At 48.9% G+C, this 57,671-nt stretch carries 52 protein-coding genes (1 of these 52 running past the window's edge); 14 read left to right on the plus strand and 38 right to left on the minus strand.

The window, feature by feature from the left end:
• Nucleotides 1-338 precede the first annotated feature (338 nt).
• Nucleotides 339-1,343 (plus strand): 6-phosphofructokinase, encoded by a 1,005-nt coding sequence (gene pfkA / locus XMG48_RS11040; protein ID WP_173482135.1) that lies wholly within the window; start codon nucleotides 339-341, stop codon nucleotides 1,341-1,343.
• A gap of 6 nt (nucleotides 1,344-1,349) precedes the next feature.
• On the opposite strand, the gene XMG48_RS11045 is transcribed toward pfkA, so the two are convergent.
• Nucleotides 1,350-1,991: an MBL fold metallo-hydrolase gene (locus tag XMG48_RS11045; RefSeq protein ID WP_173482136.1), complete on the minus strand. Its 642-nt coding sequence runs from the start codon at nucleotides 1,989-1,991 to the stop codon at nucleotides 1,350-1,352.
• Between the two features lie 14 nt (nucleotides 1,992-2,005).
• The gene (gene pbpG, locus XMG48_RS11050; protein ID WP_173482137.1) at nucleotides 2,006-2,890 is read right to left on the minus strand and encodes a D-alanyl-D-alanine endopeptidase; all 885 of its coding nucleotides are present in this window, start codon (nucleotides 2,888-2,890) and stop codon (nucleotides 2,006-2,008) included.
• 104 nt (nucleotides 2,891-2,994) lie between these two features.
• Here pbpG and XMG48_RS11055 point away from each other — a divergent pair, with 104 nt between their 5' ends.
• Both XMG48_RS11055 and XMG48_RS11060 read left to right on the plus strand, forming a co-directional pair.
• Nucleotides 2,995-3,873: an SIS domain-containing protein gene (locus tag XMG48_RS11055; RefSeq protein ID WP_173482138.1), complete on the plus strand. Its 879-nt coding sequence runs from the start codon at nucleotides 2,995-2,997 to the stop codon at nucleotides 3,871-3,873.
• A gap of 143 nt (nucleotides 3,874-4,016) precedes the next feature.
• A complete protein-coding gene (locus tag XMG48_RS11060) occupies nucleotides 4,017-4,220 on the plus strand; it encodes a PA3496 family putative envelope integrity protein (RefSeq protein ID WP_173482139.1) in 204 nt (67 codons plus the stop codon).
• Nucleotides 4,221-4,283: 63 nt separating this feature from the next.
• Here the strand turns inward: XMG48_RS11060 and XMG48_RS11065 are convergent, their stop codons facing one another.
• From XMG48_RS11065 to XMG48_RS11095, 7 genes are all read right to left on the minus strand, one after another.
• Nucleotides 4,284-5,264 (minus strand): GlxA family transcriptional regulator, encoded by a 981-nt coding sequence (locus tag XMG48_RS11065; protein ID WP_371731475.1) that lies wholly within the window; start codon nucleotides 5,262-5,264, stop codon nucleotides 4,284-4,286.
• Nucleotides 5,265-5,385: 121 nt separating this feature from the next.
• A complete protein-coding gene (locus tag XMG48_RS11070) occupies nucleotides 5,386-6,723 on the minus strand; it encodes a branched-chain amino acid ABC transporter permease (RefSeq protein WP_173482140.1) in 1,338 nt (445 codons plus the stop codon).
• The gene (locus XMG48_RS11075) at nucleotides 6,723-7,736 is read right to left on the minus strand and encodes a branched-chain amino acid ABC transporter permease (RefSeq protein WP_173482141.1); all 1,014 of its coding nucleotides are present in this window, start codon (nucleotides 7,734-7,736) and stop codon (nucleotides 6,723-6,725) included. The genes XMG48_RS11070 and XMG48_RS11075 overlap by 1 nt, the downstream gene beginning before the upstream one ends.
• A gap of 3 nt (nucleotides 7,737-7,739) precedes the next feature.
• Nucleotides 7,740-8,444, minus strand: coding sequence for an ABC transporter ATP-binding protein (locus tag XMG48_RS11080; RefSeq protein WP_173482142.1), 705 nt, complete (start codon nucleotides 8,442-8,444; stop codon nucleotides 7,740-7,742).
• Nucleotides 8,445-8,450: 6 nt separating this feature from the next.
• A complete protein-coding gene (locus tag XMG48_RS11085; protein WP_173482143.1) occupies nucleotides 8,451-9,221 on the minus strand; it encodes an ABC transporter ATP-binding protein in 771 nt (256 codons plus the stop codon).
• A 64-nt stretch (nucleotides 9,222-9,285) separates the two neighbouring features.
• Nucleotides 9,286-10,485: an ABC transporter substrate-binding protein gene (locus XMG48_RS11090; protein WP_173482144.1), complete on the minus strand. Its 1,200-nt coding sequence runs from the start codon at nucleotides 10,483-10,485 to the stop codon at nucleotides 9,286-9,288.
• Between the two features lie 291 nt (nucleotides 10,486-10,776).
• A complete protein-coding gene (locus tag XMG48_RS11095; protein WP_173482145.1) occupies nucleotides 10,777-11,247 on the minus strand; it encodes an Lrp/AsnC ligand binding domain-containing protein in 471 nt (156 codons plus the stop codon).
• Between the two features lie 146 nt (nucleotides 11,248-11,393).
• On the opposite strand from XMG48_RS11095, the gene putA reads away from it, so the two are divergent.
• Together putA and XMG48_RS11105 are read left to right on the plus strand one after the other, a co-directional pair.
• Nucleotides 11,394-14,825 carry a bifunctional proline dehydrogenase/L-glutamate gamma-semialdehyde dehydrogenase PutA gene (putA, locus tag XMG48_RS11100; RefSeq protein WP_173482146.1) on the plus strand — a complete coding sequence of 1,144 codons (3,432 nt, stop codon included), beginning with the start codon at nucleotides 11,394-11,396 and terminating at the stop codon, nucleotides 14,823-14,825.
• 82 nt (nucleotides 14,826-14,907) lie between these two features.
• On the plus strand, nucleotides 14,908-15,765 hold the full coding sequence (locus XMG48_RS11105) for a DMT family transporter (RefSeq protein WP_173482147.1): 858 nt from the start codon (nucleotides 14,908-14,910) through the stop codon (nucleotides 15,763-15,765).
• A gap of 4 nt (nucleotides 15,766-15,769) precedes the next feature.
• Here the strand turns inward: XMG48_RS11105 and glmS are convergent, their stop codons facing one another.
• Both glmS and glmU read right to left on the minus strand, forming a co-directional pair.
• Entirely contained in the window at nucleotides 15,770-17,593 is a 1,824-nt protein-coding gene (glmS, locus tag XMG48_RS11110) for a glutamine--fructose-6-phosphate transaminase (isomerizing) (protein ID WP_173482148.1), read from the minus strand.
• Between the two features lie 5 nt (nucleotides 17,594-17,598).
• Nucleotides 17,599-18,963, minus strand: a complete 1,365-nt coding sequence (glmU, locus tag XMG48_RS11115) for a bifunctional UDP-N-acetylglucosamine diphosphorylase/glucosamine-1-phosphate N-acetyltransferase GlmU (protein ID WP_173482149.1) — start codon at nucleotides 18,961-18,963, stop codon at nucleotides 17,599-17,601.
• Between the two features lie 98 nt (nucleotides 18,964-19,061).
• Here glmU and XMG48_RS11120 point away from each other — a divergent pair, with 98 nt between their 5' ends.
• Nucleotides 19,062-19,802: a TrmB family transcriptional regulator gene (locus tag XMG48_RS11120; protein ID WP_173482150.1), complete on the plus strand. Its 741-nt coding sequence runs from the start codon at nucleotides 19,062-19,064 to the stop codon at nucleotides 19,800-19,802.
• Here XMG48_RS11120 and XMG48_RS11125 read toward each other — a convergent pair.
• The 19 genes from XMG48_RS11125 to XMG48_RS11215 form a co-directional block, all read right to left on the minus strand.
• A complete protein-coding gene (locus tag XMG48_RS11125) occupies nucleotides 19,799-20,086 on the minus strand; it encodes a TIGR03643 family protein (RefSeq protein WP_173482151.1) in 288 nt (95 codons plus the stop codon). The genes XMG48_RS11120 and XMG48_RS11125 overlap by 4 nt on opposite strands.
• 289 nt (nucleotides 20,087-20,375) lie before the next feature.
• Nucleotides 20,376-20,801, minus strand: a complete 426-nt coding sequence (locus XMG48_RS11130) for a F0F1 ATP synthase subunit epsilon (RefSeq protein ID WP_173482152.1) — start codon at nucleotides 20,799-20,801, stop codon at nucleotides 20,376-20,378.
• 32 nt (nucleotides 20,802-20,833) lie between these two features.
• Nucleotides 20,834-22,231, minus strand: a complete 1,398-nt coding sequence (atpD, locus tag XMG48_RS11135) for a F0F1 ATP synthase subunit beta (protein ID WP_173482153.1) — start codon at nucleotides 22,229-22,231, stop codon at nucleotides 20,834-20,836.
• Between the two features lie 37 nt (nucleotides 22,232-22,268).
• Nucleotides 22,269-23,132 (minus strand): F0F1 ATP synthase subunit gamma, encoded by an 864-nt coding sequence (gene atpG, locus XMG48_RS11140; RefSeq protein WP_173482154.1) that lies wholly within the window; start codon nucleotides 23,130-23,132, stop codon nucleotides 22,269-22,271.
• Nucleotides 23,133-23,207: 75 nt separating this feature from the next.
• On the minus strand, nucleotides 23,208-24,752 hold the full coding sequence (atpA, locus tag XMG48_RS11145) for a F0F1 ATP synthase subunit alpha (protein WP_173482155.1): 1,545 nt from the start codon (nucleotides 24,750-24,752) through the stop codon (nucleotides 23,208-23,210).
• A gap of 15 nt (nucleotides 24,753-24,767) precedes the next feature.
• Nucleotides 24,768-25,304, minus strand: coding sequence for a F0F1 ATP synthase subunit delta (locus XMG48_RS11150; protein ID WP_173482156.1), 537 nt, complete (start codon nucleotides 25,302-25,304; stop codon nucleotides 24,768-24,770).
• 12 nt (nucleotides 25,305-25,316) lie between these two features.
• A complete protein-coding gene (locus tag XMG48_RS11155) occupies nucleotides 25,317-25,787 on the minus strand; it encodes a F0F1 ATP synthase subunit B (RefSeq protein ID WP_173482157.1) in 471 nt (156 codons plus the stop codon).
• 70 nt (nucleotides 25,788-25,857) lie between these two features.
• Complete coding sequence (gene atpE / locus XMG48_RS11160; RefSeq protein ID WP_169451839.1) at nucleotides 25,858-26,091, minus strand: F0F1 ATP synthase subunit C; 234 nt, start codon at nucleotides 26,089-26,091, stop codon at nucleotides 25,858-25,860.
• Nucleotides 26,092-26,152: 61 nt separating this feature from the next.
• Nucleotides 26,153-26,974 carry a F0F1 ATP synthase subunit A gene (gene atpB / locus XMG48_RS11165; protein WP_173482158.1) on the minus strand — a complete coding sequence of 274 codons (822 nt, stop codon included), beginning with the start codon at nucleotides 26,972-26,974 and terminating at the stop codon, nucleotides 26,153-26,155.
• Between the two features lie 25 nt (nucleotides 26,975-26,999).
• Nucleotides 27,000-27,401, minus strand: coding sequence for an ATP synthase subunit I (locus XMG48_RS11170; protein WP_173482159.1), 402 nt, complete (start codon nucleotides 27,399-27,401; stop codon nucleotides 27,000-27,002).
• A gap of 112 nt (nucleotides 27,402-27,513) precedes the next feature.
• Nucleotides 27,514-28,380, minus strand: a complete 867-nt coding sequence (locus tag XMG48_RS11175) for a ParB/RepB/Spo0J family partition protein (protein ID WP_173482160.1) — start codon at nucleotides 28,378-28,380, stop codon at nucleotides 27,514-27,516.
• Between the two features lie 9 nt (nucleotides 28,381-28,389).
• Entirely contained in the window at nucleotides 28,390-29,178 is a 789-nt protein-coding gene (locus tag XMG48_RS11180) for a ParA family protein (protein ID WP_173482161.1), read from the minus strand.
• 1 nt (nucleotide 29,179) lies between these two features.
• Nucleotides 29,180-29,806, minus strand: coding sequence for a 16S rRNA (guanine(527)-N(7))-methyltransferase RsmG (gene rsmG / locus XMG48_RS11185; protein ID WP_173482162.1), 627 nt, complete (start codon nucleotides 29,804-29,806; stop codon nucleotides 29,180-29,182).
• Nucleotides 29,806-31,695 (minus strand): tRNA uridine-5-carboxymethylaminomethyl(34) synthesis enzyme MnmG, encoded by a 1,890-nt coding sequence (mnmG, locus tag XMG48_RS11190; protein WP_173482163.1) that lies wholly within the window; start codon nucleotides 31,693-31,695, stop codon nucleotides 29,806-29,808. The genes rsmG and mnmG overlap by 1 nt, the downstream gene beginning before the upstream one ends.
• Before the next feature lie 500 nt (nucleotides 31,696-32,195).
• Nucleotides 32,196-33,563, minus strand: coding sequence for a tRNA uridine-5-carboxymethylaminomethyl(34) synthesis GTPase MnmE (gene mnmE / locus XMG48_RS11195; protein WP_173482164.1), 1,368 nt, complete (start codon nucleotides 33,561-33,563; stop codon nucleotides 32,196-32,198).
• Between the two features lie 78 nt (nucleotides 33,564-33,641).
• Nucleotides 33,642-35,303, minus strand: a complete 1,662-nt coding sequence (yidC, locus tag XMG48_RS11200) for a membrane protein insertase YidC (RefSeq protein WP_173482165.1) — start codon at nucleotides 35,301-35,303, stop codon at nucleotides 33,642-33,644.
• Nucleotides 35,304-35,309: 6 nt separating this feature from the next.
• Entirely contained in the window at nucleotides 35,310-35,696 is a 387-nt protein-coding gene (gene rnpA / locus XMG48_RS11205; RefSeq protein ID WP_173482166.1) for a ribonuclease P protein component, read from the minus strand.
• Nucleotides 35,697-35,720: 24 nt separating this feature from the next.
• Entirely contained in the window at nucleotides 35,721-35,855 is a 135-nt protein-coding gene (gene rpmH / locus XMG48_RS11210) for a 50S ribosomal protein L34 (protein WP_173482167.1), read from the minus strand.
• 169 nt (nucleotides 35,856-36,024) lie between these two features.
• Nucleotides 36,025-37,101, minus strand: a complete 1,077-nt coding sequence (locus XMG48_RS11215; RefSeq protein ID WP_173482168.1) for a TRAP transporter substrate-binding protein — start codon at nucleotides 37,099-37,101, stop codon at nucleotides 36,025-36,027.
• 342 nt (nucleotides 37,102-37,443) lie between these two features.
• Here XMG48_RS11215 and XMG48_RS11220 point away from each other — a divergent pair, with 342 nt between their 5' ends.
• The 6 genes from XMG48_RS11220 (at nucleotide 37,444) to gyrB (ending at nucleotide 45,914) form a co-directional block, all read left to right on the plus strand.
• Nucleotides 37,444-38,007, plus strand: coding sequence for a TRAP transporter small permease subunit (locus tag XMG48_RS11220; RefSeq protein WP_173482169.1), 564 nt, complete (start codon nucleotides 37,444-37,446; stop codon nucleotides 38,005-38,007).
• Nucleotides 38,008-39,477, plus strand: a complete 1,470-nt coding sequence (locus XMG48_RS11225; protein WP_173482170.1) for a TRAP transporter large permease subunit — start codon at nucleotides 38,008-38,010, stop codon at nucleotides 39,475-39,477.
• A gap of 279 nt (nucleotides 39,478-39,756) precedes the next feature.
• Nucleotides 39,757-41,217: a chromosomal replication initiator protein DnaA gene (gene dnaA, locus XMG48_RS11230; RefSeq protein WP_173482171.1), complete on the plus strand. Its 1,461-nt coding sequence runs from the start codon at nucleotides 39,757-39,759 to the stop codon at nucleotides 41,215-41,217.
• A gap of 25 nt (nucleotides 41,218-41,242) precedes the next feature.
• The gene (gene dnaN / locus XMG48_RS11235; protein ID WP_173482172.1) at nucleotides 41,243-42,346 is read left to right on the plus strand and encodes a DNA polymerase III subunit beta; all 1,104 of its coding nucleotides are present in this window, start codon (nucleotides 41,243-41,245) and stop codon (nucleotides 42,344-42,346) included.
• Between the two features lie 45 nt (nucleotides 42,347-42,391).
• Nucleotides 42,392-43,498 carry a DNA replication/repair protein RecF gene (gene recF, locus XMG48_RS11240; protein WP_173482173.1) on the plus strand — a complete coding sequence of 369 codons (1,107 nt, stop codon included), beginning with the start codon at nucleotides 42,392-42,394 and terminating at the stop codon, nucleotides 43,496-43,498.
• Nucleotides 43,491-45,914, plus strand: a complete 2,424-nt coding sequence (gyrB, locus tag XMG48_RS11245; RefSeq protein ID WP_173482174.1) for a DNA topoisomerase (ATP-hydrolyzing) subunit B — start codon at nucleotides 43,491-43,493, stop codon at nucleotides 45,912-45,914. The genes recF and gyrB overlap by 8 nt, the downstream gene beginning before the upstream one ends.
• Before the next feature lie 128 nt (nucleotides 45,915-46,042).
• Here gyrB and XMG48_RS11250 read toward each other — a convergent pair whose 3' ends face one another.
• The 8 genes from XMG48_RS11250 to def all read right to left on the minus strand — a co-directional run bounded on the left by XMG48_RS11250 (nucleotide 46,043) and on the right by def (nucleotide 55,515).
• Complete coding sequence (locus XMG48_RS11250; RefSeq protein ID WP_173482175.1) at nucleotides 46,043-46,627, minus strand: hypothetical protein; 585 nt, start codon at nucleotides 46,625-46,627, stop codon at nucleotides 46,043-46,045.
• Between the two features lie 114 nt (nucleotides 46,628-46,741).
• Nucleotides 46,742-48,793, minus strand: a complete 2,052-nt coding sequence (gene glyS / locus XMG48_RS11255) for a glycine--tRNA ligase subunit beta (protein ID WP_173482176.1) — start codon at nucleotides 48,791-48,793, stop codon at nucleotides 46,742-46,744.
• Nucleotides 48,793-49,746, minus strand: a complete 954-nt coding sequence (gene glyQ, locus XMG48_RS11260; protein WP_173482177.1) for a glycine--tRNA ligase subunit alpha — start codon at nucleotides 49,744-49,746, stop codon at nucleotides 48,793-48,795. Before glyQ ends, glyS begins: the two co-directional genes overlap by 1 nt.
• A 102-nt stretch (nucleotides 49,747-49,848) precedes the next feature.
• The gene (locus tag XMG48_RS11265) at nucleotides 49,849-51,297 is read right to left on the minus strand and encodes a TrkH family potassium uptake protein (RefSeq protein ID WP_173482178.1); all 1,449 of its coding nucleotides are present in this window, start codon (nucleotides 51,295-51,297) and stop codon (nucleotides 49,849-49,851) included.
• 7 nt (nucleotides 51,298-51,304) lie between these two features.
• The gene (gene trkA, locus XMG48_RS11270; RefSeq protein WP_173482179.1) at nucleotides 51,305-52,699 is read right to left on the minus strand and encodes a Trk system potassium transporter TrkA; all 1,395 of its coding nucleotides are present in this window, start codon (nucleotides 52,697-52,699) and stop codon (nucleotides 51,305-51,307) included.
• Nucleotides 52,700-52,706: 7 nt separating this feature from the next.
• Nucleotides 52,707-53,987: a 16S rRNA (cytosine(967)-C(5))-methyltransferase RsmB gene (gene rsmB, locus XMG48_RS11275; protein WP_371731476.1), complete on the minus strand. Its 1,281-nt coding sequence runs from the start codon at nucleotides 53,985-53,987 to the stop codon at nucleotides 52,707-52,709.
• A gap of 22 nt (nucleotides 53,988-54,009) precedes the next feature.
• Nucleotides 54,010-54,942 (minus strand): methionyl-tRNA formyltransferase, encoded by a 933-nt coding sequence (gene fmt, locus XMG48_RS11280; RefSeq protein WP_217363584.1) that lies wholly within the window; start codon nucleotides 54,940-54,942, stop codon nucleotides 54,010-54,012.
• Between the two features lie 57 nt (nucleotides 54,943-54,999).
• The gene (gene def, locus XMG48_RS11285) at nucleotides 55,000-55,515 is read right to left on the minus strand and encodes a peptide deformylase (RefSeq protein WP_173482181.1); all 516 of its coding nucleotides are present in this window, start codon (nucleotides 55,513-55,515) and stop codon (nucleotides 55,000-55,002) included.
• 139 nt (nucleotides 55,516-55,654) lie between these two features.
• Between def and XMG48_RS11290 the strand changes: the two genes are divergently transcribed.
• Nucleotides 55,655-56,677, plus strand: a complete 1,023-nt coding sequence (locus XMG48_RS11290; RefSeq protein ID WP_254443659.1) for a LysM peptidoglycan-binding domain-containing protein — start codon at nucleotides 55,655-55,657, stop codon at nucleotides 56,675-56,677.
• Between the two features lie 53 nt (nucleotides 56,678-56,730).
• Nucleotides 56,731-57,671, plus strand: the 5' portion of a protein-coding gene (gene dprA / locus XMG48_RS11295; protein WP_173482182.1) for a DNA-processing protein DprA. 133 nt of this gene lie beyond the right edge of the window; 941 of the gene's 1,074 nt are visible here — the first part of the coding sequence; its start codon is at nucleotides 56,731-56,733; its stop codon lies off the right edge, out of view.

Here is a 57,671-nt window from a genome sequence, read left to right on the forward strand (position 1 = left end):
TCTTGCTCAAGAAAAACATTACGCTAAATGAATTCACATATAGGTTGCTTGTCTTGTTAAGCTTTTGTGCTCAACCTCAACAAGCGCCCACACGCATTACCTGATTAATTGTTAAAGAGCGTGCCACCGATCTCTTGGTGGCTGCTTGAGTACTCGTCTCAAGCGAGGTGCGTATCTTACCGATATTAGACTTAGGGTCAACGCCTATTTTGTTTTTTTTTCACTTTTTTTAAAAAAAGATTAAAACTGATCATTAACTGTACAAAAGCCCCTATTTTTTGCTCATTTTTTACCCAAATTATCGCTAGTATTCAGGGATAAGCACTTTTGGACTCTTTATGTATCAGTTACCTCAGTACTCCCACATTACTTCCTTTTCTAAAGTTGCCATCTTAACCAGTGGCGGAGATTCACCTGGAATGAATCCTGCTATTCGGGCATTGGTTAGAACGGCGACCTCTTTTGGTATTGAGGTGATCGGTATTCATCGTGGATATGCAGGATTGCTGAATGAGGAGTTCGAAACACTTAATTCCAAAAGTGTCAGTGGACTCTGTCATAGAGGGGGAACCTATCTAAAGAGTGCTCGCTGTCTTGAGTTTCATGAACCGGCCACACGACAACGCGCTTTCGATATTCTCTCGAAGCACGGCATCGAAGCATTAATTGTCATTGGTGGTGACGGCTCACTTTCAGGTGCCCATGCACTCTATCAAGAGTTCTCCATTCCCGTTATTGGTCTACCAGGCACCATTGATAATGATATCTATGGTACTGATGACAGTATTGGGTTTGATACCGCTGTAACGACCGCCGTCGAAGGCATCGATAAAATCAGTGATACTGCCTATTCACATGATCGTCACTTCTTAGTTGAGGTAATGGGGCGTAACTACGGCCTGCTTGCCTGTCATGTTGCCATTGCCGCCGGCGCGGAAATGGTCATTGTTCCCGAACACCAGTCTGATATTACCGATATCAGCCAACAGCTGGCACAGCGACGCAAAGAGGGCATTGGCTCCAGTGGCATTATTGTCGTCGCTGAAGCTGGAAAGAGTGGCTGGTCTAATCAACTCTCTGAAGAGATGAGACAGCTAGGTGAAGACCCTAGAGTCTGTGTTTTAGGTCATCTGCAGCGTGGTGGAAAGCCAACAGCGCATGACCGCCTGCTTGCTGCTACGCTGGGTAACTGCGCCATTCATACACTGCTTGAAGGGAAAACGGATGTGATGGTGGGGGTAACAAAAGGTGCAGTGAGCACCACACCCCTAGAAGCCGTCATTACCCAGAAGAAGGGGTTGCCCGTTGAAGTGATGGACCTCATCAACGAGCTACAACACTAAGAATCACTAGCCCCAGCGATCGGCCACAAAGGGGTTGGTGAGTCGCTCATCACCAAAGGTCGATTCAGGACCGTGCCCTGGTATAAAGCGAATATCATCGCCAAGTGGAAACAGCTTCTCCTTGATCGAGCTGATTAACGTAGCATGATCGCCTTGCGGGAAGTCGGTACGACCAATCGAACCCTTAAACAGGACATCGCCCACTTGAGCAATTTTTGCCTTACGATCAACAAACACCACATGCCCTGGGGTATGACCCGGACAGTGAATGACATCCAGTGTGATATTACCAACCATAACGGTGTCACCATCATTGAGCCACTGATCCGGCACAAAGCCCTGCACCTGCTGAAAACCAAACATCTGACTCTGCTGCTCTAACCCTTCGATCCAGAACAGATCAGCTTGCTGGGGGCCAATGATCTTAACATCCATCGATTTTGCTAGGGTGGCCGATGCACCGGCATGATCAATATGGCCGTGAGTCAGTAGAATCTTCGTCAGCGTCACGCCCTCTTCTTCGATTGCAGCCATGATTTTTTGCAGATCACCACCTGGGTCCACAACGGCCGCCTCTTTAGTCTCTGTACACCAGAAGAGAGTGCAGTTCTGTTCAAAAGGGGTGACGGGAATGACACGATAAGCCATAGCTACCTCTGGGATCAGCGCGATGCTGTCATCAATGATTTTAATTTCTGATCTCGGTAATTCGCAGCACCTCTTGGTACCTTGCCGCTGCTACCCTTTTCAAGCCAACGTTTGATGCGTTGCGCATCGGCTAGGTGGGTGCGTTTACCGTAGGAGTCCAATAGGACAATGCCTAGATTACGACCTTTGATGCGTGTTTTAAGAACCAAACACCGGCCTGCATCATCGGTATAACCGGTTTTACTGATCTGAATGGACCAACTCTTTTTATTAACCAAGGTATTGGTATTAAAAAACGCCATGGCCGTGCGTGGCCGTTTAAAGATCACATCACGTTTAGAAGAGGTCGTTACTTTGGAGAGAGTTGGATAGAGACTCACCGCCTCCAGCAGACGCATCAGATCACTTGCAGTAGAGACGTTCTTTTCGGAGAGTCCGGTAGGCTCCTGGAATCTCGTGTTGGTCATACTCAAGCCCTGTGCCGTCCAGTTCATATTATCGATGAACTGCTTAGCACCGCCAGGGTAAGCGTGAGCCAAAGTGGCCGCTGCGCGGTTTTCCGATGACATCAAAGCGATGTGTAGTACATCTGCTCGCGGAAGATTACTTCCAACACGAATGCGAGAGTGAACATTGCGCATCTCCGGTATCTGATTCACTTCAATCGTGATCCGCTCCTTCATCGGAAGGCGGCCATCTAAAGTTACTAATCCTGTCATCAACTTCGTCAACGACGCGATCGGTTGAACGCGATCGGCGTTGCGCTCATAGAGCACCTCTTGCGTGTCTAGGTCTTTGATCATAACACTGACAGAGGCAAGGTCTAGTTTAGCGGGGTCAGGGGCTGCCACAGCCGTCGCGCTAAATAGAACAAAAAATAGGGTAAAAATAGATCGCATGAACCAACAAATCCTAATATCTGTTATTAGGATACCGAAGCTACTGCAAGATTTGTATGCCTTGATATACTATCTCGCAACACTCTATAGAAATGGATCCTAGCGTGAACTCAGCTAACCTTCTTAAACAGATCAGCGATGCCAAAGCCAAGCTGCGTAAATCAGAACAGAAAGTGGCTGATTACGTTCTAGCACAGCCGAATGACATCATTCATATGCGTATTGTTGATCTGGCATCAGAAGCGATGGTCTCTGAGCCAACGGTGGTTCGTTTCTGTCGAGCGCTTCAATACGATGGGTTCCAAGATTTTAAGCTGACCTTAGCGCAAGCGCTGGCCAGTAACTCAACCTTCGAACAGTTCTCAATGAACCATGACGACACCGTTCTAGAGTTTAAGCACAAGATCTTTGACTCAATGATGGGTAATCTGGTCGAAGCACGAGAGCAGTTAGATGACCGAGCGCTAGAGGAGGCCATTCAGGCGATCGCTTCAGCGCGTCGAGTGGAGTTCTATGGCCTGGGTGCATCTGCGCCGGTCTGTGCCGATGCACAACACAAACTCTACCGCCTTAAGATCTCTGCAGCCGCCTATTCAGATCCTCACATGCAGACCATCTCAGCCGTCACACTTGGCGAAGGGGATGTGGTGGTTGCCATCTCACAAACGGGTACCACCAAGGACCTTCTACACAGTGTCAAGCTTGTTAGAGATACTGGCGCAACCGTTATCACGCTCTGCCCAGCCAACACCCCACTAGCTGAACTGGCAACCATACCGATCTTTATCGACGTAGAAGAGGACAAAGACCTAAGTACTCTGATGTCATCTCGCGTGGTCCACCTTGTTGTCATCGACGTAATAGCTGTTGGAGTTGCGATGCGGTTGGGACCTAATGCCGTCGAGCATCTTAAGACGATCAAACGCAGTCTTAGAAGTCTTCGTCAAAACGATCGTCGCCTGATGATGCGCCGACCTGACTAACGCATTTTACGTTTCACTTTTTCGTAACACTTTTTTACGACAATCGTCGCGGTTGCATTACTGAGACGCTTTCAGTAAAAAGAGATTAGAACAGTGTAGCCATGAGCGATCCGTTCATGGACGTTTGCTTAGGAGGTTGACCTATGCTGATTCGTGAAGAAGAACTAGATCCAGTAAAAACTCAAATTTTTGATCTGCTTGTGGGCTTCGAAGAGGAGAAGACGCAAGAGGAGCAAAAGTGTCAATCACAGCGACTGCTTAATGCTCGCAGAGCCATAGAGCAGCGTCGCGAAGAGCAAGAGCTCTCGACCTATTTCAATGAAGAGAGTTGGTTCGACGAAAAATAGTCGCAACCGCTCACAATAAAAAGAGAGATCGAGGCAGAGCCTATTGGAAATTTGATCTCTCTTTTACGCTTTTTCACCCAGTTCAATCATGCGGTGCACACCCGTTCTTGCCTCTCTTGGCGTCAATCCAAACTGCTTTTTGTAACAACGTGAAAAATAGCTAGTGGATGTAAATCCCGCTTTTTTCGCAACCGTTTGAATCGGAAGACGAGTCGCCTTCAACTGCTGACGTGCAAACTCAAGACGCAAACTCATGTAGTAGTTTGTCGGTGATGAGTTCAGGTGCTGTCTAAACAGTCGCTCCAACTGTCTGGTTGAGAGCCCAACTCGATCGGAGATCTGCTCACAACTTAGAACCGGTTGAATGTGCTCACGCATCAACTCCAGCGCTTGTGTCAGGCGAGGGTGACTGCCGTGTTGGCGAAGCTGCAGCTTCATACGCTGCTTATCATGAGCAGGACGGATGTTGGGGTGAATACAGTGCTCAGCGACTTGGTGGGCTAAAGATTCACCATGGCGAATCGTAATCAGCTGAAGAATCATATCCAAACCCGACAAACCACCAGAACAAGTCATCAGGTTGCCATCAATCTCATAAAGCTCTTCACTGACGTTAAGATCTGGGTAGAGCTCCGTCAGCTGATCACGCTCCTCCCAGTGGACCGTACAGGTTTTACCCTCTAACACACCGGCTTCAGCCAATAACAGAGAGCCCGTCGAGGTTGCACCTAAACTGATACCATTGCGAACCAAATTCTGTAGCCAATCGTTCAAGTAGGTTTCGGACTCTTGTTGAGCACCGATACCGCCAACCACCAACATACGATCAATCGATTCTGTATCGTTCATGCGACGTGTCGGTTGGAAACGCATACCTGTCGAGCAGGTAACGGTCTGATCGGCTGGACCATAAAAGTGCCACTCATAAAGAGTTTGACCACTTAACTGGTTCGCAAGACGCAGCGGATCAATCGTCGCCGCAAAGGAGATGATCGAGAAACCGGGCATTAGGAAAAAGCCGAAGTGTTCTGGTTTCTGCTGCACAATTGACCTACAAGTAATAAAAGTTATTACCCTAGTCTACGCTAGTTGAGAAAAGATAGGTCACAAAAATGAAAATGGGGCCGGACTAGAAGCCCAACCCCACTCATAGTAGTGCTATGAATCAGTGCTTACGAGCCGTTCGCTCGGGGATTAATCCCTCTGGGGCATATCGTAATGCAATCAGAAGCACGATACCGACCGTCATCAGACGCATGTGAGCGGCACTGTCCATCAAGTGCAGACGTAGCCAGTGAGTTGGCTCCATGAAAGAGGTTAGGGTATCCACTAACCAAAGACCAATCGGCTCCGCTTCGATCCAGAAGAACCAGATGAAGAAACCGCCCAAGACTGCACCCCAGTTATTGCCCGAGCCACCAATGATCACCATGACCCAAATGAGGAAGGTGAAACGCAATGGCTGGTAACCAACCGGTGTAAACTGACCATCCAGAGTCGTTAGCATTGCACCAGCAAGGCCAATAACCGCTGAGCCAATCACAAAGATCGTCAGGTGACGTTTAACAACATCCTTACCCATTGCGGCAGCGGCTACTTCGTTGTCACGAATAGCGCGCATCATACGACCCCAAGGTGACTTAAGTGCCGTCTCAGATAAGTACATCAAGATCGCAATGACAACGATAAACAGCCCTGCGTAACATACTTTAACGAATAGAGACGAGGCCTCTGCCACTTCCATACCCCAGTCTGCAGCAAATTGCTGGAACCAAGTTGCCTGTTGTAGATCCACCTCATAAGGAACCGGACGAGGTAGACCGTTGACGTTTTTAACACCGCGTGTCAGCCACTCTTCATTCTTAATGAAGTAGAGAACGATCTCAGAAATACCCAGCGTTGCAATCGCTAGGTAGTCAGAGCGAAGCCCCAAAGCAACTTTACCAATGACGTAAGCCGCACCGGCCGCAAACACCATACCCACAGGCCAAGAGAGGATGATTGGCAGACCTAAGCCACCAAGATATCCAGTCACTGAGGGGTTAACCGCTTCGATTGCTTCAACGGAAGGGAGGAAAAATAGACGCATCAGGGCATAACCCACAGCTATGATGACAAACAGCATCCAATAGCCAGTCTTCTTACTCTTAGCCCCAAACTGTTTCCACGCCAGGATCGACACGAAAATGGTCGCAATTAGAATCAACAGGCCGACTAAAATGCCCTGACCACCCGCAGCACGCGCCTCTTCAACCGGTGGCATAGAGACCAGAACCGCGGCCAAACCACCCAGTGCTGCAAAGCCCATCACACCAACGTTAAAGAGACCGGCATAACCCCACTGCATGTTGACACCCAGTGACATGATGGCACTGATCAAACAGAGGTTAAGAATGGTAAAGGCGACAGACCACCCCTGACCCACACCGACGATGACAAGCAGAAGCGCCATCACCGAGTAGAGAATCGGAGTGCGATATTGATTAAAAAATGTCTGATTCATTACAAGGTCTTCCCACTAAAAATACCGGTAGGTCGCACAATCAGTACGATAACCAAGATGATGAATGAAACCGCAATCTTGTAATCGGTGCCCAACAGCTGAACCAACGAATCAGGTTGGAAACTATCAGGCCCCAAGTAGGTTACGACTTTCTTGTAGGCGAAGGTGACGGCAATCTCTGAGAAGGCGATCACGTAACCACCCGCAATGGCACCCAATGGGTTACCAACCCCACCGACAATCGCTGCGGCAAAGATTGGTAAGAGCAGCTGCATAAAGCTGAATGGTTTAAAGCTCTTATCCAATCCGTATAGAGTACCGGCAATGGTCGCTAGCGCACCCACAAGGATCCAGGTAATCATCACGACACGATCTGGGTTGATACCCGACAGCAGTGCTAGATTTTCGTTGTCTGAAAAAGCACGCATCGATTTGCCGGTACGTGTTTTGTTCAGGAACCAGAACATGGCAGCTACCACAATAATCGCAGTAATAATGGTCACCGCTTGAGTCATCTTAAGAGCCAACCCTTCATCAAGGCCCGTCGCACGTTTGAAATCACGCGCCGAGAAGATGAAACGAGTTCCGTCAAAGAAGATCTGATCGCCAGGACCGATAATGAATCGCACCAGACCACCGATAAAGAACATCAAACCGATTGAGACAATCAGGAAGATGACCGGACTCGCCTTGCGCTGGCGGTGATATTTGTAAACGGTTTTATCAAGGATCAACGAGAGTGCGACAGCACCGGCAATACCCAAAGGTAGCGCCAGCAGGGCTGTTGGCAGCGGTGCAATAGAGACACCCAGCGCCTGTAAACCCCAGGTACCAAAGATGGTGATCATGGTACCAAAAGCCATCATTTCACCGTGTGCGAAGTTGGAGAAACGCAACACACCGTAGACCAGAGTGACACCCAGTGCACCGAGCGCCAACTGACTGCCGTAAGTCAGTGCAGGAACAAGAATAAAGTTAGCCAGAACAATTAGGGCATTAATAAAGTCAGTCATCGATTAACCCCCCAAGAACGAGCGACGAACATCAGGGTTAGCCAACAACGCTTCGCCTGTATCTGTGAATCGGTTAGAGCCTTGCACCAGCACGTAGCCTTTATCGGCAATCTCTAGCGCCTGTTTCGCATTCTGCTCAACCATCAAAATCGCTACACCTGTGCGAGCAATCTCTATGATGCGATCAAATAGCTCATCCATCACAATGGGTGATACACCGGCTGTGGGCTCATCCAGAAGCAGAACCTTAGGTTGCGTCATCATGGCACGACCCACCGCGACTTGCTGGCGCTGACCGCCTGAAAGCTCACCGGCTGGTTGGCGACGCTTCTCTTTCAAAATGGGGAAGAGTTCATAAACCTGTTCAATCGAATCGGAGATATCATCTTCACGTATGAAGGCGCCCATCTCAAGATTCTCTTCAACCGTCATCGAGGTGAATACGTTGTGGGTTTGAGGCACAAACCCCATCCCTTTAACCACACGCTCTTCAGGTTTAAGGTGGGTAATGTCCTCACCATCAAACATCACCTGGCCTTCTCGCAGCGGCAACATGCCAAAGGTAGCCTTCATTGCCGTCGACTTGCCAGCACCGTTAGGGCCAACGATAACCGCGATCTCACCTCGATCCACACCAATGGTGCACTCTTTGAGGATATCCGCAGCACCGTAGCCGCCGGTCATACTCTGACCTATTAAAAAACTCATGTACGCTTACCGCTTATGTTTCAAACCGGTACCGAGGTAAGCCTCGATCACCTGCTCATTGTTCTTAACTTCATCAACCGTACCCTCGGCTAAAACAGTACCTTCCGCCATACAGATAACCGGGTCACAAAGACGCGCTATGAAGTCCATATCATGCTCAATCAGGCAGAATGTGTAACCGCGCTCCTGATTCAGCTTTTTAATCGCATCGCCAATCTTGTAGAGCAGCGTACGGTTTACACCGGCACCGACCTCATCCAAGAAGACAATTTTAGGATCCACCATCATGGTGCGACCCAGTTCCAGAAGCTTCTTCTGGCCACCTGACAGGTTGCCAGCCAGTTCATCTGCAACGTGACCAATCTCTAGAAAATCGATCACCTCGTCCGCTTTCTCACGCACACGCTGCTCGTCAGCACGCACTAGATCTTTGCGGAACCAGGTATTCATTAAGCTTTCGCCAGCTTGATTAGGTGGTACCATCATCAAGTTTTCGCGAACCGTTAATGAAGAGAATTCGTGAGCCAACTGGAAGGTGCGCAATAGACCCTTACCAAACAGCTCATGTGGCTTAAGTCCGGTAATGTCTTCACCATCAAGGGTGATGCGACCTGAAGTGGGCGAGTGGTGGCCTGCGATCACGTTAAACAGCGTCGTTTTACCTGCACCGTTTGGACCGATTAGACCGGTAATTGAGCCCTTCTTAATGTGAAGGGACGCGTCATTCACGGCATGAACACCGCCAAAGCGCTTATGGAGATTTTCTACAACAATCATAATGCTCAAATGTAAAAACGGCTCGAGATTCAGTGAACCCCGAGCCTGTTTTATGCGCTATCGCTTAGCGGTAACGAACAGTTGTGTTCTGCTGGTCTTTAACCAGAATCTCACGGTAGCTACCTGCTGACTCACCGCCGCCGATCAACTCAACCGCAGTCGCACCAACGTAGTCAATCTGACCGCCGTTAGCTAGGATCTCAAGACCTTTCGCTAGCTCACCTGGGTAGATTTTCTCGCCTGGAGCGTTTGCGATTTCAAAGACGTGATCTTTAACGACTTTAGAATCTTTAGTGCCTGCTGCCTGCATCGCTAGAAGCGTCATAGCCGCTGCATCGTAAGAGTAGTCAGAGTATGGGCCAGGTGCCGCACCGGTAGCCGCAGTGAACATCTCTTTGTAAGAGTCTGATCCAGGGCTGTCAGTACCTGGAACCGTACCGATTGAACCGTTTAGATCCGGACCGATTGCAGCTGTTAGGCTGTCACCGATCATCGCATCAGGTAGGAAGAAGTGATCAAATGCACCCGCATCTAGAGATGACTGAATGATGCCTTTACCACCTTGGTCAAGGTAACCAGCAACCACTAGGATGTCACCACCTGCCTGAGCAAGAGCACCCACTTCCGCACCGTAATCGCCTTTGCCATCTTCGTGTGGAGTGTTGATAGTCACTTTACCGCCAGCCGCTTCGAAGTTTGACTGAATGCTGTCCGCTAGGCCTTTACCGTAATCGTTGTTGGTGTAAGTCATTGCGATCGACTTGTAACCTTTCTCCTGAAGCATTTCAGCAATTACTTGACCCTGACGAGCATCAGATGGTGATGCACGGAAGAAGTAACCGTTATCTTCAAGAGTTGAAAGCGCTGGTGAAGTCGCTGAAGGAGAGAACAGAAGAACACCGTTTGGCATCGCTACGTTCTGTAGGATTGAGATCGTTGCACCAGAACAAAGAGCACCCACAATCGCATCCACTTTCTCAGCTGAGATTAGACGCTCAGCGGCTGCAGCGGCAGCAGAAGCATCAACACAGGTTGAGTCAGCACGAACTGGAGTAACCTTAGCACCACCAAGAAGCTTGCCGCTATCAGCAACTTCTTTCATAGCCATCTCTGCACCTGCAGCCATATCAGCAGCAAGTGATTCAGCAGGACCTGTAAAGCCTAGAGCAACACCAAGACGAACTTCGCTTGGCATGTGGCTGCCAGCTTGCGCCGCACCCGCGATCATTGAAGCTGCAGCTACAGCCAATGCTAATTTTTTCATTCTCTTCTCCTTATAATGAAACATCACACCACTTTATCGATTAAGTAGTAGCGATCAGTGTCTGCAGTTTTTCAACTGGCAACGCATTAACACTATCGAATGTTGACCATTCAGACAACAGATTTCAGTTACGTATTGGTCAGACCATCTGATCAATTGATGGTTAATCAATTATAGAACAGACCTGATGGGTGATTTTGCCTATTTATTGAACAGAAACTGGAAAATATTCTTTTTATTCATATTATAAAAATCAATTTTCCTAGAAATTAGAGAAATTTAGGTGATTTGCTAACCATCAAAGACTTGGCCATGCTCTTTAACAGCCTCCATACAGACAAAGGTAGAGGTACTAGAGACATAGGGTAGCTCTGAAATAGTTTCACCCAGAACCTCTCGATAGCTCGCGATATCGCGTGTACGCACTTTAAGGATGTAATCAAAGTCTGCAGCCATCATATGGCACTCCTCTATTTCAGACACAGCGCCAACTGCATCATTAAATGAAGCAAGAGCAGCAGCCCTGGTGTCACTGAGCTTAACCTGCACAAAGGCAATATGATTAGTATCGAGCAGTCCGTAATCCATGATTACGGTATAGCCACGTATCACTCCATTGCTTTCTAGCCGCTTCATTCGAATTTGGCAGGGGGTTTTAGATAATCCCACTCTATCAGCCAACTCAGTGACCGTTATCCGCCCGTTTTGCTCTAAGGTTTTTAATATCGCCAAATCATAATTATCTAAAGACACATTAGTCATATCGCCTACCAATAAAATTATTTAACTATTAGTTATCTAAATTAAAGCAAATAATAAGTTTTAAAGTCTATATATACCTATAAAAATAGACAGAAGCCCTATAAGTCTAAATCTATAATTGCATTATCAATTTAGAGGGGCTAAACATGAACGCTCAAAACACACACATCCAGATACCCTATTGCGACCAATCAGAATTAGATCAACTGCAACAGCTCATCGAGAAAGAGCAACTTCTGCAGTGGGTCACGCCTGACCTCCAGACAGTGGCGAGCAACCTAGTCACTGCGATTCGTAACAATTTTAAGCCGTCTATCCTTGAGCAATTCCTTCGTGCTTATCCTTTAGACACGCAAGAGGGACTATCGTTGATGACTTTGGCTGAGGCCTACCAACGCGTACCGGACAAACAGACGGCTAACGAACTGATTATTGATAAGCTCGCTAACCGCGACTGGTCCGTTAAAACGGCGCAGACCAGTGCACTTGTTCGCGGCGCCAGCATGGGACTGCAACTGGGCAGCGCTAGCCTCAAGATGAAACCCCTTCGCAGCGCAATACTCGCCGCGATGCGAATCGGAGTGGGTGCAGGTATGCGGCTGATGGGTCGTGCCTTCGTCCTAGGTGAAAGCATTAAAAGCGCCCAAGAGCGCGCCGGCAAACTTGAGTTCCAAGGTTACACTTTCTCTTACGATATGCTGGGTGAGGCGGCTTATACTCAGGCCGACGCCGATCGCTATTTCAATTCATACCGCAACGCCCTGCTAGCACTGATCGAGCAGTCGAAATCAACCCAGATCGAAAAGAATCCAGGCATCTCAGTAAAGTTGTCGGCGCTGCATCCGCGTTACGAGCTATTCAATGAGGACGAGGCAGTTACCCAATTAAGTGAGCGCATGCTGTCACTCTGCTCACTTGCTAAGGAGCACAATATTGGCCTCAATATTGATGCTGAAGAGTGCGCACGCCTTGAGATATCGCTCGATATCATTCGCAACCTGATTGAAGCGCCTGAGCTTTCCGGTTGGGATGGTCTGGGTATTGTTGTGCAAGCTTACAACCGCAAAGCTTATTCGGTACTGGATCAACTCTACGCTTGGGCAGATCAGAGCAATCGCAAACTGATGGTGCGTTTGGTTAAAGGTGCCTACTGGGATACCGAAATCAAACTTGCGCAGGAGCAAGGGCTGGACCATTTCCCGGTGTTCACCGCAAAGCATCACACCGATGTCAGCTACCTCGCCTGTGCGCGCAAACTGGTGCGTTACGGCGACCGCATCTACCCACAATTTGCTACTCACAATGCCCAGACAGCAGCCTGTGTACTCAACTGGGCCAAAGAGGCCGGCATTGCATTCGAAATGCAACGTCTTCATGGCATGGGAGAGGCGCTGCATCAAGAGCTCTTGGAGAAGCACCAGACAGGTTGTCGTATCTATGCGCCCGTTGGAACGCATAAAGATCTACTCGCCTACCTCGTGCGTCGTCTGCTTGAAAATGGAGCCAACTCCTCATTTGTTAGCCAGCTTGCTGACGAGGCTATCCCGCCACAGCAGGTCGTTGCGAGTCCGGTGCATCAGAAACTCATCGAGCAAGCGGTAACACCCGGCAGCGCAATATTCACTGATAGGAGTAACTCTCGCGGTTTTGACCTTGGCGAACAGGCAGAAGTCGATGCGCTTTTAGCAAGCCGCTCACTCTTTATGCAGACAATTTGGGGCGAGACAGGTGACGTCCCTGTTGTAGAGCCTTACTCGCAAGAGCTATTGGGGCACTATCAAACGACTGATCTGAGCTCAGTCGATCAGCTGTTCAATCAGGCCAAGGTTGCCCAAACGGCTTGGGCAGACAAGCCACTCAAAGGAAAACTCTTGCGACAGATCGCAGATCTTTATGAACGCGACACTCCTGAGTTACTCGCTCTACTGGCCAGAGAAGCAGGAAAGACTCTTGCTGATGCAATCAATGAAATTCGTGAAGCGGTCGACTTTCTGCGTTATTACGCCGATGAGAGCGACGGACTTGATCAACAAACTGAGGCACGAGGTGTGGCTGTCTGCATCTCACCTTGGAACTTCCCGCTGGCGATCTTTACCGGTCAAATTGCGGCTTCTGTTGGTGCCGGCAATGCGGTGTTGGCTAAACCGGCCGAACAGACCAGTTTAGTCGCTCGCAAAGCGATAGAACTCTGGAAAGAAGCGGGCATGCCAACTGACCTAGTACAACTTGTGTTCGGCACAGGCGCACAACAGGGTAATGCACTGGTCTCACACCCAGACGTGAACGCAGTGATCTTTACCGGCTCGACAGCCACAGCGAAACGTATTGAGAAGGCACTTGCGCATAACGCTGCGCCAGATACTCTGCTGGTCGCTGAAACTGGCGGCCTGAATGCGATGATTGCCGATGCATCTGCGCTACCAGAACAAGTGGTTAAAGCGGTTATGGCATCAGCCTTCCAGAGCGCCGGCCAGCGATGTTCTGCGTTGCGTATGCTCTATGTCCAGCGAGAGGTTTACTCGCAGATCCTCGAGATGATCACCGGCGCTATGGCACTGTTAAAAGTGGGCAATCCAAGCGAACTTAAGTGCGATGTGGGTCCTGTTATTGATGCTGCAGCTGCGCAAGCGTTGAATACTTACATTGAAGAACAACGCTCAAGAATTGTGTATCAAACAAAAACTCCAGAGCTCGAAGGTCATTTTGTGACACCAACCTTGCTTGAAGTTGATGGTATCAATGATTTGGACTTCGAGCGCTTTGGCCCGATTTTACATATTGCTCCATACGATGCGGATCAACTTGATAATGTGGTCAAGGATATTAACGCGCGTGGATATGGCCTAACCTTCGCAGTGCATTCACGCATACAGAGCAGAACTGAGCGGCTATGTGCTGAGCTAAACGTGGGGAACTGCTACATCAACCGCAACCAGATTGGGGCTATAGTCGAGTCTCAGCCTTTTGGCGGGGAAGGTATGTCAGGGACCGGACCTAAAGCGGGTGGGCCAAACTATCTGGTCAATCTGACACAACCGGAGAAAATTGAGAGTCAGTATCAACCTAACCCCTTAGACCTGCTACCAGCAGAACAGGTGAAATCATCATGGCAGACTCTGCGATCTCAATTTAAACCTCTTGCTCGTGAACTTCTAACACAATGCCCTAGTGTTACGGGTGAAGATAATCAGCTATTCACATCAGCTAGAGGTTATTGGTTAGTCGCTGGCGACGAGCAAGCTTGGCAGCAAGCCATTGCAAGTGCATCAACCGGCAACCCAACGCTACTGCTAACCAAAAAGATTCCTGACAGTGACATCATGAAAGATCTACCCATTATCTGTTTGGCCGGCGATCTGGTTCCAGGACTGTTAACTGAGCTTGCAGACTTGGCAGGCGTATCTGTTAGCGCTCACGAAGAGTTTTGTAAGCAGATTCGTATTACTCTCAGTCAAAGGGAGGGGGCGATCATTCCACTTCTCAAATCTAAAGGGCACTCGGTTTACCACCGTAAAGAGCAACATGTTTGCGAAGACACCACCGCTTCAGGGGGAAATGCAGCACTGCTAATGAGTTAATAGTATCGTTAATTCAAGACAGGCAAGGGGGTGATTTGCTATAACTCTTCAGTAGATTATCCCCTAGGTATCAAAGCCCATCATGCAACCATCAACCATCGGTATTCTGTTCTGTTTAGCGTCCATGTTGTCGTTTGCTATTCAGGACATCATCACTAAACACCTGCTAGTAGGGGGTTTGCCCCTAAGTCAGTTGTTACTGGTGCGATACCTGTTTTTTACCCTGTTTGCCGTCATGCTTGCCGGAGGGTTGCGGCAATCTGTTGTGGGACTTAAATCGGCACAGCCGATGCTGCAGCTGGGTCGTGCGGCGCTGTCGATTACCGAGATAATCTTTATTAACCTGTCATTCACGCTGATGTTGGTGGCAAAGGTACACGCGATCGTCGCGCTTTTTCCCCTGATTACGTTGGTTATGGCGCGATTTATCCTGAAAGAGGAACTGACGAGAAGAAGGGTGATAGCGGTTTTGATCGGTCTTACCGGTGCGATGATTATCATTCAGCCGAGCAGTGCCGGTATCTCGATCGAGTTACTGATGCCGCTGAGTGGCGCCATTGCATTAGCCAGTTTCTCGATTCTAACCAAATACCTGAGTGGCAGAGATGGATTCAAAACACACACCCTCTACATGGGGCTAGTAGGTTTGGTGCTGGCGCTGCCATTTGGCCTGTTTCAGTGGATTCAGCCATCGACAGAGCAGAGTGCACTGCTAATCGCATTATCCATTATGAATATTGGCTCCCAGCTTTTTTACATTAAAGCGATGGACTATGCAGATGCGAGCACCCTGCAGCCGTTTAACTACACGCTGCTACTCTTTGCCACTCTGGCTGCATTAATTCTACTGGGCGAGGTACCCACACTGATGACGCTACTTGGCGGCGCCATCATCGTTGTAGGTGGTTTAATCGCCATGGGGCGGTTAGCCCCAAGGTAGTTTGCTACTCTACGGTGACTGATTTCGCAAGGTTGCGGGGTTGGTCGACATCGGTGCCTTTTAGAACAGCTACATGATAAGAGAGTAGCTGAAGAGGAATGGTGTAAACCAGCGGTTCTAACCAGAAATCGACAACGGGCAGTTCAATGACATGAATACCCTCTTCCTCTTGGATAGTACCTTCTTCCGCGAAGACAAATAGCTCACCGCCACGCGCTCGAACTTCTTGAAGATTCGCTTTCAGCTTATCCAGCATGTCGTTACGCGGGGCAACGGCAATGACCGGCATCTCTTTGTCGACCAGAGCCAGTGGACCATGCTTTAGCTCACCGGCAGGGTAGGCTTCAGCATGAATGTAGGAGATCTCTTTGAGCTTAAGTGCGCCTTCCATTGCAACTGGATAGAGCGCGCCTCGACCTAGGAAGAGCGAGTGGTGCTTCTCAGCAAACGCTTCTGACATCTTCTGAATCTGATCATCCAAGCCAATCACTTGCTCAAGTAAACCAGGTAGTTGGCGCAGTGAGTGGATGATGTAGGCCTCTTTCTCATCGGTCAGCCCCTGTCGGCGGGCCAGCGCGACCGTTGTCAGCATCAGAGCAACAAGCTGTGACGTGAACGCTTTAGTAGACGCTACGCCAATCTCTGGACCTGCCTGTGTCATCAGAGAAAGTTGTGATTCACGGACCAGCGAGCTACCAGGAACGTTACAGATAGCTAATGAACCCGCCACTCGAGATTGAATATCACGCAGTGCGGCCAAGGTGTCAGCGGTCTCACCCGATTGAGAAATCGTCAGCAATAGAGTGCCTTCGGGTACAACGGCTTTGCGGTAACGAAACTCAGATGCCACCTCTACCGAACATGGCAAATTAGCTAATTCTTCGATCCAGTAACGCGCCACCATACCGGCATGATAGCTAGTACCACAGGCAAGAATTAAAACCTGCTTAGTGTTATCAAACAGTTCTGCAGCCTCTGCACCAAAGCACTGCTCAAGAAGACGATCTCCGGTTAAACGACCTTCAAGCACATCCGCCATTACAGTCGGCTGCTCATAGATCTCTTTCATCATAAAGTGCTTAAATTCGCCTTTTTCAGCTGCACTTGCTGAGTGCTCGTAACGCGACACTGCTCTCTCAACCGATTGACCTGTCGCATCCCAAACACGAATCTCATCACGAGTCAGGCAGCCAATATCGCCATCTTCTAGAAACATGAAACGGTCTGTAACAGGGAGCAGTGCCAGCTGATCGGATGCGATAAAGTTTTCACCAATGCCGACACCAACAACCAGTGGACTGCCTTTACGTGCGGTATAGAGCTGGTCTGGTAGATCCTTGTGTACCACGCCCAAGGCGAATGCACCCTCGAGACGGGCGATGACTTTTGGCAACGCTGCAATAAGTGAACCTTCAGTATTAAGGATCTTAGCAAGTAAGTGAGCGATTACTTCTGTATCAGTCTCAGATGAGAATTGAAAACCATCAGCAAGCAATTCAGCTTTTAGCTCTTCGAAATTTTCGATGATACCGTTATGAACAACAGCAACACTATCTCCTGACATGTGCGGGTGAGCGTTGTGCTCTGCAGGCACACCATGAGTGGCCCAACGCGTATGAGCAATGCCAAGTGTACCTGTGATCGGTGACGCTTCTTGAGCATCCTTAAGAGCCTGTACTTTGCCAATACGGCGAAGACGATTCACCGATTGACCATCATGAATGGCCATGCCCGCAGAGTCATAGCCGCGATACTCCAATCGACTAAGACCCTCTAATAGAATACCGCTGACCTGGCGTTCAGAGACTGCACCTACAATACCGCACATAACAATTAACCTTTCTTCACTGGGCGTTTCCAGCCCGAAATATTTCTCTGCTTACCACGTGCAACGGAGAGCTGATCCTCTTCCACTTTGCTGGTAATGGTGGAGCCTGCACCGATGGTTGCTCCTGCACCCACATGCACGGGTGCAACCAATGAACTGTTTGAACCAATAAAGGCGCGATCGCCAATCTCGGTCAGGGATTTGTTCACACCGTCGTAATTACAGGTAATGGTGCCGGCACCAATATTTACCTCTTCACCGATGTTTGCATCGCCAATGTAAGAGAGATGGTTCAATTTAGACCCTTGACCAACCAAAGCTTTCTTCGTCTCAACAAAGTTGCCGACTTTCACTCCAGCCGCCAGTTGTGAGCCAGGACGGATACGAGCAAAAGGGCCCAACTGACAAGCATCGGCAATGACAGCACCATCAATGTGGGTGTTCGCAAGAATCTCTACACCGTCACCGATAATCGAATTTTTAACGCTGCAATTAGGCCCAATCACAACGTTTGAGCCAATGCGTACCTCGCCTTCTGCAACGAAGTTAACGTCAATCTGGCTATCTTGCCCTACCGTCAGTTGCCCGCGCACATCGAATCGAGCAGGATCCGCCAAGGTGACACCAGCATCCATCGCAGCATTGGCCTGCTGCAGTTGATACCAACGCTCTAATTCAGCGAGTTGTCGACGATTATTCACACCCTGTACTTCGTACTCAGAGGCAGGATGAAGTGCTTGAACCGTTACGCCCGACTCCGCCGCCATTGCGATCAAATCGGTTAGGTAGTACTCACCCTGTGCGTTATCGGAAGAGAGTTGCGGCAACCATTCGTTTAGATGATCGGTAGGCATCGCCATAATGCCGGTGTTCACTTCAGTGATCGCCAATTGCTCTTCATTGGCATCCTTCTGTTCCACAATACCCACGACATCGTTAACGGCACTGCGAAGAATACGGCCGTATCCTGTTGGATCGTCTAGGTTAACCGTCAGAAGCGATACTTTACCCGTTTGCGCGACCTGTACCATCTGCTCTAGCACACTCGCCGGTGTTAATGGCACATCGCCGTAAAGCACTAGCGTAACACCGCCTGCACGAAGACCCGCTGAGGCCTGTGCAACGGCATGGCCCGTGCCTAGCTGCTCAGCCTGTGTATAAAATTGGCAAGATAGATCGGACAACGCCTCTTTAACCTGATCCGCACCATGGCCAACCACAATATGCATCGCGCTGTTGTTTAACTGACTCGCTTGATCAATGACGTGCTTTACCAGCGATTTTCCTGCCAAAGGGTGAAGGACTTTAGGGAGTTTAGATTTCATACGGCTGCCTTGACCGGCCGCAAGAATGACTACATCTATCGACATTAACGGGTGTTTCCAAAAACAAAATTTATCCACTTGACGATACTTTAACCTAAGCGCACACTGCTGCAAGGTTAAATGTCATAAAAAAATTGACAAATATGGATAATTCGCTGTTTTTAGAGATCGGTCTTAGCGACCGTGACGTCTCAATCTACAAGGCCCTGCTAGCGCTTGGCCCCAGTTCGATTCGTACCATTGCTGAGCGTGCAGGGGTCAATCGCGGCACAACCTATGAAGCACTGAAGCAGATGCAGGCGTTAGGTGTGGTCAGCTATCTGCCAAAAGGTAAGCGCCGCATCTTCACAGCACGTGAGCCTGAAGTGTTGGTAGAACTGGCTGAAGAACGCCGTAAACGCTTAGATCTCGCTGTTGAAGAGTTAAAGCGTCGTGTCATACCCGAGCTGCATCAACTCTCGCCTGATTTTAGCGCAGCCAATGTTCAGTGGTATGAGGGTGACGAGGGGATTGAGCAGGTACTCAGAGATATCCTTAACAGTGTTAGCTCAAACCCTGAACCGATCTACTCTGTCTTCTCATCAAAACCGATTCGAAAGCATCTCTACCGTCCCTTCCCGAACTTCACAGCACAGCGTGTTGCTCGAAAGATCAAGGTACGGGTTATCGCGATTGGGGATGGGGGTGAAAGTGCTGATCTATCAGAACGTAAATGGATCAAAACCGAGGGACCAGTAGACGCCGCTTATATAGCGATCTATCCACCAAAAATTGCCATCATCTCTTTAGCGTCTGATAACTACCCAACTGCGGTGGTTATCGATTCAAGTGAAGTAGCGGCCGCGCAGAAGATCATATTTGATACACTCTGGCGCCTGCTTTAACGTTTAGGCTTACTAACCATCTTGTACTGGCGAGAGCAGTAGCCGCGATCAATCCCCTCTGGACGCTTTTTAAGATGTTTAGTGTTGCGACCAGAGACCCGTTCACGCCACATACGAAACGAACTGGGCTTCATCTCACGCTGCATCAACTTGATCACTTGTGGCTCTGACAAGCTGTACAACCCCTCAATCGCTTCAAAGGGTGTGCGATCTTCCCAAGCCATCTCAATGACTCGCGAAATCGCCTCTTCTGACAGGCCGGCGTGTGCTAGCTTTTGTGACATCTAAACCTCTGAAAAATAAAGCAGGTGTCGTTGTGTACGCCAGCGTATGTGTTTTAGTTCAGATGAGAGGTAGCTTATGAGTGCAGATGACAGGCTGAATGCCTGTCACTGTGTACTAAACCAGCTACGGAGTGACCGTGACAGGCTTTCAGCCTGTCATCGGCTTTGTCAGCGTCTACCAGAGACTGTAGCGTAACTCCTGAGTCGTGTCAGACTAAAGGTCAGACACGGTGCTTTTTCAAAGCACAAAAAAAGGCAGCCGAAGCTGCCTTTTTTGATCGTGTAGATCTTATTTGCCGAGTTTGCGGCGAATTGCATCGAGGGTACGAAGCTGTGCAGCTGCTTCAGCAAGCTGAGTCGCAGCACGTGAGTATTCGAACTCACCCTGCTTGTCAGCCATTGCTTGTTCAGCATGCTTCTGTGCTTCTACAGCGGTTGCTTCATCAAGGTCACCCGCACGAAGTGCAGTATCAGCCAACACAGTAATCTTGTGTGGTTGAACCTCTAGGAAGCCACCAGATACGTAGAAGATATCCTCTTCACCGCCCTGCTTGCGAAGCTCGACAGGGCCTGGTTTGATTTCCGACAAAAGCGGAGTGTGACCTGGGTAGATACCCAGCTCACCCAGGCTACCTCTCACAGAGACGAATTCGATAAGGCCAGAGAAGATCTCTTCCTCTGCACTTACGATGTCACAATGAACAGTCATAGCCATTTCAATTACCTCTTCAGGTTCCGCTTAAGGGATTACATGCCTTTGGCTTTTTCGACTGCTTCGTCGATGCCGCCAACCATGTAGAACGCCTGCTCTGGTAGAGAGTCGTATTCACCGTTCAGGATGCCTTTAAAGCCACTGATAGTGTCTTTAAGAGAGACATATTTACCTGGTGCACCAGTGAAGACTTCTGCTACGAAGAATGGCTGAGATAGGAAACGCTGAATCTTACGAGCGCGTGCTACCGTCTGCTTATCTTCTTCAGAAAGTTCGTCCATACCTAGGATCGCGATGATGTCTTTAAGCTCTTTGTAGCGCTGTAGGACACCCTGCACTTCACGTGCAGTCTCGTAGTGCTCAGAACCGATTACTAGCGGATCAAGCTGACGAGAAGTAGAGTCTAGTGGGTCTACCGCTGGGTAGATACCTAGCTCTGCGATCTGACGAGACAGTACGACTGTTGCGTCAAGGTGCGAGAAGGTTGTCGCTGGTGATGGGTCAGTCAAGTCATCCGCTGGTACGTATACCGCCTGGATAGAAGTGATCGAACCAGTCTTAGTCGACGTGATACGCTCCTGAAGTACACCCATCTCTTCTGCAAGAGTTGGCTGGTAACCTACCGCTGAAGGCATACGACCTAGCAGTGCTGATACCTCTGTACCCGCAAGTGTGTAACGGTAGATGTTGTCGACGAATAGAAGTACGTCACGACCTTCGTCACGGAACTTCTCAGCCATTGTAAGACCAGTCAACGCTACACGTAGACGGTTACCTGGTGGCTCGTTCATCTGACCGTAAACCATCGCTACTTTCGACTTGTCGAACTGCTCAACGTTTACTACGCCTGCTTCCTGCATTTCGTGGTAGAAGTCGTTACCCTCACGAGTACGCTCACCTACACCTGCGAATACAGATAGACCAGAGTGCTGAGTTGCGATGTTGTTGATCAACTCCATCATGTTTACGGTTTTACCTACGCCGGCACCACCGAACAGACCGATCTTACCACCCTTAGCGAAAGGACAAACAAGGTCGATTACCTTGATGCCTGTCTCAAGCAGTTCGTTAGTCGCTGCTTGGTCTGCGTAAGAAGGTGCTTTACGGTGAATTGGGTAACGCTCCTCTTCACCGATCGGGCCACACTCATCGATTGGGTTACCTAGTACGTCCATGATACGACCTAGGGTCGCTGTACCTACAGGTACAGATACTGGAGCACCAGTGTTTACAACGTCCAGACCACGGCTTGCACCTTCAGTCTGACCCATTGCGATAGTACGTACGACACCGTCACCCAGCTGTTGCTGAACTTCTAGTGTCAGGTTGGTTTTAGTGACGTTTAGTGCGTCATAAACCTTCGGTACATCTTCACGTGGGAATTCCACGTCAACGACTGCACCGATAATCTGAACAATACGTCCGCTACTCATGTTCGGATCCTCTTAACTTATTAGCCTGTTAACTGCTTTAAACAGCAGCAGCACCACTTACGATTTCAGAAATTTCCTGTGTAATCGCTGCCTGACGCGCTTTGTTGTAGATCAACTGAAGCTCGTCGATTAGGTTGCCGGCGTTGTCGGTTGCATTCTTCATTGCCAACATACGCGCTGCCTGTTCACAGGCGTTATTCTCAACAACTGCTTGGTACACCATTGATTCAACGTAACGAGTCAAAAGACCTGTTAGTAGATCACGAGCATCTGGCTCGTAGATGTAATCCCAGTGGTGGTTGAGAGTGTCGTCGTCTTCTTCAGCCTGAAGGGGCAGAAGCTGTTCAATAGTCGGCTTTTGCGTCATGGTGTTAACGAACTCGTTCGATACCACGTATAGACGGTCAAGTTTGCCTTCGTTGAAGCTATCAAGCATCACTTTTACTGAACCGATTAGCGCTTCCAACTCTGGTGCATCGCCTAGGCCGCTTGTTGCTGCCTTAACGTTACCGCCGTAGTTACGGAAGAAGCTAACTGCTTTACCACCAATTGCACAGAAATCGATCTCGACATTCTGTGAATTGAACTCCTTCATTTTGCCAATAGCAGCCTTGAACAAGTTAACGTTCAGGCCACCACAGAGTCCGCGATCAGAACCGACAACAATGAAACCTACTCGTTTCAGGTCGTTGTTCTGCATGTAAAGGTGTTTGTATTCAGGGTTAGCTTTCGCTAAGTGCTGAATCACACCACGGATACTGCGTGCGTATGGACGAGAAGACTCCATGCGATCTTGGGCACGGCGCATCTTAGATGCAGCAACCATTTCCATGGCGCTGGTAATCTTACGTGTGCTACCGATACTCGCGATCTGCGTCTTAATCTCTTTTCCGACTGCCATAAATCCGCCTCTATTCCTTGACTTAGTATCGGCTGAACAGAGTCTGTTCAGCCGTTCTGCTCATAACTCGAGCGCTTACCAAGTCTGGGTAGATTTGAACTTCTCGATGCCAGCTTTGAATCCAGCAGCGATTTCGTCATTGTAATCGCCTGATTCATTCACTTTAGCCATCAGGTCAGCATGCTCCGAGTTGAAGTATGCAACCAATGCAGCTTCGAATGCACCGATTTTGTTCAATTCTACGTCGCTCAGGAAGCCTTCGTTCGCAGCGTACAAGCTCAAGCCCATCTCAGCGACAGACATTGGAGAGTACTGCTTCTGCTTCATCAGTTCTGTAACGCGCTGACCGTGCTCTAGTTGTGCACGAGTCGCTTCGTCAAGGTCTGAAGCAAACTGCGAGAACGCTGCCAATTCACGGTACTGTGCAAGTGCTAGACGTACACCGCCACCCAATTTCTTGATGACTTTAGTCTGAGCCGCACCACCTACACGTGATACTGACAGACCTGCGTTGATCGCAGGACGAATACCTGAGTTAAACATACCAGTTTCAAGGAAGATCTGACCGTCTGTGATCGAGATAACGTTGGTTGGTACGAACGCCGAAACGTCGCCACCCTGAGTCTCGATTACAGGTAGAGCAGTCAATGAACCTGTTTGTCCTTTAACTTCACCTTTAGTGAACTCTTCTACGTAGTCAGCGTTAACACGCGCTGCACGCTCTAGTAGGCGTGAGTGTAGGTAGAATACGTCACCTGGGTATGCTTCACGACCTGGTGGACGACGAAGAAGAAGTGAAATCTGACGGTAAGCCCAAGCTTGTTTAGTTAGGTCATCGTAGATAATCAGTGCGTCTTCACCGCGGTCACGGAAGTACTCACCCATTGCACAGCCTGCGTATGGAGCTAGGAACTGCATTGCTGCAGGATCTGCTGCACCCGCTGCTACAACGATCGTGTGATCCATTGCGCCGTGCTCTTCAAGCTTACGTACTACGTTAGCGATAGTAGACTGTTTCTGGCCCACTGCTACGTAGATACATTTGATACCAGTACCTTTCTGGTTGATGATCGCGTCGATCGCAATTGCCGACTTACCGATCTGACGGTCACCGATGATCAACTCACGCTGACCACGGCCGATTGGTACCATTGCATCGATCGCTTTCAGACCAGTCTGAACTGGCTGGTCAACAGACTGACGAGCGATAACGCCTGGCGCTACCTTCTCTACTGCGTCTGTGATTTTTGCGTCGATAGCACCTTTACCGTCGATTGGGTTACCTAGTGCGTCTACAACGCGACCAAGTAGCTCAGGACCTACTGGTACTTCAAGGATACGGCCAGTACATTTAGCCGTCATGCCTTCTTTAAGACCTTGGTAATCACCAAGAACTACGGCACCGACAGAGTCACGCTCAAGGTTAAGCGCCATACCGTAGACGCCACCAGGGAACTCGATCATTTCGCCGTACATTACGTCAGCTAGACCGTGGATCAGGATGATACCATCGGATACGCTAACGATTGTGCCCTCGTTACGGGCTTCTGAAGACACATCAAGTGACTCGATGCGCTTCTTGAGAATCTCGCTGATCTCAGATGGATTCAGTTGCTGCATTTCTATTCCTCATTCTCAGGAATTCATCGCTTCGGCCAGTTTCGCAAGTCGAGCACGAACCGAACCGTCGATCACAAGGTCGTCTGTACGAACAATTACACCGCCTAGGATAGACTTGTCTACCTGTGCAGTGACTGCTACTTCACGACCCAACTTGGTGCTAAGCGCCTTAGCCAATTTCTGCTGCTGTTCATCAGCAAGATCGAAGGCAGTTGTCAGATCCACTTCAATTGAAGCTTCCTGAGCTGACTTCAGCTTTTTGAACTGTGCAGCGATCTCTGGCAACAGAGCCAAGCGCTGATTTTCTGCCAATAGAGCCATAAAGTTTTGGCCCGCTTGGTCGATGTCGCCTTCTAAAAGGCCATTCAGCGTCCCAGCTTTCTGCTCAGACGTTAGGGCTGGGTTTGCCAGCACCTGGGCTACTGTCGCATCCGCTACACAAGAGGCAGCGATTGACAGCATGTTAGCCCACTGATCGAGGCTGCCCTTGCTAGCTGCATATTCAAATGCAGCTTTTGTGTAGGGCCGAGCGACTGTATTGAGTTCAGCCATCGTAAACCTCGCTTAAAGCTCCGCAGCTAGTTTTTCAACTAACTGTGCGTGTGCTTTCTCGTCAACAGAGGCTTCCAGAATTTTTTCAGCGCCAGCTAGTGCTAGTGCTGCAACCTGTGCACGAAGAGCTTCCTTCGCTTGGTTGATCTCTTGTTCGATTTCCGCTTCAGCAGCAGCTTTAACGCGATTAGCTTCTTCGCGCGCTTGCTCTTTAGCTTCGTCAACAATCTGGTTAGCCCGCTTGTTGGCCTGTTCAATGATGGCAGCTGCTTGCTCTTTAGATTCGCGCAGATTATCTGTCGCTTTCTCTTGAGCTAGCTTCAGATCGCGCTCAGCGCGTTCTGCCGCATCAAGACCATCTGCAATCTTCTTCTTACGTTCAGCCAGTGCACTTGTTAGTGGTGGCCATACGTATTTCATACAAAATACGACGAAGATGAAGAACGCGATAGCCTGACCAATGATGGTGAGATTGATATTCACGCCATTATCCTCGCGGTTGTCTGATTAAAAGTAGTGAAACCCATGGGGTATCTAGTTAAAAAACTACTTGTTAGCCAGCAACAGCGAACAGTACGTATAGACCAAGACCAACACCGATCATAGGAACAGCGTCGACAAGACCCATTACGATGAAGAACTGAGTACGTAGTAGTGGGATCAGTTCTGGCTGACGAGCAGCACCTTCAAGGAATTTGCCACCTAGAACGCCGATACCGACCGCAGCGCCTACAGCGCCTAGACCCATCATCAGTGCACCAGCAATGTACAGCAATGCCATTTCCATCGTTTTTCTCCGATTTAGTTAATTTAAGGTTATTACAGTTAGTAAACTCTTGTTATTCCGCTTAGTGATCTTCGTGGGCCATCGCCAAGTAGACGATTGTTAGGACCATGAAGATAAACGCCTGAAGCGTAATAACTAGAATGTGGAAAATTGCCCATGGAACCGACAGGATCCATTGAGCCCAGAACGGCAGCAGTGCAATCAGGATGAAGATCATCTCACCTGCGTACATGTTACCGAAAAGACGTAGTGCCAATGATACTGGCTTAGCCAGTAGACCAACCACTTCTAGGAAGAGGTTGAATGGCAGCAACCATTTGCCTAAAGGCTGGAAGCTAAGCTCTGCTAGGAACCCGCCAAGACCTTTCTGCTTGATGCTGTAGTAAAGAATAAGTGCAAAGACGCTCAACGCCATACCCGCGGTCGCGTTTACGTCAGTCGTTGGAACCACTTTCATGAAGTGGATACCCATCTCTGCTGCTAGGAATGGAATCCAGTCAACGGGAACCAAGTCCATGGTGTTCATTAGGAAGATCCATACAAAGATGGTCAACGCCAATGGAGCGATGAGTGCATTTTTGTAGTGGAAGATACTCTTCACGTTGTCATCGATGAACTCGATGATGGTTTCTACAAAGTTTTGAGCGCCGCCAGGTACATCACTTGTCGCACTTTTAGCCACCTTACGGAAGAACCACACGAACGCTAGACCAAGAGCAATCGACCAGAACATTGTGTCTACGTTGATCGCCCAGAAGCCCATCTCAGCAGCTTCTTGCGCACTGTGCGCAAAGCCAAGACCGTTAACAGGGTGGTTACCAAAGGTAAGGTTGGTTAAGTGGTGAGCAATATACTCTGAGGAGGTAACTGTTCCAGATGCCATTCTCAGTTTCTCTCTTTATCGAAGGTTAAGAATCCGTTTTAACGCCGAACTGCATGATCAGATTACTGACCTGAAGCAGAATCAACATCGCAAATAAGGAAAAAACACTGATGGGTTTTACCAGCACAAACGCCAGTGAAAAACTGATGGCCATCAATGCCATTTTCCATATTTGACTCGCATACAACTCTGCGAGTGTCCCTTGTGCAGACCCCTGTGTCTGCTTGTTAAAGTGCTTGTTTGCGAAATAGGCGTTAGGAATCAAGTAGATTAAACCACCTATAAGCATTGAGTACGCTGCTACAAAATCAATAAATACAGCGACTGCACTTAGCACTAACAGGATGCCTGACTGATATTTCAAAACGGTGAAATATCGAGCTTTCGCCCTATCAGAACGCTTACCAATGAGGTTTGGATTCATCATCTTTGCCCAAAAGTAGTGCGTTTATCCCAGCTAATGCGGGCGCAATTGTAGGTGAAAAGGGAATAAGCATCAAGTACAGAGTAGTCTAACTATGACTAAGGTCTTGTTCGCTTTAATCGCGAAGTTGTTTAACGATCGCTTTTAGCTCTTTAGCATCATTGTAGCTGATCACAATCTTACCCTGACCCTTTGCGTTTTCGCTCAGCGTCACTTTGGTAGATAGCAGTCGAGTCAGATCTTCAACGATACGCTCATGCTTGCTGGTAAGCTCTGGCTTCGCTTTAGGCTCCGTTGGATTTTGCAAAGTGCGCACCAATAACTCAGTCTGACGAACCGATAGGCCTTTAGCCACAACCTCTCGACCGGCATCGATCTGTAACGCTTCCGTGAGAGGCAGTAGAGCACGCGCATGACCCATCTCAAGGTCTCCATGCTCTAACATACGTTTGACTTCGTCGGTCAGGTTAAGAAGACGCAGAAGGTTGGCAACGGCGGTGCGCGATTTTCCAACGGCATCAGCCACCTCTTGCTGTGACAGTTCAAACTCCTGCTGAAGGCGCTGCAGGGCTATGGCCTCTTCGATCGGGTTTAGGTTTTCACGTTGAATGTTTTCGATGAGTGCCATCGCAATGGCCGCTTCATCAGGAACATCTCGAATGACAACAGGCACACGCTCTAAACCAGCCATCTGGGCTGCACGCCAGCGACGCTCACCCGCGATGATTTCAAAATTATCACCACCGATAGGTCGCACCACAATCGGCTGCATAATGCCTTGCGCTTTAATCGAAGCGGCTAGCTCTTCAAGCGCTTGAGGCTCCATATCACGGCGCGGTTGGTAACGACCACGACTTAGGCGCTCAACCGCCAGTTCAGTGAGTTGCGTAGAGTCACTCGATTGGTCGTTCGCGACAGTCGCTGCAGAACCGGAAAGTAGGGCGTCTAAACCACGACCCAATCCACGACGTTTAGTGCTCATTTCAACTCCTTAAGAAACCGCTTGGGTTTGCTCTTTATCGGTACGGCGAACCAGTTCACCCGCCAGTGCCAGGTATGCAATCGCACCTCGAGAATTTTTATCGTACATGATCGCCGGTAGACCGTGGCTGGGGGCCTCTGCTAAACGGACATTACGTGGAATGACTGTACGGTAAACCTGATCACCAAAATACTCTAGGAGATGATCAGAGACATCCTTGGTCAAACTCATGCGTGGATCGAACATGGTGCGCAAAATACCCTCAATCTTCAGGCGAGGGTTTAGACGTTCATGGATCTTATCGATGGTGCCCACCAGTGCACTGATCCCTTCGAGAGCATAGTATTCACACTGCATAGGTATAATAACCCCGTCAGAGCTAGCCAGTGCATTCACCGTTAGCAAACTCAGCGAAGGTGGGTTATCGATCAGAATAAAATCGTATTGGTCAGCCACAGCATCGAGCGCCATCTTCAGACGAAACTCTCTACGTGTCATCTGCAGAAGTTCAACTTCTGCCGCCGTTAGGTCGCCATTGGCCCCTAAAACATCGTAGCCTACTTCTAAATTGGTGATGATCGACTCTTTGGCGCTCGCTTGATCGGTTAATAGCTCATAGACCGAGAGGGTAAGATCATGCTTATCAACACCAGAGCCCATCGTCGCATTACCCTGAGGATCCAGATCGATGAGCAGAACGCGCTTGTGCATAGCAGCCAGTGATGCCGCTAAGTTCACGCTGGTGGTGGTTTTACCAACCCCACCTTTCTGATTGGTGACCGTTAAAATCTTGGCCAACTTACACTCTCCCAATTTTCAACAGGTGTCGCTCTTCATCAAGACCGGGCACTTGAAGGGGGTAACTCTCGATTAAATGGTACTGATTTGGCAGATCTGCCAACTCCTGATCAGGATAACGGCCTTTCATCGCAAGAAACAGACCCTGATCGGCTAATAGCTCAGCGCTTAACGTTACCATATCTTCGATAGAAGCAAAGGCCCTAGAGGTAACTTGTTGGAAAGTACGACCGGCAAACGCCTCAACCCGACCATGAACCACCTCTAAATTCGATAGATTCAACTCAACTTTTACCTGATGCTGAAACCGAGTTTTTTTACCGTTGCTGTCCAGAGTAACAACTGGCATATCAGGATTAAGAATGGCCATAGGAATTCCAGGTAACCCAGCACCACTACCGACGTCGATAAGGTCGGTTTTTTCTACGTAGGGCGCAATCGCGACACTGTCCAAAATATGTTTTATCAGCATCTGTTTTGGATCGCGTATCGCCGTCAGATTGTAGGTTTTGTTCCATTTCTGTAACAAGGCTAAGTAGGCCAACAGCTGCTCAACCTGTAATTCAGATACAGACAGGTTTAACCGACTTAGACCTGACTCTAAATCGTTTTTTGGATTGTAATCCATTAACTGGCCGCCTTAGCTTGAAGCTGAAGTTTCTTCAAATGAACCAATAACAGCGAGATAGCCGCTGGCGTCATGCCCTGAATCCTTGAAGCCTGAGCAATAGTCACCGGGCGGACATGCTCTAGCTTAGATTTTAATTCGTTTGAGAGACCACCAACGGCATCATAATCGAAGTCCTCAGGCAAAGAGGTATTCTCTTGACGACGCATCTGATCAATCTCTTGCTTCTGACGATCAATATAACCGGCGTACTTGATCGAGATCTCAATCTGCTCTTCAGCCGCCGCCTCAATCTCAACCTCAGAAGGTTTAATGGATTTGATATCGGCATAGCTAAGTTCAGGACGCTTTACCAGATCAGCAAGGTTGTACTCACGTGCCAACGGTGAACTCAGCTTGGGTTCCAATGCAGCCGCTTCTGCTGACTTTGGTTGAATCCAAGTCGATGAGAGCCGTGCCATTTCACAATCAATCTGATCGCGTTTAGTCGAGAAGGCGGTCCAGCGATCATCACCAACGACACCCAGTTTGCGACCTATCTCGGTCAAACGAATATCCGCGTTATCTTCGCGCAACACCAAACGGTATTCAGCACGGGAGGTGAACATACGGTAAGGCTCTGATGTGCCGTGCGTAATCAAATCATCAACCAAGACACCGATGTAAGCTTCGTCACGACGCGGATACCACTGATCCTGATCCAGTGCACGAGCAGCGGCATTCATACCGGCCAACAACCCTTGTGCGCCCGCCTCTTCGTAGCCTGTTGTGCCATTGATTTGACCGGCAAAGTAGAGACCAGAGATCACTTTGGTCTCAAGTGTGTGTTTCAAATCCTGAGGATTGAAATAATCGTATTCGATGGCATAACCCGGACGTGTGATATGAGCGTTTTCAAAACCGCGCATTGAACGGATGACCTCAAGCTGCACATCAAATGGCAAACTGGTTGAGACACCATTTGGGTAGAGCTCGTGCGTGGTTAACCCTTCCGGCTCAACGAAAACCTGGTGGGAGTCTTTGTCCGCAAAGCGGTGAATCTTATCTTCAATGGAAGGGCAGTAACGCGGTCCTATCCCTTCAATAATCCCAGAGTACATCGGCGAGCGATCAAGGTTATTTCGAATAATCTCGTGTGTCCGCTCATTGGTATGCGTGATGTAACAACTGATCTGTTCTGGTTGGTCACTCGCCTGGCCCATAAACGACATGATAGGCGTTGGTGTATCACCAGGTTGTTCTTGCATCACTGAGAAATCGACACTGCGTGCGTCAATTCGTGGCGGTGTACCCGTTTTGAGACGGTCAACGCGAAGAGGATACTCACGTAAACGCTCTGCGAGTCGTAATGAAGGCGGATCACCGGCACGACCACCCTGATAATTTTGCATACCAATGTGAATCAAACCGCCAAGGAAGGTACCTGCTGTTAAGACAACGCTGTTTGCAAAGAAACGAATGCCAGCTTGGGTCACAGCACCGCGAACTTCATCATTTTCTACGATGAGATCATCGACCGCCTGCTGAAAGATATCGAGGTTAGGTTGGTTTTCAAGAATAGAACGGATGGCTGCTTTGTAAAGAATACGATCCGCTTGTGCACGTGTGGCACGCACAGCGGGACCTTTGCGTGCATTAAGCGTTCTAAACTGAATACCGCCCTTATCGGTAGCACGAGCCATCGCACCATCCAGTGCATCAATCTCTTTAACAAGATGACTCTTACCAATACCACCGATGGCCGGGTTACATGACATTTGACCCAGTGTCTCAATATTGTGAGTCAATAGCAGGGTTTTAGCCCCTTTACGTGCTGATGCTAATGCCGCTTCAGTGCCAGCGTGACCGCCACCAATAATCAACACGTCATAACGATCTGGATAATCCACTCTCTACCTCTTAGCTGCCTTTTCAAACCTAGACAGAAATATGGCGCGGATTATACCTAGGGATTGCCATTGAAGAAATGGTTAAAAAATAGCCAACCTGCTGTTTGTAGAGTGAGAGTAGATAAATAAAAAATAAAATAAATATATAAAGAGAGTTTATTATTTTTAATATTATTTAAGTAGGCTGATTTCTGTTATTAACTGATTAAAAATCAATAAAAACAGTAGTTTGTAGAAATTATAACCCGCTTATAAAGCGCGAATAGCTTGAACATTTGTTGTGTGTGAGTTGTGTATAAGTAGGCTAGTTATACACAATTTATTTTATTCACAGTTTAATCGTCCAATTACTCGGGGTTAGGCTGACAGTTTTTCCACAATCGAAGAATTATTACCGCGTTTTGTGACCTATTCTTTGGATAACTATTGAATATATCCACAACAGATGCTCAGCATTCGCCTTTTATCTGTGAGTAACTCTATTTTTGGATTGTGGAAAACTATTTACCGATACAGAAAGAGCCGAAAATCTTTCCAAGCAGGTCATCCGCTGAAACTTTACCGGTTATTTCACCTAACACCTGCTGTGTCTGCCTCAGATCTTCCGCCAGAAGTTCACCAGCACCTTGGGTATCTAACTGCCAAAGACCGGTGTTTAATAGCTCCTGTGCTTGTTCTAGAGCCTCCATATGGCGTCTACGCGCCATAAAAGCGCCTTCAGCATTGCCTTGATAGCCCATAATGGACTTTAGATGCTCCCGAAGCAGATCAATGCCTTGCTCATCTTTGGCTGAGAGTCTAATCAGTGTGTTTTCACCCTGTTGTTCAAGACTAGTACTCTCGTCTGTTAGGTCGATTTTATTGCGAACTAAGGTGACATGGCTCAGATCACCGTTGAGTTTTTCGACCATCTCAGGCCACAGCGTTTGTGGATCCGTTGTCTCTGAGTGGCTAGCATCCACGAGCATTAAGATACGATCAGCCGTTTTGATCTCCTGCCAAGCGCGATCAATACCGATCTGTTCGACTCGATCAGGTGCATCACGTAAGCCAGCGGTGTCGATAATGTGCAGTGGCATGCCATCAATGTGTATCTGCTCTCTCAAGACATCTCGTGTTGTCCCCTCAATGTCGGTGACAATTGCTGAATCACGCCCCGATAGCGCATTGAGCAGACTCGATTTTCCGGCATTAGGACGGCCAGCAATCACGACAGTCATACCCTCTCTCATTAAACTGCCTTGCTGCGCTTGGCTCTGAACCTGATTGAGTTGCTCAATAATGTTGACCAGATCACCACGCACTTTGCCGTCGCTTAAAAAGTCGATCTCTTCATCAGGGAAGTCGATGGCTGCTTCTACATAGATGCGTAGGTTGGTTAGCTGATCGACCAATTGATCAACTTCACGCGAAAAAGCGCCTTGCAGTGATTTTAACGCACAGCGAGCTGCCTGTTCTGAAGAGCTTTCAATCAGATCAGCAATGGCTTCAGCTTGAGTGAGATCGAGCTTATCGTTTAAAAATGCTCGTTCTGAGAATTCACCTGGTCTAGCCATGCGAGCACCTAGCTCAATGGCGCGGCGAATGATGAGATCGATGACAACGGGACCACCATGACATTGAAGTTCGGCAACATCTTCACCGGTGAAGCTATTGGGTCCAGGAAAAAGCAGGGCGATGCCTTCGTCGATCTGTTGATCAGTTTCATGAAAAGGGGTGTAGTGAGCGTAACGGGGTTTGGCTTTAAACCCGATAAATGCCTCTAAAATTTCAGCAGACTTAGGCCCTGAAAGACGAACAATCCCGACGCCCCCTTGGCCAGTGGCGGTTGCTTGTGCAACGATCGTATCTTTACTGCTGCTGATCATCTGAAGTCTTTCTCCAATCAATAAAAAGGGCTCCGAAGAGCCCTAGTGTGTCGCGTGGGGATTTAAGCTGCAAGTTGCTTATTTAGAATCACCCGCTTCGATCTGTTTGTTGATTACATACTGCTGTGCAATTGATAGGACGTTGTTCACCAACCAGTATAGAACCAGACCCGCTGGGAACCATAGGAAGAAGAAGGTGAAGACGATTGGAAGCATCTTCATGATCTTCGCCTGCATTGGATCTGGAGGCGTTGGGTTCAACAGCTGCTGAATGAACATGGTCGCACCCATCAAGATAGGCATGATGAAGTAAGGGTCCATTTGCGACAGGTCTTGGATGTAACCAATGAATGGCGCGTGACGGATCTCAACCGCTTCCATCAATACCCAGTAAAGTGCGATGAAGATCGGCATCTGAGCAACGATAGGAAGACATCCACCGAGAGGGTTGATCTTCTCTTTCGAGTAGAGCTTCATCATCTCTTGAGACATCTTCTGGCGATCATCACCGTATAGCTCTTTAAGACGAGCCATCTCTGGACCGAACTTGCGCATTTTTGCCATCGATTTGAACGCTTTAGCATTCAAGTGGAATAGGGCAGCTTTCACCAAAATCGTGACACAGATGATGGCAAGACCGTAGTTACCGACGATCGAGTAGAGCCACTTAAGAACCATGTAGATTGGTGAAGCGATGAAGAAGAGAATACCGAAGTCGATCGTAAGATCTAGGTTCGGAGCGATCTTCTCCAGCTGATCAGTATCTTTAGGACCCGCATACAGCGTTGCCGAGATCTGGCCTGTCTGGCCTGGAGCAACAACAGCAGAGGGTGCTAAGAAACCAGCAATGTAGTTACCGTTAAGCTGACGGGCCTGGTAGGTGTACTCCTGACCTGGATTAGGGATCCAAGCACTCATGAAGTAGTGCTGAATCATAGCAACCCAACCGTCTTGGCTCTTCTCGCTGTAACGGCCATCGTCGTCTATATCATCGAAGCTAACTTTGTTGTAGTTGTTCTCTTGAGTTGAGAACACTGGGCCTAAGTAAGACTGCATACCCATATCAGTAGTTTCTGAAGGGTCAGCACTACGATCACGCTTAAGTTGACCGAATAGAGTCGCTTGCCAGTTTGAGTCACTGTTGTTAGCAATCAGGTAGTCCATCGCAATGGCGTTGCTACCGCGTGTGAAGGTGAATCGCTTAGTAATGGCTACGCCGTTATCGACTAGGTTCAGATCTACAGCCAGTGTGTCGGCACTGCCCATGTCGTAGCTAGCTTCAGCGACAGAGTAGAGTGGACGCCCCTCTTTAGACGCATCTGGGCCATTAGGGCCAACTAAGCCTGATTGAGCAACATAGGTACGGTTAGCGTTCTGCTCAAGCAGAACCAAGGGATCTTCGCCTTCCAACGTCGCTTTATGATCGAGCAGTTTGACTTCAATGATGTCACCGCCACGTGGATCGATTAGAATGCCGAACTTATCAGTGGTTACACTGACCAGATCACCTGTTGCTGCAGCCAGTGTGGACGTTGCTGCACCTGCGGTTGGTAGATCAGCTTCAGCTGCTGGCGCTGCGCTTGGCAGGTCGTTACCTGCGGCTGGCTGGTACGCTGAAACTGATTCAGTTTGAGTTTGTTGTGCTGCGACGGGAGTGTTGTAATCAGCATTCCACTGGAGAACCAGCATGTATGAGATTAGACCGAGTGCGCCGAGTAGAATGACTCGCTGTATATCCATGGCGAATTAACCATTACCTTTATTTGAGGTTTGGGCTTTTAAAGCCTGCTTGTTTAAACGTTTCCAACTTTTCGCTATGAGCGCATGTAATTGCTCGTTTTCCAGCTCATCAATACCACGTCGAGATAAAACAACAATGTCGACATTAGGGAGCTGATGCTGGTTAAAACGAAAAGACTCGCGAATGATACGACGAACGCGGTTTCGATTCACGGCTCTGCGAATATTTTTTTTGGAAAAAACGAATCCGATGCGGGGATGATCAGATTGGGAGTGGCGGGCAAGAATCAGTAGATGAGTATCACTGACCTTAAAATCGGCTTTGTCGAATACCCTTTTGAAATCACCGCCAGTTAAAAGTCTTAACTGGCGAGGGTATTCGAACTCAGCCATTTGGCATTCAGCAAGTCCGCTTAATTATGCAGACAAGCTAGCGCGGCCGCGTGAACGACGACGAGCAAGCACTTTACGACCGTTTTTAGTAGCCATACGAGCACGGAAACCGTGGTTGCGCTTACGCTTTAGTACGCTTGGTTGAAATGTTCTTTTCATTGCCTTGTCCTATTACAAGTCATTTATACGTCACAGATGTTGTATGGACATCTGCCTAAAAATCGAGACGCAAAATTCTATAGAAATCGCTAAGCAGTTGCAAACCTTTTGTTTGCTATCCATAAAAAAACCAGCCCGAGAGCTGGTTTTTTATCAGCTAAACGAGCTATTAGCGCATTTTACGCTGCATGTAGCCGTCTAGAGGACCTTCTGAAACAGACATCCACTGGTTCTGGTCTTTCTGGAACGCAGCCATGCTGTCGTAGATGCGTTTGAAGTCTGGGTGTTCAGCAGAAAGCTCTTTGTAAGTTTCCTGTGCAGCTTCCCAAGCAGCATCCATTACGTCTTTCGGGAAGACCTTCATCTTAGTACCACCCGCTAGGATAGTCTTAAGTGCTTCTGGGTTCTTCGCATCGTAGAAGGCAGTTGTCTTAACGTTTGCACGCTCAGCTGCTGCTGCAACAATGTTCTGGTACTCAACTGGTAGAGCGTCGAACTTCTCTTTGTTGATGTAGACAGAAAGGTTTGGAGCCGCTTCCCACCAACCTGGAGTGTAGTAGTACTTAGCAACCTTGTTGAAGCCCATCTTCATGTCATCGAATGGACCAACCCATTCAGCTGCATCGATAGTGCCTTTCTCTAGTGATGGGAAGATATCGCCACCCGGGATAGACTGAGGCACAACGCCTAGCTTCTCGATGATCTTACCGCCCATACCACCGATACGCATCTTTAGACCCTGAAGATCGTCTAGTGATTTAACTTCTTTGTTGTACCAACCACCCATCTGTACACCCGTGTTACCTGATGGGAATGGAACGATGTTCGATTTAGCGAAAAGCTCTTTGATCATTTCGCCGCCACCACCGAAGTTGTACCAAGCTTGGAACTGACGGTAGTTAAGGCCGAAAGGAACGGTTGTATCTAGAGCGAATGCTGGGTTTTTACCGAAGTAGTAGTATGACGCTGTGTGACCTGCTTCGATCGTACCGTCTGATACTGCGTCAAAGATCTGCATAGTGCCTACGATTTCGCCCGCAGGGAATACACGAATCTTGAATTTACCGTTGGTCATCTTCTCTACTTCTTCAGCGAAGTAGACACCGCCCATGTAGAAGCCGATACCTGGAGGTACAGCCGACTGTAGGCGCCAGTTAAGTTCTGGAAGCTCAGCAGCTGAAGCTGCAGTTGCTGCTGAAACGGCTGCTGCTAGTACAGCACCTTTAAACAGATCTCTACGTTTCATGATATTTCCTTGTGTTTGCCTTTTCGGCGTTTATTGTTAGTTAGGACACAGCTAATACTAGCTATAACCAGCCACCATGCAAGAGTATTAATTATTTGCCTGAATCAACCTGCTACTTTGGTCTAACTAATCAGGTGATCTGGTAGGACCAGTTAACCCTTAAATTTCTCTTTGATGGTTCAAACATGGCCATTTAATAGGCTTTTCGATCTGAAATTAAGACTTAAGTCTATATCTATCGTTTGTTCTGGTATGACCAGTTGCAACCTCTTCTTGTACCACACTTGAAAACCGGTCACACTGCGAGGCTATAACAAATAGATCAGAGAGCGTGTTTAAGGAATGAAAGCTTTACTGAAATTCTCAGCGGGCATTGATGCAATCAATGGCTGGGTTGGCAACTACATTAAATGGTTAATTCTTGCAGCGGTATTGGTCAGTGCAGGTAACGCAACAACTCGTTATCTGTTCAGTATCGCGTCTAATGCAATGCTGGAGTTGCAGTGGTACCTGTACGCTGCTGTGTTTACGGCGGCAGCGGGCTATGTGCTTAAACTAAATGAGCACGTACGCATCGATGTGGTGAGTCAGCGCATCTCACCAAGAGCCCGCAACTGGATTGACGTTATTGGTCTGCTCTTCTGTGTGATGCCGGTCAGCCTCTACATCTGCCTACAATCCATTCCCAATCTTTTAGAGACCTATGCTAACCAAGAGGTGAGTCAAAATGCGGGTGGCCTGCTGCGTTGGCCAGTGCGTGCAATGATTCCTCTCGGTTTTGGTTTGTTATTCATCCAAGCATTCAGCGAATTGATTAAGCGCTGGGCTTTTCTAAAAGGCTATATCGAAGATCCGCTGAGTAAAGGTGGTCACGTAAACATGGACGACGAGCAGGAGACGGCGTAAATGGAATTTCTAGCGGATAACATCGCGCCGATTATGTTCGGCACTCTGATCATCTTCCTTCTATCGGGCTTCCCAGTTGCGTTTAGTTTGGCAGCTAACGGCATTCTGTTTGCGATCATTGGTCATGAGCTTGGTCTATTGGATTGGGTGCTGCTTCAGGCAATACCTGAACGTATCTACGGCATTATGCAGAACGACACTTTGCTGGCGATTCCGTTCTTCACCTTCATGGGGATTATCCTGCAACGCTCAGGCATGGCAGAGGACTTGCTTGAATCGGCAGGGCAGTTGTTTGGGCGAGTACCGGGTGGTCTTGGTTATGCTGTCATTCTTGTCGGTGCGCTCCTCGCGGCAACGACGGGTGTTGTGGCAGCATCGGTGATTTCAATGGGCCTTATCTCCTTGCCGGTTATGATGCGATACCGTTATCACTACCCGACAGCGGCGGGTCTTCTGACCAGTGCCGGCTCGCTGGCACAGATCATCCCACCTTCACTGGTGTTGATCGTACTGGCCGATGTGCTTTCACTGTCAGTTAAAGATGCTTACATGGGTGCTATGCTACCGGCGGCAATGGTTGTGAGCTTCTTACTTCTATACATGTTCGCATTGTCGATCTTCAAACCGGCGATGGTTCCACCACTGCCAGCAGAGGCGCGTACTCTTCAGGGCACCAAGCTGATGGTGTCGGTTCTGACCGCGATGCTGCCACCGATCATTTTGATCTTCTTGGTATTGGGAACCATCTTCGTTGGTTGGGCAACACCGACCGAGGGTGGGGCAATGGGTGCTGTGGGGGCTCTATTGCTCTCGATCATCCGTCGTCGTCTGACGCTGGAGGTTATCAAAGGGGCTCTGGACTCAACGGCCAAACTGTCGACCTTCGTCATGTTTATTTTGGTTGGTTCATCTATCTTTGCTCTATCCTTCCGAGCAGTAAACGGTGACCTATGGATTGAGCACCTGTTTAGCTTTATCCCTGGTGGTGAGCTTGGCTTTGTTCTATTTGTCAGCTTATTGGTATTCGTACTCGGCTTCTTTATCGACTTCTTCGAGATAGCATTCATCTTGATGCCACTAATTGGCCCGGTTGCGGCAAACATGGACATCAACATGGTGTGGTTCCTCGTCGTGGTTGGATTGAACATGTCGATGTCGTTCTTAACACCTCCCTTTGGCTTTGCACTCTTCTACCTGCGAAGTGTGGCTCCAAAGAGCGATTACAAGGATGAGATTACCGGTCGTTTGGTACATGGCATGAAGACCATGGAGATCTACCGAGGGGCTATTCCATTCATCCTGATTATGCTGACATCACTGGCGTTGATCATCATCTTCCCAGAGATAGTGACCTACAATCTTGATGCACCTTTGGATGTTGATCTGGATACGATAGAGATCACTATCGATGGTATGGGTGGTGGTGACGACCCATGGGGCGCTGACGCGTCGGACCCATGGGCTGAGTAATACTATCTACGTTGAAAAGGCTGCTTCGGCAGCCTTTTTTGTGCCTGTTTTTACGTTGATTGTCAGTTTTTTGTGAATAAGTCTGTTTATAACTTATGAAAAAGCTGTCATTTAGTTGTTAAGTTCTGGAAAAAGTCGGATATAGGTCAAAGGTTGTGAGGGCTTGTAACCTATTGATTTAAAAACCTTGCCGCTATTTATCTGAAAATTCTGTGGATAATTGCACCCATTGGGGATAAGATTCAACCATACTTCTAAAAACCCACTGGGACTCAACAAATGTTTCAAGATCTATGGCAACAATGCCTAGAAACGCTAAAAGATGAACTGCCGTCACAGCAGTACAACACTTGGGTTCGCCCATTGCGTTTGGATCTAGAGACCGAGTCGCACATTGTTCTACTGGCCCCAAACCGTTTCGTAAAGGATTGGGTCGCGGATAAGTTCGTTACCCGCTTTCAAGATGTCGTTGAACGCTTGAGTGGTGAATCTGCGCCACTTATCGAAATAAGCATAGCAGGGTCCGTTGCCTCACCCGTCACTCGTACTCGACCAGAAGTGGCTCGAGCAAAGCCAATGCGTGTTGAGGCTCAAGAGTCCCAAGCTGAATTCACGTCGACCTCTATTGTTGCCCCCTCTACTGATATTATTCAGCCTGAGCTTGAGGTTCAGCCAGAGGTGATGGAGCGAACGGTGCAGGTCGAGGGTGGTTTGCGCCATCAGACCAGTTTAAACCCCAGCTTTACGTTCGAATCCTTTGTTCAAGGTAAATCAAACCAGCTAGCCTCTGCTGCGGCTCAACAGGTGGCCGATAACCCGGGTGGTGGTTACAACCCACTCTTTATTTATGGTGGTGTCGGCTTAGGTAAAACTCACTTGATGCATGCTGTGGGTGCAGAAATGCTTAAGCGTAATCCCAACGCTAAGATTGTCTACCTGCACTCAGAGCGCTTCGTAGCCGATATGGTTAAAGCACTTCAGCTGAATGCGATTAATGACTTTAAGCGCTACTACCGCTCGGTCGATGCACTGTTGATCGATGACATTCAGTTCTTTGCCAACAAGGATCGCTCGCAAGAGGAGTTCTTCCACACCTTTAATGCGCTACTTGAAGGTGGCCAGCAGATGATCTTGACCAGTGATCGCTATCCTAAAGAGATCGGTGGCATGGAAGAGCGCTTGAAGTCTCGTTTTGGTTGGGGTCTAACCGTGGCTATTGAGCCGCCAGAACTTGAGACGCGCGTCGCTATTCTTATGAAAAAGGCGCACGAAGCGCGAATTAAGCTTCCAGATGATGCCGCCTTCTTCCTTGCACAGAAGATTCGTAGTAATGTCCGAGAGTTAGAAGGTGCTTTGAAGCGAGTTATAGCGAACGCTCACTTCACTGGTAGTCCGATCACCACGACCTTTGTCAAAGAGTCGCTGAAGGATCTACTGGCATTACAGGACAAACAGGTTAGTATTGATAACATTCAGCGAGTGGTGTCTGAGTACTATAAGATCCGTGTAGCCGATCTTCACTCAAAACGCCGCAGTCGCTCAGTCGCTCGTCCAAGACAAGTTGCTATGTCTTTGTCTAAGGAGCTTACTAACCACAGCCTACCAGAGATAGGCAACGCATTTGGCGGTCGAGATCACACCACGGTCTTGCACGCGACACGAAAAATTAAAGAGTTGCGTGACAGCAATGCTGAGATCGCAGAAGATTACAAAAACCTGCTTCGTCATTTGACGACCTAACTGACAGACTGAGATAGGAATACGCATGAGATTCGTCATCACTCGTGAGGCTTTGATTAAACCACTACAGCTTGTTGCCGGCGTGGTTGAACGCAGACAGACACTGCCTGTGCTCTCGAACATTCTGATGGTGGCTGAGGGTGATCAACTCTCACTAACCGGTACCGATCTCGAAGTCGAGTTGGTAGGGCGCGTGCAGCTTCAAGAGCCGGCACAACCAGGTTCAGTGACCGTTCCAGCACGCAAGCTGATGGATATCTGTAAATCGCTCTCTGATGACGCTCGTATCGAGATGGAGTTGAGTGGTCAGAAGATGATCATCAAGTCGGGTCGTTCTAAGTTCTCACTAACAACCTTGGCGGCGTCTGAATTCCCGAATGTTGAAGATAGCCCACAAGCCTTCGAGTTAAGCTTGCCACAGTCAGAACTGCGTCAGTTGATCGAAAAGACAGGCTTCTCTATGGCGCAACAGGATGTCCGTTATTACCTAAATGGCATGCTACTGGAAGTAAGTGAAGACTCACTTCGTTCGGTTGCGACCGATGGTCACCGTCTGGCTACTTCGGCTTCTGCAGCGGATGTGCCAGCGGGTGGTGCGCATCAGATCATCGTGCCTCGTAAAGGTATTCTTGAGCTAGCTCGATTACTCCAAGGTGGTGACTCACCGGTTACACTGGTTATTGGTGCATCACACATTCGTGCCAATGTCGGTGACTACACCTTCACGTCGAAGCTGGTTGATGGCAAGTTCCCTGACTACCAACGAGTGATCCCTAAAAACGGTGACAAGGTCGTTCTTGGTGATCGCCAAGAGCTGCGTCAGGTATTCCAGCGTATTGCGATTCTATCGAACGAGAAATATCGAGGTGTGCGTCTGACGCTCAGCGATGGCTACCTTAAAGTGACGGCAAATAACCCAGAGCAGGAAGAGGCAGAAGAGACTGTAGCTGTTGAGTACGAAGGTCCTTCGATCGATATCGGTTTCAACGTTAACTATCTGCTCGATGTACTCTCTATTCTTGGTTCCGATGTGGTTCGTTTCACCTTAGCTGATGCAAACAGCAGTGCGCTGATTCAAGGCTTCGATGATCCAAACTCAACCTACGTCATCATGCCAATGCGCATGTAATTAACGCTTCAATAGAGGCCGTCCCTAGGGCGGCCTTTTCTGTTTATGCGCATCAAGCGACTACAACTCTCTAATCTTCGATCCATTCAATCCCTGGCCTTTGATGCGTCAGCGGATATCAACATCATTCACGGTCAAAACGGCAGCGGCAAAACCAGTATTCTGGAAGGTCTTCACTTCTTGTCTGTGGCCCGCTCATTCAGAACGCACCAGAGCCGATATGTCATCTCTGAGGGCCAACAACAACTGACCTGTTTTGCGAAGATTGAGGGTGAATCTGATTCCGGTGGTCTAGGTGTTGAACGAACCCAGCAGGGCGATGTGCGTGCCCGTTTCAGAGGTGAAGAGATCGACTTAACGGCCCTTGCTGGCTTAGTCCCGATGCAGGTGATCGACTCTGAAAGTTTCACACTTTTAGACGGTTCACCGTCTGTTAGACGACAATTTATCGATTGGGGTGGATTTCACCATTCTACGGGGTTTATTTCCGTCTGGAGAGGCTTTCAAAGAGCGTTAAAACAAAGGAATTCACTGCTAAAACGTGGTAATATTGATCGGTCGTTACGCGAGGTTTGGGATAGAGAATTTATCCTTCACGCAGAACGACTTACAGAGCTTCGAAGCGCTTATGTTGATGCCCTTTTACCGCACTTTACAGGCATTGCTGAGCAGTTGGTTCGAGAGGTCGTTACGGATCTACGTTTTAGCCCGGGTTGGGACAAAGATCAGGATCTACAGACTCTGTTAAATGAGAGTTTTGAACGTGATATGCGTCAGGGATTTACCTCCCTTGGGCCACAGCGTGCTGACCTTAAATTCAAGGTTGGAAGTCGCAGTGCCGCTGAGCACTTATCACGAGGCCAGAAGAAATTGGTCGTTAGTGCACTTAAACTTGCGCAGGGTCAGCTCTACGAGGCTACCCGAGGTCACTCCTGTATCTACTTGATCGATGACCTCCCTGCTGAGTTAGATAAAGAGCACCTGGCAACGTTTTGCTCGTTCTTGAAACAGAGCAACAGCCAAAGTTTTGTAACCTGTGTTGAGCCAAGCTCAATGCTAGAGGTATGGGGCGCAACTACTGACGGTGCCCTATTGAACGTCGATTCAGGTCAGTTAACTGCAAAGCAGACATTTGGAGAGATCTATGAGTGAATCAAACCAAGATTACGATTCGTCCAGTATTAAGGTTCTTAAAGGCCTTGATGCCGTGCGCAAGCGCCCAGGGATGTATATCGGTGATACCGACGACGGTAGTGGTTTGCATCACATGGTGTTCGAGCTGGTCGACAACGGCATTGATGAGGCACTCGCAGGTTTCTGTAGTGAGGTGGGCGTAACCATCCATGCTGACGAGAGTATTACCGTCAGCGATAATGGTCGCGGCATTCCGACGGATATCCACGAAGAGGAGGGTGTCTCTGCGGCCGAGGTTATCATGACGGTCCTCCACGCCGGTGGTAAGTTCGATGACAACACCTATAAAGTCTCAGGTGGTCTTCACGGTGTTGGTGTGTCGGTGGTAAACGCCCTGTCGACTGAGTTGCGTTTGACCATTCGTCGTGCTGGTCAGGTTCACGAGCAGGTTTACAACCACGGTGTACCGGCAGAGCCTCTAAAAGTGATCGGTGAGACGGATACCAGTGGTACGATCGTGCGCTTCTGGCCTAGCCCTGAAACCTTCACCAACATCGAGTTCCAGTACGACATTCTTGCTAAACGCCTTCGTGAACTCTCATTCCTTAACTCAGGCGTTCGTATTCGTCTTAAAGATGAGCGCTCTGGCCGTGAAGAAGTCTTTGAATACGAAGGTGGTCTAGCAGCCTTTGTTGATTTCCTTAACCAGAACAAATCGCCTATTAACAGTATCTTCCACTTCAATGCGATGCATGAAAATGGTGTTGGCGTTGAGGTCTCTCTACAGTGGAATGACTCATTCCAAGAGTCGATTCACTGTTTTGCCAACAACATCCCACAGCGTGATGGTGGTACCCACTTATCGGGCTTCCGCGCCTCCTTGACGCGTGGTTTGAACAGCTACATAGATTCTGAGTCGTTAAACAAAAAAGGCAATGTCAGCACCAGTGGTGATGACAGTCGTGAAGGTCTAACGGCGATCATCTCTGTTAAAGTGCCAGATCCTAAATTCTCTTCACAGACCAAAGATAAGCTGGTTTCGTCTGAAGTTAAGACAGCAGTCGAGCAGTTGATGGCAGAGCACTTCAATAACTACTTGCTAGAGAACCCATCTGAAGCGAAAGCGGTTGTGCAGAAGATGATGGATGCGGCGCGTGCCCGTGAAGCCGCGCGTAAAGCGCGTGAGATGACGCGTCGTAAAGGTGTGTTGGATATCGCTGGTCTACCGGGTAAATTGGCAGACTGCCAAGAGAAAGATCCGGCACTCTCTGAACTCTACTTGGTGGAGGGTGACTCGGCGGGTGGTTCTGCTAAGCAGGGCCGTGATCGTCGAACTCAAGCCATCCTTCCGCTTAAAGGTAAGATTCTTAACGTCGAGAAAGCACGTTTTGACAAGATGCTGACTTCAGCTGAAGTCGGTACTCTGATTACTGCACTAGGGTGTGGTATCGGCCGAGATGAGTTCAACGTTGAAAAACTTCGTTACCACAGCATCATTATCATGACCGATGCGGACGTCGATGGATCTCACATTCGTACCCTTCTATTGACCTTCTTCTTCCGTCAAATGCCAGAGTTGATTGAACGTGGCTACATCTACATTGCTCAGCCGCCTCTGTACAAAGTGAAGAAGGGCAAGCAAGAGCAGTACCTAAAAGATGATGAAGCGATGGATATGTACCTGCTTCAAGGTGCTTTGGAAGGTACTTCACTCTATCCTGCTGAAGATGCGCCTGCTATCACTGGTGCAGCGCTTGAGACGCTATTTGGTCGCTACCGTAAGGTGATGGCAATGATCAACCGTCTCTCGCGAATCTACCCAAGCCAGGCTTTGATGCAGTCTCTCTATGTTCCGCGTTTGGCGGCCGATTCGCTGGGTGATAAAGCGACGGTAGAGGGTTGGGCTAAAGAGCTACAAGCTAAGCTAGATTCTATTGTTACGTCGGGTTCAGAAGTCTACACAGTGGATGTTGAGTACGACCAAGAGCACAGCTCTTATGTGCCGGTGGTTAATGTATTGCTTCACGGTATTACGAATGCGTTCCGTTTTGAGGCTGACTTCTTCCGCTCTAAAGATTACGACTTGATCGTTGATCTTGGGGCAGAGCTTTCTGGTCTGTTAGCGGATGGTGCTTACCTTCAGCGTGGCGAACGTCGTATGGATGTGACAGAGTTGGGCGAAGGCATTGAATGGTTGATGGGTCTTGCGCGTCGCGGCAGTAACATTCAACGCTACAAAGGATTGGGCGAGATGAACCCTGATCAGCTTTGGGAAACAACCATGGATCCTGATGCGCGCCGCATGCTTAAAGTGACGATCGAAGATGCTATCTCTGCTGATCAGTTGTTTACCACGTTGATGGGTGATGAGGTTGAGCCTCGTCGTGACTTTATCGAGTCCAACGCACTGAATGTCTCTAACCTAGATGTTTAATGTTTAGTATTTTAGAGAAAGGGCGCCTATAGGCGCCTTTTTAATTTGTTTCACGTGAAACAAACTCCTTGTTTCTATTTCTAAGTTTCAATCTTATTTGATAAAAAGTTTCACGTGAAACATTTGAATCAATCGTCGCTAAATTCACTGTGCATCGCTTGAGTGAATCCGTCCATTGAAAATCTAATAGTAAAATCAGAACTAGACTTCGGTTGATAGTCGATGAACGTATGGCTTTCAAACATGTTTAAAAGTAGCTGGTTGTCATTTGGGATGGTCGGTGTGACAAATTGAAGATCGGCCCGCTTATCGTCACAACTGGCAGTAAAAGAGATAGGTATCTGATTGACGAGTGAGTGATAAATAGAAGGGCTGCTAAGGCAATCACTGACGCTGAGAATGAAGCCGGTTGTTAGAGCTCCATCCGTGTCATCACCAAAATACACCGCATATTTATCAAATTCATTAATGCTTCGGTGGAGATGTGTCGCAGAGAGAGGCTTGTTAAGCATATTAAATGGAATCATTTCGAACCCAATATAACTGTTCAAACCAAGTGCATATTTGATCTCTTCACCATTCGGGTGCTGGTTAAAAATGATAATTCGATCATCCTCATTGGTTATGGGTTTATCTAGGAAAAGTGTGTAAAACACTAAAAGGCCAATAATGAAATAGGCGATGGCGGTGAGTTTGGGATTAACTTTTTGCATCTTGCATCCTTGCAGTCAGTGGTTTGATTCAACACTATGCAAAGTAGTAGAAAAGCAGATATTTACAAATAAAAAACCCGAGCAGTGCTCGGGTTTTTTGATGGCCAATTAAGTTTAGCCAGCCAATTCGGAGATATCGGCGATTCCACCAAATAGCTCTTTAAGTTGTTGCAGCATCGCAAGACGGTTTTGCTTAACGTCAGCGTCATCTGCCATGACACGAACCTCTTCGAAGAAGCGGTCGATTGGCTGACGAAGATCAGCTAGAGCTTGTAGGGCACCTTGGTAATCGCCTTCACCTGTCATTGATGCAACTGAACTGCTTAAACCCTTGAGTGCTTGAGCAAGCTCTTTTTCAGCCTCATCAGATAGCAGTGCATCGTTGATAGCGGTAGACGGTGTAGAATCTAGTTTCGCAAGGATATTACCAACACGCTTGTTGCCAGCAATCAGTGCTGAGGCCGCTTCAAGTTGTGTAAAGGCCGCAACAGCATGAGCACGACGCACAAAGTCTAATGGTTTGCTTGGGCGAAGACCGTGGATCGACAGGTAGATCTCAGCGCTAATGCCCTCTTCTTCAAACCAGAAACGGAAGCGTTCCAGCATGAATTCAAAGACATTATCAGCAGCACTGTCCAAAGCAGGGAGTGCTTGGTAGTTTGATGCTGCAGTCTGAAGAAGCTCTTTAAGATCAAGATCTAACTCATGTTCAACGATAATACGAAGCACGCCCAATGCTGCACGACGCAGTGCAAATGGATCTTTAGAACCTGTAGGCGGCTGGTTGATCGCAAACAGACCGACCAGTGTGTCCAAGCGATCTGCCAAGGCTACAGCAATGCCCGTTTTAGAGGCAGGTAGATCGTCACCGGCAAACTTTGGCATGTACTGCTCGTAGATCGCCTGTGCAACTTCTTGCTCTTCACCATCGTGCAGTGCGAAGTGGTAACCCATAAGGCCCTGAAGCTCTGTGAACTCATAAACGGTATCTGTTAGCAAGTCACACTTAGCAAGCTGTGAAGCACGAGCGGCAAACGCTTCATTACCACCAATCAGCTTGGCAATGGCAGTGGCCGTTGCTTCAATGCGAGCAGCCTTGTCGGCGACTGTACCAAGCTCGTTTTGGAATACGACACTCTTTAGCTTCTCTAGGCGATCAATAAGAGGCGCCTTCTTGTCCGTCTCAAAGAAGAAAGCAGCATCAGCTAGGCGAGGGCGAATCACCTTCTCGTTGCCTGCAATCACTTGCTGAGGATCTTTAGACTCAATGTTTGAGATCGTAATGAAGTACGGCATCAACTTGTTGTTGCTATCCACAAGGTGGAAGTACTTCTGGTTCTCTTTCATTGAAAGGATTAGGACTTGCTCAGGTACCTCAAGGAAGCGCTCTTCAAAACGTCCAGCCAATGCAACAGGCCATTCGTTCAGTGCACAGACTTCGTCCAGAAGATCTTCATCGATATCAGCAGTTCCGCCAATACGAGCTGCTTCAGCTAGCACTTGTTCACGAATCATTTCGCGACGCTCAGCGAAGCTAGCCACAACTTTACCGGTGTTACGAAGCGTGGCAGCGTATTCACCTGCAGTCATCAGTTCAATGTCGTGTGGGTAGTGGAAGCGGTGGCCACGTGATTTACGGCCTGAAGTAACCTCAAGTAGAGTACAAGGTAGAACCTCATCACCCAGCAGCGCAACGATCCATTTAACAGGGCGGACAAACTCAGTACGGCTAGCCGCCCAACGCATACGCTTAGGAATCGGCAGCCCGCTCAAAGCGGTCTCAAGCATTCCTGGTAGAAGTTCTGCAGCAGGTTTACCAACCTCAGTACCGCGGTAGACGTAGTAGTCACCCTTGTCAGTATTCTCAATGACAAGGTCTTCAAGAGAGACACCGCAGCTGCCAGCAAAACCTTTAGCGGCTTGTTCAGGTGCTTTTGCAGAGGGTCCGCGTTTTTCAATGTTACGATCAGGCTGTTGGCTGTCTAGCTCTTTAACCAATACGGCCAAGCGACGTGGAGCAGCAAATAGCTCTAAAGATGAAAAGTTAAGCTGAGCATCGTTCAGTTGAGCCGTGAGGCTTTTACCCAGTGCGTCTGACAGAGAGAGAAGTGCACCTGGTGGTAGCTCTTCAGTACCCAGTTCAAATAGGAAATCTTGATTACTCATTACTCGGCTCCCTCCAGTGATGCTAGGACTTCTTGGCGAATAGACTCTTCTGCCATTGGGAAACCAAGCTCTTTACGCTTGTTGTAGTAAGCTTCGGCAACACCGCGAGCTAAGGTACGAACACGAAGAATGTAACGTTGACGCTCAGTCGCAGAGATCGCGTGACGCGCATCCAGTAGGTTGAAGGTATGCGATGCCTTCATGACCTGTTCATAAGCCGGTAGCGGTAAGCCGACATCCAGCAGTTTTTGACACTCTTTTTCGTAGTGCTCAAAGTTGCTGAATAGGTGTGGCACATCGGCGTATTCAAAGTTGTAAGTCGACTGCTCGACTTCATTTTGGTGGAATACATCGCCGTAGGTTACAACGGTACCGTCCGGTGCCTTAGACCAAATCAGATCGTACACACTGTCTACCTCTTGAACGTACATTGCTAGACGCTCTAGACCGTAGGTGATTTCGCCAGTGACCGGGTAACACTCAAGACCGCCAACCTGTTGGAAGTAAGTGAACTGAGTGACTTCCATGCCATTCAGCCAGACTTCCCAACCAAGACCCCAAGCACCCAATGTAGGTGATTCCCAGTTGTCTTCTACAAAGCGTACATCGTGTGTCAAAAGATCAAAGCCAAGACGCTCAAGCGAACCAAGGTAGAGCTCTTGGAAATTGTCTGGGTGAGGCTTCATCACAACCTGAAATTGGTAGTAGTGTTGAAGACGGTTTGGGTTCTCACCGTAACGGCCATCGGTTGGGCGTCGGCTTGGTTGAACGTAAGCTGAGTTCCAGCTCTCTGGGCCGATAGCACGCAGAGTGGTAGAAGGGTGGAAAGTACCAGCACCCACTTCCATATCCAGTGGCTGAACAATTACACAGCCTTGCTCGGCCCAATACTGTTGTAGGGCAAAGATAAGACCTTGGAAGGTGCTTACATCAGGTTTGACAGTGTCGGTCACGACAGAAGTCCTCGGCTAGGATTTTTTGCAAAAAATTAGCCGAGAATTATACAGCATTCCTTAAGAATTTAAGAGGGGCGTAACCCTATCCATTTAATAGGGTTATCGGCGCCAGAAAGCCGGTGTTAGTAGGACTAATAAGGTAAACACCTCAAGACGTCCTAGCAACATCGCAAAGACCAAAATCCATTTGGCGGTAGTCGGTATGTCACCATAGTGTGCCGCAACATCACCAAGGCCTGGACCAAGGTTGTTGAGCGTAGCGCCCACTGCCGACCAGGCGGTTACCTGATCCAGTCCAGTGGCTAGCAGTGCAACTAGCATCACCACAAAGACGATCAAGTAGACCGAGAAAAATCCCCAAACTGCTTCAAGCACCTTGTTCGAAATTGGGCGTCTTCCCAGCTTCACAGGCATGATCGCGTTCGGGTGAATTAGGCGCACAATCTCACGGTAACCCTGTTTTAGAATCAGCAGTAGACGTATCTGTTTCATACCGCCACCAGTCGATCCTGCACAGCCTCCGGCAAAGGCTGCCAAGAAGAGTAAGAAGGGCAGCATGGCGGGCCAGTGTGCAAAGTCCGCGACGGCAAAGCCGGTCGTCGTTGCAATGGAGACAACCATAAAGACCGCTTTGCGAAGCGCCTCAATCGATTCGTAGGTGCCGGTAAAGTCGAGTACAAACAGCGTAAACAGCGACAGGCTGATCAGAGAGAAGAGGTAGAACTTGAACTCTGGATCTGAGAAGTAGTGGGCGACACTATGCTGTCGCCAAGCGGCAAAGTGAAGGCCGAAGTTGATCCCCGAAAGCACCATAAAGAGTACACAAATCATCTCGATCAGTGCGCTGTCATAGAATCCAATACTGGCATCGTGTGTTGAGAACCCGCCAATGGCAACAGTAGAGAAACTGTGGCCAATCGCATCGAACAGCTCCATTCCTGCCGCCCAGTAGCCCAGTGCGCAGGCAATCGTCAGCGTCAGGTAGATGTTCCAAAGCGCTTTGGCAGTTTCGGTGATTCTAGGTGTCAGCTTTGAATCTTTTACCGGGCCAGGTGTTTCAGCACGGTAGAGCTGCATCCCGCCGATGCCCAACATCGGTAGTATCGCGACCGCAAGGACGATGATACCCATACCACCCAACCACTGCAGCTGCTGTCGATAGTAGAGCAGGGACTTGGGAAGCGTATCCAGCCCAGTAATGACGGTCGCCCCTGTCGTCGTCAGACCAGAGACGGCCTCAAACAGAGCGTCGGTAAAGGTAAAGTTTGTTTCGGCCGAAAAGTAGATAGGTAACGAACCGAAGAAGCCCAGTACCGTCCAGAATAGAACCGTAATTAAGAATCCGTCGCGTGTTCGCAGATCTTGGCGGACTCGCATGAAGGGGAGCCAGATTAAGAAACCGGTACACAGAGTGACGAAGAAAGCCCCAACAAAGGCCTGAATATTGCCATCGCTGTAGATCATCGAGACGAGGGCTGGCGGAAGCTGAGTGATGCTGAATATCATCAACAGCAGGCCAAGTATTCTGAGAATCACTTTGAAGTGCATGGTAGCCTCAGAAGAAGGTTAGGCCGACGGTAAAGAGCTTCTCTACCTCGCCAATTTGACGGTTATCGATGAGGAACAGAATGACGTGGTCGCCATCTTCAACCACGACGTCATCGTGGGCAATTAATACCTGGTTATCTCGCACAATGGCACCGATGGTTGCACCTGCAGGTAGCGCAATATCCTCAATGGCGCGCCCAACTACTTTAGAGCTTGACGGATCACCGTGGGCGATCGCTTCAATCGCCTCTGCTGCACCACGGCGCAGTGAGTGTACCGCCGCTACATCGCCGCGTCGTACGTGGGCCAGTAGGGCACCAATGGTGGTCTGTTGTGGTGATATGGCAATGTCGATAACGCCACCTTGGACAAGATCAACATAGGCCGGGTTGTTGATCAGCGTCATCACCTTTCTGGCCCCTAAACGTTTGGCCAGCATCGATGCCATGATGTTTGCTTCGTAGTCGTTGGTTAGGGCACAGAAGACATCGACATCATCAATATTCTCTTCGAGAAGCAGTTCCGAATCAGAAGCGCTACCATGCAGAACAATGGTGCGGTTTAGATCGCGTGCCAAGTGGTTGCATCGATCTAGGCTTCGCTCAATCAGTTTGACCTGGAAGTCATCCTCAATCGATTCGGCTAGTCGGAATCCGATGTTGCCACCCCCGGCAATCATGATGCGTTTATAAGGGTTATCTAATCGGCGCAGTTCGCCCATAACCGAACGTATATCGCCAGCAGCGGCAATAAAGAAGACCTCATCGTCCGCCTCAATGACCGTGTCACCGGTTGGAATAATAGGGCGGTCCTGTCTGAAAATGGCTGCCACACGAGTGTCGACATTGGGCATATGCGCTCTAAGTAGGGCGATCTCACGACCCACCAGTGGGCCACCGTAATAGGCCTTAACAGCAACCAATTGCGCTGCACCATCGGCAAAATCGAGAACCTGAAGGGCGCCTGGGTGATGGATCATTCGGGCAATGTGTTGTGTCACCAAGTGCTCAGGGCTGATCAATACATCAATTGGGATGCCGGCAACGTTGTTCTCTTTCTGCGTATTGAAGAGCTTACCTTCAGAGTAGTTGTAAGCTTGGTCACGAACTCGGGCAATCAACTTTGGTACGCGAAAATGCGACCAAGCGACCTGGCAGGCAACCATGTTGATCTCATCTGAGTTAGTCACTGCGATCAACATGTCGGCATCTTCTACGCCAGCGCTATGCAGAATAGTTGGCAGTGAAGCTTGGCCTTCAACCGTACGAATATCGAGGCGGTCGGCAAGTTCTCTGAGTCTTGGGCCATCGACATCAATGACAGTAATATCGTTGGATTCACTGGCGAGATGCTCTGCTAGAGAGCCACCCACCTGTCCTGCACCCAGAATAACAACGTTCATGTAACGCTTAAGCCTCTTCTATTCGCTTGATGCGGGCGTAGTAGAAGCCATCATGGCCTCCATTTTGTGGAAACAGCTGCCGACCGGCAGGTCTCTCTATGCCCCATTCTGCGACTATTTTGCACTCTTTCGCATCCGAGTGCTCTTTCAAAAATCGTTCGACAACACGCTCGTTCTCTTGTGTGAACACTGAGCAGGTTGCATACAGCAATGTACCACCAGGCTTGAGCATATCCCATAGGTTATTAAGGATCTCAAGTTGAGTGGTTGCAAGACCCAGGAGATCTTCGTTACGACGCAGTACTTTGATGTCAGGATTACGACGAATGACACCGGTAGCACTACAGGGCGCATCCACCAGAATGCGATCGTAAGCGTCACCGCTCCACCAATCACGCTGTGCGGCATCACCCACAATGACACCCGCACTCTGTTCTAGTCGTTCTAAATTCTCTTCGATGCGCGCGACTCGTCGAGGCTCTAACTCCAGCGCATCGATCTCAATATCATCTTCCAATTCAAGAAGGTGGCAGAGTTTTCCACCGGGTGCGGCACAGGCATCGAGTATGCGTTCGCCCGCTTTTACACCCAGCAGTTCTGCAGCCAATTGTGCCGCTTCATCTTGAACCGATACGTGCCCCTCTGCAAAGTGTGGCAGCTTATCCACAGAGCAGGGCGACGTTAGGTAGATGGCATCGCTTGAGAACAATCCAGCGGTTGCTTCGATTTCTGCACTGTTCAGTATCTTAAGGTATGAATCACGATCGCTTTTCGAACGATTGACCCGCAGACACATCGGTGGGCTCTGATCGTTTTCGGTCATTATGCTTTGCCAGTGATCGGGCCAGTTGTGCTTGAGTTTAGCGATTATCCACTCAGGGTGATTCCAGCGGCCAGTCTCGGTCTGCTGGATATCAGCTTCTAAACTATCTTTTTCACGCTGGTAACGACGCAACACGGCGTTCAACAGTTTGGCGGCCCAAGGCTTACCCATCTGCTTAGCGCCTTCAACGGTTTCGTTGATGACAGCATGTTCAGCCGTCGAGAGATGTCTCAATTGGTAGAGCGCGCTCAACAGTAGGGCAAAGACGTCAGTGTCCTCTTCTCTAAAAGGCTTGCGCAGACACTCACGGCTGAGCGCTTCAAGCTGTGGATAGAAACGAAGCGTGCCGTAGCAGATCTCTTGAAACAGAGCGCGGTCACGAGGTTCAACTCGAGAGAGCATGCCTGGCAGTCGGCTAGAGAGTGAACCGTTGTGTTGTAACAGCTGCGATAGAAAAACAGCCACTTGCACCCTTAGGTTAGCGGTATTACTCAAAGCGCATACCCTCTACAAACGGGTGGTTGTTTGAATTGAGAAGGGCCGACGCTTCAGTGGCGCGACCGCCTGGCATCTGAATGGTTTTGATCAGCAAAGAGCCTTCGCCACACCCGATCAGGACGCCCTGTTTATCGGCTTTGATCAGAGCACCAGCATCACCGGCTTCTGATTGTGCTTCCGCTCTCCAGATGCGGACGCTTTTATCATCAAGGGATGTGTAAGCCACCGGCCAAGGAGAGAGGCCGCGAACTTGACGGGCGATCGCGTCTGCCGACTCAGTCCAGTCGATTTTACCTTCAGCTTTCTCAAGCTTATTGGCGTAGTTAGCTAACGCATCGTCTTGAATTTCTGGAGTTAACTCGCCTGCTAACAGTGCAGGTAGTTGCTCAACCAGCATATTGGAGCCGAGTACTGCTAATCGATCATGCAGTTCTCCGCTACTCTCCTGTTTATCGATTGGCGTAAACACCTTAGCCAGCATAGGCCCAGTATCCAGCCCAGCCTCCATCTGCATCAGCGTCACACCGGTCTCTTTGTCACCTGCCAGCAGTGCACGGTGGATCGGAGCAGCACCACGCCAACGCGGTAGAATAGAGGCGTGTACGTTAACGCAACCCAGTTTTGGTGTATCCAATACAACCTGCGGCAGTATCAAGCCGTAGGCAACAACAATCATTAAATCAGCGTCGATCGCAGCCAGTTCCGCCTGAGCCGCTTCATCACGCAGTGAGAGTGGTTGAAACACGGGAATATTTGCTTGCAGTGCAATCTGCTTAACGGGGCTCGCTTGTAACTTCCTACCACGGCCCGCTGGTCGATCGGGTTGGGTGTAAACGGCTACCACATCAAAGCCGGAATCGATCAGAGCCTGTAGATGAGAGGCGGCAAAATCTGGGGTTCCGGCAAAAATAATTTTAGACAATTCGATATCCTAAAATGAAACAGGCTTGCCAAGGTGAGCGGCAAGCCTGTCTGATCTTTAAGCCTGAGCGGCTTCTAATTTATGTTTCTTCTCGAGTTTTCCGCGGATTCGATCACGTTTTAATCGAGAGATATGGTCAACAAATAGCTTACCATTCAGATGATCCAGCTCGTGCTGAATACAGACCGCTAGCAAACCGTCAGCAATTAACTCATAAGGTTCGCCATCACGACCAATCGCATTCAGCTTAACGCGCTCTGGGCGAACGACGTTTTCGTAGAAGCCAGGGACAGAGAGGCAACCCTCTTGCATCTGTTCAGTCTCGTCGGTTAACACTTCAAAAGAGGGGTTAATTAGAACCAGTGGCTCATTGCCCTCTTCGGATATATCGATTACGACGATCTGTTTATGAATATTGACCTGTGTTGCGGCCAGACCAATGCCCGGAGCGTCGTACATGGTTTCAAACATGTCATCGATGATCTTGCGTACCTCATCATCGACCGTCTCAACCGGTTCAGCAATGGTGCGAAGGCGCGGGTCTGGGAACTCTAAAATTTTAAGCAGTGCCATACCGTTTAGTGATCTCTCTCAATCGGATAACTAGTAACATTGTTAATATTGTCTATTATACCTATTAGGACTCTGTTTGCATGTGGTACACGTTAAGCAGTGCAATCGAATAGATAAGCGTCAAACGCTGAAGGATAGTATGTTTAAACGGATAAAACAGATCGCTGCCGTTGCATTAGGTATAACCTCTATGCTGGCGCAAGCTGACACCATCAAGTTGGCGCAAGATGCCCCCTCGGAATACACCGTTGTTAAAGGGGATACCCTGTGGGATATCTCCGCGCGTTTTCTCAAAAGCCCTTGGCTCTGGCCTAAGGTTTGGGAAGTAAACTCGCAGATCTACAACCCTCATCTGATCTATCCTGGAGATGTCATCTACCTCTACTGGGAAGATGGTGAGCCACGCCTAGGTCGTAAACCAGGTACTCTGGTATTAACGCCTGAGGTTAAAGTCGTGCCACGCGAAGAGGCTATCGCTTCGATCCCTCTGCGTGATGTACAAGCCTTTCTCAATGATAGCCGAGTGGTTGATAATCAAATGTTAGCGGATGCGCCCTACGTGCTGGGTGGTAAAAACCAACGCATCCTCGCTGCCAATGATGATCGAGTCTATGTTCGAGGTGAGTTATTAGATGACAGTCGTCAGCAATCTCTCTACCGTCCTTTGATCGAGTATGTAGATCCCAACACCGGTGAGTCTTTAGGTTATGAGCTACACCGCGTCGCTGATGCGCTGGTTCGTGGTTCTGAAGGCGACACAATCAGTGTTGATATTCGCAACAGTACTGAAGAGGTGCGTTTAAAAGATATTCTGATTCCAACCGGTGAAGCGCCACTGGTGACTCGGTTTATGCCGCGCCCGGGTCCAGAGCTCGATAATGTTGAAGTCATCGCCGTGTTAAATGGCGTTGCCAACATTGGTCAGTTTAACAGTGTCACAATCAATGCTGGCGAGCGCGAAGGAATCGAGCCAGGCAGTGTTTACGCGATCTACAATCGTGGCGAAGAGATTCGTGACCCTAAAACAGGTGAAAAACTTCAACTACCAGCCGAGCGTGCCGGTGAGTTGATGGTCTACAAAACCTTCGACAAGGTCAGTTATGCACTGGTGATGCGTGCAACCGAAGTGATTCAGGTTGGCGACCCGCTTCGTCAGCCTTAACGTCACAATATTAGACAATCGCTGCACATGGATGTGCAGTGTCAGGAGCAAGGATGCCAGCCGAATCGATCGACTGGGTTGCACTGCGCCTTTTGGCTATGCGACCCGCTTCCAATTTAAAATTCATTCAACACACTGACTGGCCTGATCGGCTAAAAGACTCTAAGTGCTTAATAGAGCAGTTAGAGCTTTTTAACGAAAGTCAGTTCGCTGTCAGGCAGATAAAGTCACTCTACGATCATGCCGAAAAGCATCTAAATGTCATTAAAAACATAGATTGTGACGTTATCTGCTTTGAAGATAGCCGTTATCCCGAATTGCTTAAATCGATCTACGATCCGCCCGTGGTGCTCTTCTCAAAAGGCAATGTGCAAGCATTGAGCGACCCTCAAGTCGCTATGGTGGGTGGGCGAAAATCATCCAGCTTGGCCCGTGCAACCGCACAGCGATTTGCTCAAGAGTTAACCCAATCGGGCGTACATGTCACCAGTGGATTAGCCATAGGCATTGATCACGCAGCTCATCTCGGCGCAATACAAGCCGGCCCCGGTTCAACAATCGCCGTTATGGCAAACGGCCCAGATCTGGTTTATCCACAACGGCATCAACGGCTGGCCCAGCAGATATTGGACTCAGGCGGGCTGTTAGTCACTGAGCAGTTGCCCGGTATCCAGCCCAGGCCCTACCTATTTCCAGAGCGTAATCGCATCATCAGTGGTATGAGTTTGGGAACCTTAGTCGTTGAAGCCACTATTAAGAGTGGATCACTGGTCACAGCTCGTTTGGCGCTGGAGCAGGGGCGGGAGGTATTTGCTATACCGGGTGCGATTACCAACGAACTGGCAAGAGGCTGTCACCATCTCATTAAAGAGGGAGCTCAGTTGGTTGAAACGGTTTCCGAAATATTGGCGTCACTCTATCTACCGCTTACTACAGATCGTGTTGAGACGCCGCCCATTGAGTCTGAGGATCCCATAATCCGTGCACTGCATCA

Origin of the sequence: Marinobacterium sp. xm-g-48 (assembly GCF_013282925.1) — a bacterium.
GTDB lineage: Bacteria > Pseudomonadota > Gammaproteobacteria > Pseudomonadales > Balneatricaceae > Marinobacterium_E.

Excerpts from the sequence above, each read along its gene's own strand:
- pfkA (WP_173482135.1), top strand. The coding sequence starts at position 339 with ATGTATCAGTTACCTCAGTACTCCCACATTACTTCCTTTTCTAAAGTT.
- XMG48_RS11045 (WP_173482136.1), bottom strand. The coding sequence starts at position 1,991 with ATGGCTTATCGTGTCATTCCCGTCACCCCTTTTGAACAGAACTGCACT.
- pbpG (WP_173482137.1), bottom strand. The coding sequence starts at position 2,890 with ATGCGATCTATTTTTACCCTATTTTTTGTTCTATTTAGCGCGACGGCT.
- XMG48_RS11060 (WP_173482139.1), top strand. The coding sequence starts at position 4,017 with ATGCTGATTCGTGAAGAAGAACTAGATCCAGTAAAAACTCAAATTTTT.
- XMG48_RS11070 (WP_173482140.1), bottom strand. The coding sequence starts at position 6,723 with ATGAATCAGACATTTTTTAATCAATATCGCACTCCGATTCTCTACTCG.
- XMG48_RS11075 (WP_173482141.1), bottom strand. The coding sequence starts at position 7,736 with ATGACTGACTTTATTAATGCCCTAATTGTTCTGGCTAACTTTATTCTT.
- XMG48_RS11080 (WP_173482142.1), bottom strand. The coding sequence starts at position 8,444 with ATGAGTTTTTTAATAGGTCAGAGTATGACCGGCGGCTACGGTGCTGCG.
- XMG48_RS11085 (WP_173482143.1), bottom strand. The coding sequence starts at position 9,221 with ATGATTGTTGTAGAAAATCTCCATAAGCGCTTTGGCGGTGTTCATGCC.
- XMG48_RS11090 (WP_173482144.1), bottom strand. The coding sequence starts at position 10,485 with ATGAAAAAATTAGCATTGGCTGTAGCTGCAGCTTCAATGATCGCGGGT.
- XMG48_RS11095 (WP_173482145.1), bottom strand. The coding sequence starts at position 11,247 with ATGACTAATGTGTCTTTAGATAATTATGATTTGGCGATATTAAAAACC.
- putA (WP_173482146.1), top strand. The coding sequence starts at position 11,394 with ATGAACGCTCAAAACACACACATCCAGATACCCTATTGCGACCAATCA.
- XMG48_RS11105 (WP_173482147.1), top strand. The coding sequence starts at position 14,908 with ATGCAACCATCAACCATCGGTATTCTGTTCTGTTTAGCGTCCATGTTG.
- glmS (WP_173482148.1), bottom strand. The coding sequence starts at position 17,593 with ATGTGCGGTATTGTAGGTGCAGTCTCTGAACGCCAGGTCAGCGGTATT.
- glmU (WP_173482149.1), bottom strand. The coding sequence starts at position 18,963 with ATGTCGATAGATGTAGTCATTCTTGCGGCCGGTCAAGGCAGCCGTATG.
- XMG48_RS11120 (WP_173482150.1), top strand. The coding sequence starts at position 19,062 with ATGGATAATTCGCTGTTTTTAGAGATCGGTCTTAGCGACCGTGACGTC.
- XMG48_RS11125 (WP_173482151.1), bottom strand. The coding sequence starts at position 20,086 with ATGTCACAAAAGCTAGCACACGCCGGCCTGTCAGAAGAGGCGATTTCG.
- XMG48_RS11130 (WP_173482152.1), bottom strand. The coding sequence starts at position 20,801 with ATGGCTATGACTGTTCATTGTGACATCGTAAGTGCAGAGGAAGAGATC.
- atpD (WP_173482153.1), bottom strand. The coding sequence starts at position 22,231 with ATGAGTAGCGGACGTATTGTTCAGATTATCGGTGCAGTCGTTGACGTG.
- atpG (WP_173482154.1), bottom strand. The coding sequence starts at position 23,132 with ATGGCAGTCGGAAAAGAGATTAAGACGCAGATCGCGAGTATCGGTAGC.
- atpA (WP_173482155.1), bottom strand. The coding sequence starts at position 24,752 with ATGCAGCAACTGAATCCATCTGAGATCAGCGAGATTCTCAAGAAGCGC.
- XMG48_RS11150 (WP_173482156.1), bottom strand. The coding sequence starts at position 25,304 with ATGGCTGAACTCAATACAGTCGCTCGGCCCTACACAAAAGCTGCATTT.
- atpE (WP_169451839.1), bottom strand. The coding sequence starts at position 26,091 with ATGGAAATGGCATTGCTGTACATTGCTGGTGCACTGATGATGGGTCTA.
- atpB (WP_173482158.1), bottom strand. The coding sequence starts at position 26,974 with ATGGCATCTGGAACAGTTACCTCCTCAGAGTATATTGCTCACCACTTA.
- XMG48_RS11170 (WP_173482159.1), bottom strand. The coding sequence starts at position 27,401 with ATGATGAATCCAAACCTCATTGGTAAGCGTTCTGATAGGGCGAAAGCT.
- XMG48_RS11175 (WP_173482160.1), bottom strand. The coding sequence starts at position 28,380 with ATGAGCACTAAACGTCGTGGATTGGGTCGTGGTTTAGACGCCCTACTT.
- rsmG (WP_173482162.1), bottom strand. The coding sequence starts at position 29,806 with ATGGATTACAATCCAAAAAACGATTTAGAGTCAGGTCTAAGTCGGTTA.
- mnmE (WP_173482164.1), bottom strand. The coding sequence starts at position 33,563 with ATGATCAGCAGCAGTAAAGATACGATCGTTGCACAAGCAACCGCCACT.
- yidC (WP_173482165.1), bottom strand. The coding sequence starts at position 35,303 with ATGGATATACAGCGAGTCATTCTACTCGGCGCACTCGGTCTAATCTCA.
- rnpA (WP_173482166.1), bottom strand. The coding sequence starts at position 35,696 with ATGGCTGAGTTCGAATACCCTCGCCAGTTAAGACTTTTAACTGGCGGT.
- rpmH (WP_173482167.1), bottom strand. The coding sequence starts at position 35,855 with ATGAAAAGAACATTTCAACCAAGCGTACTAAAGCGTAAGCGCAACCAC.
- XMG48_RS11215 (WP_173482168.1), bottom strand. The coding sequence starts at position 37,101 with ATGAAACGTAGAGATCTGTTTAAAGGTGCTGTACTAGCAGCAGCCGTT.
- XMG48_RS11220 (WP_173482169.1), top strand. The coding sequence starts at position 37,444 with ATGAAAGCTTTACTGAAATTCTCAGCGGGCATTGATGCAATCAATGGC.
- XMG48_RS11225 (WP_173482170.1), top strand. The coding sequence starts at position 38,008 with ATGGAATTTCTAGCGGATAACATCGCGCCGATTATGTTCGGCACTCTG.
- dnaA (WP_173482171.1), top strand. The coding sequence starts at position 39,757 with ATGTTTCAAGATCTATGGCAACAATGCCTAGAAACGCTAAAAGATGAA.
- dnaN (WP_173482172.1), top strand. The coding sequence starts at position 41,243 with ATGAGATTCGTCATCACTCGTGAGGCTTTGATTAAACCACTACAGCTT.
- recF (WP_173482173.1), top strand. The coding sequence starts at position 42,392 with ATGCGCATCAAGCGACTACAACTCTCTAATCTTCGATCCATTCAATCC.
- gyrB (WP_173482174.1), top strand. The coding sequence starts at position 43,491 with ATGAGTGAATCAAACCAAGATTACGATTCGTCCAGTATTAAGGTTCTT.
- XMG48_RS11250 (WP_173482175.1), bottom strand. The coding sequence starts at position 46,627 with ATGCAAAAAGTTAATCCCAAACTCACCGCCATCGCCTATTTCATTATT.
- glyS (WP_173482176.1), bottom strand. The coding sequence starts at position 48,793 with ATGAGTAATCAAGATTTCCTATTTGAACTGGGTACTGAAGAGCTACCA.
- XMG48_RS11265 (WP_173482178.1), bottom strand. The coding sequence starts at position 51,297 with ATGCACTTCAAAGTGATTCTCAGAATACTTGGCCTGCTGTTGATGATA.
- trkA (WP_173482179.1), bottom strand. The coding sequence starts at position 52,699 with ATGAACGTTGTTATTCTGGGTGCAGGACAGGTGGGTGGCTCTCTAGCA.
- def (WP_173482181.1), bottom strand. The coding sequence starts at position 55,515 with ATGGCACTGCTTAAAATTTTAGAGTTCCCAGACCCGCGCCTTCGCACC.
- XMG48_RS11290 (WP_254443659.1), top strand. The coding sequence starts at position 55,655 with ATGTTTAAACGGATAAAACAGATCGCTGCCGTTGCATTAGGTATAACC.